Below are 55,462 nucleotides of genomic sequence, written 5' to 3' on the forward strand. Positions count from 1 at the left end.
CGGAGGCGGTGAGCGGATCCAGCTGGGCGAAGGTGGCCGGGTGGGGGTCGTGGGCCCAGTGGTCGCGGCGGGTGGTGTCGAGCCAGACCTGCTCCAGAGTCTGGTCCGGGAAGGCCGTGGCGTCGCCGAGGTAGAGACCCTCGTCGAGGTGGATGAGGAGGTGGCGGCCGTCGGGGAGCGGCTTGGAGATCCAGCCTTCCATCCCGTTGCCGTCCTGCTCGCCGCGCTGCCAGCCGCGCTTGAGCAGGGCGAGCAGGCGGCCGACCGGCACGGTGTGGCCCTCGAAGCGGTGCAGGCGGTGGCCGGCGGCCTCCTCGAGGGTGAAGGCGTGGGTGGGGCGGGCGAGTTGGGGGAAGGGCTGGCTGAGGCCCTGGGCGGTGAAGAGCGCCGTCCAGGCCGCGAGGGCGGGGCCGAGCTGGAGCGGGTGGGGGAGGAGGACGGTGGCGTCCTCGGGGAGGGTGAGGGCTCGGCCGTGGAGATCGAGGTAGCGGCCGTCCTCGGCGACCCGGAAGGCGGTGCCCGCGGAGCACCAGAGCAGGCGGCGGACCAGGCGGCCGGTGAGCGGGTGGGCGACGAAGTGCTCGGCGAACTCGGAGGCGGTGACCGTGCGTCGGGTGAGCATGGCGGCTTCGAGACGGCGCGTCTGGTCGGCGGCGAGGGCGCGGGCCTCCTTCTTGAGGGCGAGGAAGTGCTTGCGCTCGGCGGTGGCCAGCTCCTGGTCGTCCCCGGCGGCGGGGGTGGGCAGGTCCTTGCGCTGCTTGCCGGCGGCGTCCCGCACGTAGGGGCGGAGGAGGTGGTCGAAGCCCACCGTGAAGCGGCGGGGGCCGTAGTCGACCACGGTGGTGGCGTCGGGGGCCAGGCCGAGGTCGGGGACCAGTCGGTCGGCGAGCTGCTCGGCGGTGAGGCCCAGACCGGCGGCCACCTCGGCGATCTTCTCCTGGGCCCGCTCCTTGAGCGCCTTGAACTTCACCCGCTGGGCGATGGCCTGCAGCTGCCGGAGGGCGGTGTCGCCGCCGATGCCGGCCAGCACGGTGAGGCCCTCGACGGCGCGGTGGTGGGCGCTCTGGCCGGGCCACTCCCGGAGCAGCGGGCTCAGCCGGCGCACGGTCTCCTCGTCCCCGAAGAAGCCCAGGCCGTAGAGCGCCCAGCTCTCCTTGGCGGGCATGGTCGCCTGCCGCCAGGCCTCGAACACCGCCCAGCCGAAGGCGGCCAAGGAGTCGGCCCGGCAGGCCGCCTTGACGGCGGCCAGGCCCGGGTACGGCTCGCCCGAACCGGAGAGCGCGAGCATGGTGAGCACGTGCCGGACGGCGGCTTCGGGGAGAGCGGCCCCCGAGGAGAGCAGCAGCTGCGGCAGGACGGCGGGCGGTAGCCAGCCGGGGAGCTCCGGGAGCCTGGCCGGCAGCCCGGTGCGCAGCGGATCGACGGGCAGGGTCTCAGCGAGGATCTCCGCCGCCTGGGCGCCGAAGCGTTCGGCGGTGGCGGCGAGCACGGCTTCGGTGCCCTCGGCGGTGGCGATCAGGCGCAGGGCCCGGGTGGCCGCGGTGCGGGCGGCTCCGGTGGGGCCGACGGCGTCGGGGACGAGCCGCAGGGCGGCCGGCAGGCCGTGCCGGGCGAACCAGGAACGGGCCACCGGGGCAACGGACTTGGGCTTGGCCAGGCCGGCGGCCAGGAAGCGGGCGGTGGCGGTGTCGAGGAAGGGGAGGAGGAGTGCGGCGTGGTCGGTGGGCTTGGCCATGGCGGCGGTGAGGGCCGCGGGCAGGGCCGCGAGGCCGTACTTGGCGATGATCGGGGGCATGGCCACCTCGGCCCGCCAGAACTGCAGGGGGCGCCAGGCGGCCACGGCGGCGGTGAGTTCTTCGGCGGGGCCGGCCAGGAGGAGCCGGTAGACCGTGGCGAAGTCGGCCGTGCCACCCAGCAGTTGCTCGGCCTCGGCGGCCCAGTTCGGGGCGGTGGGGTGGTAGGTGTGGTCGAAGTAGGGGATCGGCCGGGACCACTGCTCGTGTTCGCCGGGCAGCCAGCACAGTTGCGGTGCGGCGTCGAGTCCGAGGCCGGTGAGCACCCGGACCGGGGGGACGGCGGCGTCGGCCGCCCACGGTGGGCTGACCAGCAGGGCGGGTAGGTCTTCGGCGGAGGCTTCCGGTGCGCGGGTGGCCGATGCGCGCTCGGCCCGGACGAACTCGGCTGCCTCCGGGTCGAGTTGCGCGACGCCGACGGGACAGCGGGTGAGGTGGGCGGCGAGCAGGTGGCGGGCCGTGACGGCGTGCCTGCTCTCGGTACGCGCCAGGTCGGCCAGCAGCCGGGTGGCCCGGCCCGGGTACCGGTCCGTGGCGGCCTGGAGGGCGGGCCGGGTGTACATGTCGTCCAGGCGGCCGAGGAGGAGGGCGAAGGCAGCGTCGGTGGGGAGCTCGACCACGGCGGCCGTGAGCTCGCGGAGCTCCTCCGGGCGCACCGACTGTTCGATCGCGCGGGCCAGCATGGGCAGGCAGTCGGGGCCGACCGCGTCGGCGAGGGTGGCGAGCACGGCGGGGTCCTTCACCAGCCAGCAGTACCGCTCGGTGGCCGCCAGGTGTCCGGCCTGAGCGGGATCGTCGAGGGAGCGGTACAGCAGCGAGCGGAGCGGCGGGTAGGAGTCGCCGGACTCCGGCTGGTCGGCGATGGACTCCCCGGCCCAGCCCGGGGTGCCGGCGGCCAGGTAGGTGGTGACCAGGCGGCGGCGGGCGCTGGTGCGGCAGGCCGCCAGTGCCGCGACGGTCTGCCGGTGCGTCTCCTGGTCGGCGACGGCCAGCAACTCCCTTACCCGCCCGGCCGTGTGAGGGGCGAGGTGGCCGGGGAGCAGGCCCGTGGAGCCACGGCGTGCCAGGGCGCGCCGCCTGGGCAGTCCCGGCAGGTACTGATCGGTCTCGGCGAGCTCGAAGAGCTCCACCGCGGCTCGGGCGGCGAACACCAGGCCGTGGCGGAGCGCCCATCCGTCGGCGAACGAGACCTCCGGCCTGGCGCGGCTGACCGCGTGCGCGAGGGCGGCGGCACCGAGTGGATCGGCAGCCCCGTCGAGCCGGTGCCGGACGGCGGTCACCAGGGCCGGGTCGGAATCGGGGGAGAGCAGGAGCGCCTCGATCTCGCCCCGTTCCTCGGCCACCAGCAGTGCGGTGCCGTCCGGTGCCGTCGGGTCGAGACCGGCTACGGGACGGTACACCCTCCCGCGGCGCGGCTCGACCAGTGCACGCCAGCCGTGCGGGAGGGTGAACCTGGACTCGTCAGCCGGCCCGCAGGCCCCGGTGCCCGCCTCCGGTGATCCCGCCTCCGTGGGTCCGTGCTGCCCGGATCCGGTGCCGGCCGACGCCAACTGGTCCACGGTGCGCTCTCCTCGGGATGCGGCGAGCCGCCGGGCGCGGCCTGCGCCGGTGTGCTCGGGAGGCACCCTAACGACCGCCGCCGACACCGGCCTGGGCGGCCCGGCGGGCCGTCGGTACGCTGACAGCAGCCGATCGCGGGCCGGTCGGCGGCCGGCCGGTGTGGAGCCGGCCTCGGGTCGGCGGAGAGGCGGGGGCATGGCGGCGGCGGACGGGTGGCGGGGGCCGGTGGCCGCGCTGCGGGCCAGGCTGTTGGCGGAGATCAACTCGACGGTGCACGGGGACGACCTGCACCTGGAGCGGTACGACCGGCCGGCCGGTGATCCGGGGCTGTTCGGGCCGCGGAGCGTGGTGTGGCGGGTGCACGGACACCCGGCCGGGATGCTCGCGGGCGGGTTCGCGGCGCTGCTGCTGCAGTCGCTGCACCCCTTGGCGATGGCCGGGGTGGACGCCTACTCCGACTTTCGGGAGGACCCGACCGGGCGGCTCAACCGGACGGCGCGGTTCGTCTCCACCACGACCCTCGGCTCGACCGAGGCGGCCGAGCGGGCGATCGAGGCGGTCCGGCGGATCCACCCGCGGATCCGGGGCACCGCCCCGGACGGCCGCCCGTACCGGGCCGACGACCCGGCGCTGCTCACCTGGGTGCACACCGCCGAGGTGTACTGCTTCCTGACGGGTCATCAGATGTTCGCGGACCGGCCGCTGACCGGCGCCGAGAGCGACGCCTACCTGGACGAGGTGGCGGTGATCGCCGAGCGGCTCGGTGCCACCGGGGCGCCGCACTCGCGGGCCGAGGTGCTGGCCTATCTGGCCGAGATCCGTCCCGAACTCCGCGCCACCCCGGCCGCGTTGGAGGTGGTCGAGCTGCTGCGCGGGTTCGGCCGCAGTGCTCGGGAGCGGGCCGTCGTCCATCTGCTGACCAATGCCTCGGTGGGCATGCTGCCCGACTGGGCGCGGGCCGAACTCGGCATCCGGCGGCCCCGGTCGGTGCGCGAGGCCTGGGACCGGCCGGTGGCCCGGGTGGCTGGCCGGCTGATGGTCTGGGCCTGCGGCGACTCGCAGATCCGGGCCGCCGCCGAGGCCCGCGCGGCGGCCGCACCGGCGGGCCGGGCGCCCGCCGAGGTGGTGGCGGCCGACTGAGTCGAAGGTCGGAGCGCGGGTGCCGTCCGGGATCTTGGCAGGGCCCGGTGCGGCCCCTATAGTCGGCCGGACATGAGCCTGTCTCATGTTCTGTGGCTCGCCGGTCGCCCGGGGGCCACCGGCCGAAGGGGGCGTGACCGTGGCGCACCGCGCGCTGGAGGAGCCGACCGCACGGGTGGGCGCGGGGTGGACGGCCTCGCTCAGCCTGGCCTCGCTCGCCGTGTTCATGGGGTTCTTCACCCCTATCCAGATCCTGCTGCCGCTCCAGCTGGAGCAGCTGGACGCCGCGCACAAGGCCGGGCTGCTCGCCTGGGTGACCGGCCTCGGGGCGTTCGTGGCGATGCTGGCCAACCCGCTGGCCGGGGCGCTCTCGGACCGCACCACCTCGCGCTACGGCCGCCGCCGCCCGTGGATCCTGGGCGGCGCGCTGCTCGGCGCCGCCGGGCTGCTGCTCACCGCCGCGCAGCACACCCTGGTGGGCCTCGCCCTCGGCTGGGCGCTCGCCCAGCTCGGGCTCAACGCCATGCTGGCCGGGGTCACCGCCCCGGTGGCCGACCAAGTGCCGGTCGCGCAACGGGCGGTGGTCTCCGGCTGGACGGGCATCAGCCAGTCGCTCGGCCTGGTGGTCGGCGCGCTGCTGGTCACCGTGGTGGTCAGCGGCATCCTGCCCGGCTACGCGCTGACCGCCGCGCTCACCGTGGCGCTCGCGCTGCCGTACGTGCTGCGCCACCGCGAGCCGGTGCTGCCCCGCGAGCTGCGGGCACCGCTGGACTGGCGGGCGCTCGCGGCGGGCTACTGGGTCAGCCCCCGGCGGTACCCGGACTTCGGGTGGGCCTTCCTGACCCGGTTCCTGATCAACCTGGGCAACGCCATCGGCACCCTCTACCTGCTCTACTACCTCACCGACGCCGTGCACTACCCCGAGCCCGACACCGGCGTGCTGATCCTCACCGCCGTCTACACCCTCGCGGCGCTGCTCACCGCGATCCCCGCCGGAGTGGTCTCGGACCGGACCGGGCGGCGGCGCGCCCTGGTGGTGCTCTCCTGCGCGGTGATGGCGGTGGCCGCGCTGCTGCTGGCGTTCCTGCACAGCTGGCCGGCCACGGTGGTGGCCGCCGCCGTGCTCGGGGCCGGGTTCGGCGTCTACCTGGCGGTGGACCAGGCGCTGGTGACCCAGGTGCTGCCGGCCGCCGCCGACCGGGCCAAGGACCTCGGGGTGATCAACATCGCCAACTCCGGCCCCCAGGTGCTCGCCCCGGCGGTGGCCGCCCCGGTGGTCGCGCACCTGGGTGGCTACCTCGGGCTCTACCTGGTGACGGCGCTGGTCACGCTGCTCGCCGCCGGGCTGGTGCACCGGATCCGGGGCGTGGCCTGAGGCGGGGATGGCGGCAGATTCCCGGCGAATCAGGGCAGACCGACGGTCTGTCAGGCACCAGTCGTCCCCGGTGCACCATCGGGCCGCCGACTGCTGTTCAGATCGCGGCCACGCCGGGCTAGCATGCTGCGTCACGCGAGTTACCCGTCGGTACGAGACCGTCGGGAGCCGGCCCACCCCGGGGAGAAAAGCATGTCCGCAGTCAGCAGGCGAAAGTTCGTCACCGGAGCCTCCGCCGTGGCTGCAGCCGCCGCCGGTCTCGGCCTCGGGGCCGGCCGGGCCGCCGCGCTCGACCAGCAGCTCGCCCTGACCGCCCGCCGCGCCGTCAGCGTGGGCGGCACCACCCTGGAGCAGGCCGCCGCCGGTACCGGCACGGGTTACCAGCGCCTGCAGGCGGGCCCCGGCTGGCCGCTGGTGGTCCGTACCGAGCTGGCCGCCGCCAGCGCCGGCCGCGACGACCGCCGCACCGGCCTGGCCAGCTTCGTCCAGTTCACCGACCTGCACCTGGCCGACACCGAGTCGCCGGTGCGCTTCGAGTACCTGGCCCGCTACAACGGCAGCGCCTACCGCCCGCAGGAGCTGCTCACCGTGCGCGGCGCGTCTGCCCTGGTCGAGCGGGTCAACGCGGTGGCCAACGGCCCGTACACCGGCCTGCCGTTCTCGATGGTGATGGCCACCGGCGACAACACCGACAACCACGAGCAGATCGAGCTCGACTGGTACCTCTCGGTGATGAGCGGCGGCCGGATCACCCCGAGCACGGGCGACGTGACCCGCTACGAGGGCGTGCAGGACTCCGGCAACGCCGGCTACTGGAACCCCGAGCTCGCCTTCCAGGACGACTACAAGGCCAAGGGCTTCCCGCAGATACCCGGCTTCCTGGCCGCCTCCGCCCGCCCGTTCCAGGCGCCCGGCCTGGACACCCCCTGGTACACCACGGTCGGCAACCACGACGACAGCATCTCCGGCACGCTGCCCGACCTCGGCTTCCAGCGCTCGCTCTACACCGGCGACCGCAAGATCGAGGGCCTGGACGACGCGGACGCCGCCAAACTGGCCGACAAGCTGAAGACCGACCCGGTCGGCGCCGCCTGGCAGTTCATGCTGCTGATGGCCAATAGCGGCCTGGTCCGCAAGGTCACCCCGGACGCCCGCCGCGCGCCCTTCAGCCCGACCGAGTTCGCCAAGGCCCACCTCGACCCGGCCTACACCGGCCCGGGCCCGTTCGGCCACGGCTTCACCTCGGACTCGGCCGCCAGCGGCAAGCTCTACTACACCGCCCAGATCGCTCCCGGCGTGCTCGGCATCAGCCTGGACACCACCAACCGGGCCGGCTGGGCGGACGGCTCGATCGGCACCGAGCAGCTCAACTGGCTGGAGTCCGTGCTGCGTTCCAACAGCAGCCGGTACTACGACAAGAACGGCAACCTGGTGCGCGGCGGCACCGCCGACCAGCTGATCGTCATCTTCAGCCACCACACCAGCACCAGCATGGGCAACACCCTGCCCGACCCGTACCACCTCTTCGACGGCCGCCACACCGGCGCCGAGCTGGTCGCCCTGCTCCAGCGCTACCCGAACGTGGTGGCCTGGGTGAACGGCCACACCCACCGCAACCAGATCACCCCGCACGGCCACGCGGTGCCCGAGCGCGCCTTCTGGGAGATCAACACCGCCTCGCACATCGACTTCCCGCAGCACGCCCGGGTGATCGAGGTGGCCGACAACGGCGACGGCACGATCTCCCTCTTCACCACGCTGATCGAGTCCAACGCCGGCTACACCACCGACTTCGGCGACACCTCCGACGCCGGTCTCGCCGCGCTCTACCGCGAGCTCTCCTTCAACGACCCCAACGGCCGCCCGGTCCAGCTGATGGGCGGCGCCGGCGACCACAACACCGAGCTGCTGCTGACCCGCCCGGGCCGCTGAGCGGAGTGAGACGGAAGGCCGCGCCCTCCCCTCGGGGAGGGCGCGGCCTTCGGCGTCTGCGGGTCACCGGGACGGGCTAGCGAGTGGGGCGGCCGCCCCGGGACCAGAGGGCCAGGCCGGCCACGGCGGCCGCGCCGAGCACGGCGAGGGCGGCGAGCGCCGGGCCCCAGCTGACGCCGGTCAGCGGCGCCGAGCCGGCGGCGAGCACCAGGGCGGCGGCGCCGTACGCGGCGGCCACCACGCCGTGGGACCGCCACTGGAGCAGCCCGGCCGGGCCGGCGGCCACCGCGTCCACCAGCAGCAGGTAGCCGAGCAGCAGCGCCGCCACGCAGGCCAGCACCCAGACCGGCGGGGCGGTGAGCGCGGTGAGGATCACGGCCCCCGCCGCGAAGGCGGTGTTCCGGTGCCGGGCCAGCATGGCCGGCCAGCGGGCCGAGTGCCGGACCGGCCGCCCGACCGTCACCGGGCCGGCCCACCAGGCCAGGGCCAGGGCCGGCAGGGCCAGGGTGACCCCGAGCCGGGGCGTGGTGGCGAGCAGGCTCGGATCGGCCGCCGCCAGGGCGAGGGCCAGGGCCACCGGACGGCCGAACGCGGGGACCTCGCCCGCGGGTTCGGCGATGGTGTCCGGGGCTGGCTCGGTCATGGCGGGCTCGGTCGTGGTGGGGTGCGGCATGGCGGGGGTGCCCTCCGGGGCGGCGGGAACGTGAGGGGGCATCAGATCCGTCCCTGGATGCGGCTGCGCAGCAGTGGGGCCAGCGCCAGGTCGAGGCTCTCGCCCGGCTGGGCGGCGAGCACCGGCAGGCCCTTGACGCGGAGCGCGTACCGCATCGCCTCGCGGTCGAACTTCCAGAACTCCAAAGCCAGTTCGCCGGCCGCCCGGCGGGCGGCGGAGCCCTCCTCGGGCACCGGGTCGCCGATCGGGATCTCGACCACCACGACCGCGCAGCCCCGGCGGCTCAGGTCGCGCAGCACGTCGAGCATCCGCTGGTCGGTCAGCGAGGTCACCGCGTAGACCAGGGCGCCGGCCGGGATCACCGGACGCGGCAGCCGCGCCAAGTCCGGTACCTCGTACCCGAGATCGCTCCGGACGTCGAGCACCGTCTCGATCAGCCGGTAGAAGTACCCGGCCCCGGTGGCCGGGGTCAGCCAGCGGGTGGTGCCGCCGATCGAGACCACGCCGACCCGGTCGTGGCTGCGCAGGTACGCGCGGACGATGCCGCTCGCGGTGCGCACCGTCTCGTCCAGGCTGGACCGGCCGGTGGCCGGGTCCGCGTAGTCGCTCAGCGCGTCGATCAACACCACGGTGTCGGCGGCGCGTTCGGCCGCGAACTGGGTGATCTGCACGCTGCCCCGGCGGGTGGTGGAGGGCCAGTGGATCCGCCGCTGCCGCTCGCCCCAGACGTGCGGACGGACGCCCTGCACCTCCAGACCCTCGCCGCGCTGACGTGAGGTGTGCTCACCCAGGTGCTCGGGCAGCCGGACCGGGATCGGGGTCAGGGTGGAGCGGGCGGGGGAGGGGAAGACCTCGATCTGGCCCAGCTCCACCCGCAGCGTGCGCCGGGCCAGCCCGGCCCGGTCGTACAGGTCGAGGTCCAACGGGCCCAGCGTCCACCGGCCCCAGCGGGTGGCGGTCAGCCTGAGTTCCACCAGCGGACCGGTCACCGTGAGGTCGGCCAGCGCCAGGCCGGGCCCCGGGTGCAGGGCCGGGTCGATCCAGCTCGCCGTGCCGTCGAAGGTGAGCCGGACTCGCACGGTGACCGTCTCGTCCTCGAAGCAGCGCCGCTGGTCCACCTCGGCCGAGGCCGTCAGCCGGGTCGGCCGGCTGCGGCCGGCGGCGGCCAGCACCAGCAGCACCAGCGGACCGGCCGCCAGCGCGAGCAGCCGGCCGTTGCCGGTGAGCAGCGCGGCGGCGGCCGCCACGGCGGTGACGGTGAGCAGCCGCAGCGCCCGCTCGGTGGCCCGCCAGACGGGCGGCGGCGGAGCGCTCGGCCGGCTGAGCGCCACCGGCGCACCGCCGGGGTGGCCGAGCACGCGGGCGGCGGGCGGACGGCCGGTCATGACCGCGCGGCGGCGGCGGTGGCGGCCGGGGCGGTGGCCGGGGCGGCAGCCGGGGAGCCGGGCGCGGTGGCCGGGGCCGGGACGGTGTCCACCAGGGCCGCGATCACCTCGTCGGCGTTGATCTGCCGCACCCAGAGCTCCGGCCGCAGCGTCACCCGGTGCGCCAGCGCGGGCACCGCCAGCGCCTTCACGTCCTCCGGCACCAGGTAGTCACGGCCCGCCAGCACGGCCCGGGCCCGGGCCAGTTGGAGCAGGGCCAGCCCGCCGCGCGGCGACGCGCCGACCTGGATCTGCGGGTGCGAGCGGGTGGCGTCCACCAGCGCGACCACGTAGTCCACCAGCGCGTCGTCCACCTCGACCCGCTCCAGCGCGGACCGCATGGCCACCACCTCGACCGGGTCGGTCAGCCGGGCCAGCGCCGCCTCCGGCGCCGCCCGGGCGATCCGGGCCCGGAGCATCGCCGCCTCCTGCGGCACCGGCAGGTAGCCCATCCGCACCCGGAGCAGGAAGCGGTCCAGCTGCGCCTCCGGAAGGCTGTAGGTGCCCTCGTACTCGATCGGGTTGGCGGTGGCGATCACCACGAAGGGCTCGGGCAGGCGGCGGGTGACGCCGTCCACCGACACCTGGGCCTCGGCCATCGCCTCCAGCAGGGCCGCCTGGGTCTTCGGGGGCGTGCGGTTGATCTCGTCGGCGAGCAGCAGGTGGGTGAAGACCGGGCCGGGGCGGAAGACCATCTCGCCGGTGCGCTGGTCGTAGAACGGCGCGCCGGCGACGTCCGAGGGCAGCAGGTCCGGGGTGAACTGGATGCGCTGGAAGTCGAGCCCGAGCGCGGTGGCGAAGGACCGGGCGAGCAGGGTCTTGCCGAGCCCCGGCAGGTCCTCGATCAGCACGTGGCCGCCGGCCAGCACGCCGAGCATGACCAGTTCGAGCGCCTCGGGCTTGCCGACCACGGCGCGGCCGACCTCGTCGAGCACCTGCCGGGCGCGGTCGCCGGCCTGCTGCGGGGTCAGGGCCGGGGCGGGGTGGGTGGTGGTCACGGGTACTCCTCGGAAGCGGTGGAGGCGGCGGCAGCCGCAGGGCGTGCGACCGCGGTGCGTGCGGCTGCGACCCGGGCAGGGAGGTTCAGAGGGCGTGCGGGAAGGCTCAGAGCGCGTGCAGACCGGCGACGGCCGCGCGCAGGGTGACGGGTGGGATCGGCAGCGGCGGGGTGGTGCCCGGGGCGATCAGGGCCCAGACCTCGGGCGGCACCAGGGCGGCGGCACGCTCCGGCTGCTCGTACAGCGAGACCGCGTGCCGCTCGGCCAGCCGGGCGGCGTACAGCCGTTGCAGGCGGGGGATCAGCAGCGGGCCCTGCTCGCCGCGTGCGGTGAGGCTGTCCTCGACCACCCGCTGCCAGTCGCCGAGCCCGGGCCGGCGGGAGTCGAGGGTGCGGACGGCCAGCCGGAGGCCGCTGTCCTGCGAGGCGAACCCGGTCACGTACCGGGCGGTGATCAGACCGACGGCCGTCAGCAGCCCGGCCCCGGCGACCGCCGTGGCCGGACCGCCGACCAGGGCGAGGGCCACCTCGACGACGGCGGCGACCAGCAGCAGCACGAGGAGCAGGGGCTTCATCGGCTCGCCACCTCCTCGGGGGCTTCGGCGGCCGCGGCGGCCAGTTGGGCGGCGATGGTGTCGAGGGCGGCGCGGGCCCGGTCGAGGTGGTGGGGGGTCATGGGGTGGGTGGAGTAGCGGGCCTCGCGGAAGAGTTCGGCCAGGGCCTGCGGGGCTTCACCGGCGAGGCGGCCGTCGGCGGCGGCCCGGGCCAGCAGGTCGGAGGGGCTGTCGGAGGCGCGGCCGGGTACGCCGGAGTCGGCCAGCGAGAGCTCCATCGCCGCGTAGCAGGCGATCACCGCCGTCCGGACGTCCTCGCCGTGCAGGGCGCGGCGGCCGGAGTCGACGGCCTCGGCCAGGGCCTGGTCCGGCTCCTCCGGCGGCGAGTCGAAGAGGCCCGGCGCGGTGGCGGCGCGGCGCCGGAGCAGGTGGCCGTAGTGGCGGTACAGCAGTACCAGGCCGACCACGGCGGCGATCGCGACCAGGGTGAGCGCGATGATCCCGAGCAGCGGGCCGGCCGAGTGGTGGGTCTCGGTGGGGGCCGGCGGGTGGGTCGGCGGTGGCGGCGTGGTCGGCGGGCCGCTGGGCGGCGGCAGCGGGTCGCTCGGGCTGGGCTCGGGCGCGGGCTCCCGCAGGGGGTGGGGCCTGCCCGGCAGCAGGAGCAGGGTGAGGGGCAGCAGCACGGTGGCCATCGGCAGCAGCACCCCGACGGCGGTGACGAGCCGTTCGACGGCCGGGTGGGTGCCGGGCTCGTCCCGCCGCCGGGCCCGGTGCCGGGTGATCAGCACGGCTCCGCCGAGGGCGGCTCCGAGCGCCAGCAGCGCGGTCAGCCCGCCCTGTTCGCCGAGCGGCCCGCCCGCGTGCCAGGCCGGCGGTCCGTCAGCCGGCCGCAGCGCGAGCGCGGCGAGCGCCAGGGCGCCCACCGCGAGGGCGGCCGACAGCGGGCGGTGCCAGTGCCGCCGACCCGGTGGGCGACGGTCCTGGCCGCCCGAGTTGCGTGGGTCCATACCGGTGATTCCCCCGAGTCCCCCGTGGTGCCCGCGCGGGCTGGGCGGCCCGCACGGATGTGCAGGGCGTCAGCCTGCCACAGGTGGTTCGGGCGCCCACCGGCAGGGCCGGTGATCTTCGCGCGGGCGGGGGCGGCCCGTGGATTGGGCTCAGGTGACGGGCGGGTGCGAGGTGTGGCCGGGGCTCAGGCGACGGGCGGGTGCCAGGCGCCGAACCACTGCTCGGCGCCGTACTCCTCGAACCGCTCGACCTCCGTGAAGCCGAGCTTGGCCGCGAGCCGCATCGAGGGCTCGTTGGCGGTCTGGGTGCAGAGCACCACCGGCTCCCCGGGCAGCGCGCCGACGAACCAGTCGAGCGCCGCCGCGCAGGCCTCGGCCGCGTAGCCCCGGCCCCAGGCGGTGGGGAGGAAGACGTAGCCGAGCTCGGCCTCCTGACCCGCCGGGGTGAGGCGGCCGAGGCGTCCGGCGTCCGGGCGGTCGAGGGTGACGGTGCCGATCGTCTCGCCGGCCAGCTCGACCACGAAGAAGCCGGGCCGGTTGCCGGGCACCTCGGGGACATTGCGTTCCAACTCCTCGCGCGGGACGGGCCCGCCGAGGTAGGTCCGGACCTCGGGGGAGGCGAAGAGCTCGATGGCCGCCGCCCGGTCGCGGGCCTCGGACCGGCGCAGCACCAGTCGTTCGGTCCGGATCGGGGCGGGCGGCCAGCTGTCAACCACAAGATCACTCATGTCGGGCACGCTACCCGAGGCCGGTTCACTGCACGGAGGAACTCGGGAAGCCGGCGGGGTCGGGGAACTCGGCGGAGTCGGGGAAGCTGTGCGGCAGCGGCAGGTCGAGGCCCTCGGCGGAGCTCGGGGCCAGCGAGAGCGCGGCGGCCACCTCGGCGGGGTAGGGGTGGAGGCCGAGCAGGCCGCCGGTGAGCCGGGCGGTGGCCCGGTGCCAGTCGCGGGAGCGGCGCAGCAGCGCGTGGTCTGCCCCGTGCACGGTGTACCCGGCGACGTGGGCGCCGGCCGCCCGGGCCTCGGCGGCGAACCGTCGGGTGGCCCTGGGGTCGGTGATCCGGTCGTGGTCGCCGTGCAGGGTGAGCAGGGTGCGCCCGTCGAGCTGCCCGGCCGGGTCGGTCTCCGGACACCAGGGCGCGAGCGCCACCACACCGGTGACGCTCGGGTGCCCGGCGGCGCGCAGCGCGGCCCGGCCGCCCATCGAGTGCCCGATCAGCACGGTGGGCACCGGGCCGAGCTCCTCGGCCAGGTCGTTGAGCGCGGCGGCGGCGTCCCGGGCGGCGTCCGCCCGGCTGCCGTTCCACCCGCGGTGCCGGTAGCGGACCTCGCCGACGGCGATCTGCGCCCCCGCGGTCTCCCGCGCCACGGCCCGGACGAACCCGCACATCCGCAGCCGGGGCAGGTTGAGCGGCCCGGGCTTGCGCTCGTTGGTCTCCTGCCCCCCGTGCAGCACCAGGACGGCCGCGCTCGGCGCCTCCGGCCGCACCCGCCAGTGCAGCGCCTGGTGCCCGGATCCTCTGCTCGTACTCCGCCGCATCAGTTCTCGTACCTCTCGACAGCCCCCCGGCTTGAGGCGGCCACTGTACGCCGGGGAGGAGCCGCCGGGCGAGAAAGCTGTACCACCGAGGCTACCGACGAGTAGGCTCGCGGCGGGCCGAGGCGTGCGGCGGACTCGTCGACGCGGTCGCCGACCTGCCGACTCCCGTCCCCGGTGCGGAGGTTCCCGCGCCTCCCCGCCCGGCGTTCCCGCGCCTCCTGCCCGGCATTCCCGCGCCTCCCGGCCCGTAGAGGAGACCACCGTGTCCCGTGCGCACCGCGCCCCGCTCGCCCTCGCCGCCCTGCTCGGCACGGCCGGCGTGCTGCACTTCGCCAAGCCCGCGTTCTTCGACCCGCTGGTGCCGGAGCAGCTGCCCGGCGGACCCCGGTTCTGGACCCACCTGAGCGGCGCGGCCGAACTGGCCGTCGCGGCTGCGGTGGCCGTCCCGGCGACCCGCCGCACCGGCGGACTCGCGGCGGCGGCGCTGTTCACCGCCGTCTTCCCCGGCAACCTCAAGATGGCCCACGACTGGCGCACCCGCAGCGCCGCCGAGCGCGCGGTAGCGTACGGACGCCTGCCGCTCCAGGTACCGCTGGTGGTCTGGGCGCTCAAGGTCCGCCGCTCGGCGGGCGGTAGCCGGTAGTCGACGGTCGGTCGGCCCGGGCCTCGGCGGCCGGTAGTCCCTCGGAGGGTGACAGGTGCTCCGTACGGGGAGGACGCGTGCTGGGGCGGCGGGCTGACGCCTCGTAGGGTGGTGGGCACCCTCCCTCACTGTGGACGGTGCCCACCACAGGGATCAGGCGGTCACGTCCGCTGGAGTGGTTCCACGTTGCTGGTGGGTCGGACCTTGACCAGCTCGGGGTACTCCTGGCGCATCCGCCGGGAGCTGGCGCCCTTGAGACTGTTAGCCAGTTTGGGCAGGGTGACCTTCGACGGGAAGTCCACCAACAGGTGGACGCGGTTGTACTCGCCGTTGAACCCGACCAACTCCACTTCCAAGCCGGCGCAGAGGTCCGCATGGCCTCTTCGAGCCTGGTCACCAGTGCGGAAGTTCTGACACTCAGCCATGGACCAACACGGTACGGTGATTATCGTGCAGCTCAGGTACAGCTTCCGCTTGTACCCGAACGGGCCGCAGTGTTCAGCACTGGCACGGGCGTTCGGGTGTGCGCGAGTGGCTTTCAACGACGCGTTGCGCGCCCGCGAGACCGCCCGTGCCGCCGGGTTGCCGTTCGTGACGTCGGCGGAGCTGTCCAAGCGGCTCACCGCGTCGAAGGAGACTCCCCGGCGGGCGTGGCTCGGTGAGGTGTCGTCGGTGGTGTTGCAGCAGTCCCTCCGAGACTTGGATACCGCCTACAAGAACTTCTTCGCCAGCCTCAAGGGCAAGCGGTCGAAGATGGGACCTCCCCGCTTCAAGAGCCGGAAGGACACCCGGCAGGCGATCCGCTTTACCGCGAACGCCCGGTGGAAGATCGCGCCGGGCGGAGGCCTGTGGCTGCCGAAGATTGGCGACGTGCGGGTTAGGTGGTCCCGCACGCTGCCGTCGGTGCCGTCCACGGTGACCGTGGTCAAGGACGGCGCGGGCCGGTACTTCGCGAGTTTCATCGTGGAGACCGATCCCGCCGCCGACCTTGTGCGGATGCCCGACACGGACCACGTGACCGGGATCGACCTGGGCCTGACGCACTTCGCGATCCTGTCCGACGGAACGAAGATCGACAGCCCCCGCTTCCTGCGCCGTGCTGAGAAGCGGTTGAAGAAGAAGCAGAAGTCCCTGAGCCGCAAGGCCAAGGGCAGCAAGAACCGTGAGAAGGCCCGTGCCGAGGTGGCGCGGGCACATGCGACCGTGGCTGATGCCCGGCGCGAGTTCCACCACCAGCTCTCAACGAAGGTCATCCGTGAGAACCAAGCGGTGGCCGTTGAGGATCTGGCGGTCAAGGGGCTCGCCCGAACCCGCATGGCCAAGAGCATCCACGATGCCGGGTGGTCGCAGTTCGTCACGATGCTGGAGTACAAGGCCGTCCGATACGGGCGGACCTTTCTGCGCATCGGCAGGTTCGAGCCCACCTCTCAGGTGTGCTCCGCGTGCGGCGTCAAGGACGGCCCGAAGCCCCTCAACGTCCGTGCGTGGGCGTGCGGAGCATGCGGGGCCGTCCTCGATCGCGACATCAACGCCGCCGTCAACATAGCCAAGGCCGCCGGACTGGCGGTGTCAGCCTGTCGAGCGCAGGTAAGACCGGTACTCGCACCGGCGCAGCGCGAAGAAGCAGGAACCCACCGAGACGGTCAGGCGACCGTGGTAGGAATCTCCGGCCTTGAGGCCGGGGAACGGAAGTCAACGAAGGGGCAGTGCACATGGCCGACACCACCTCACCCAGCCTCCGCGCCGAGCTCGGCGTGATCGGCGGCTCGGGGCTCTACGCCTTGCTCGACGACGTCACCGAGGTTGCCGTGCAGACGCCGTACGGGGCGCCGAGCGACTCGCTGTTCGTCGGCGAGGTGGCCGGTCGCCGGGTCGCCTTCCTGCCCCGGCACGGCCGGGGCCACAGCCTGCCGCCCCACCGGATCAACTACCGGGCCAACCTCTGGGCGCTGCGCTCGCTGGGCGTCCGCCAGGTGCTCGGGCCCTGCGCGGTGGGCGGGCTGCGGGTGGAGTACGGGCCCGGCACACTGCTGGTGCCGGACCAGTTCGTGGACCGGACCACCGGGCGGATCCAGACCTACTACGACGGGCTGCCGCTGCCGGACGGGCGGCTGCCCGAGGTGGTGCACGTCTCGATGGCCGACCCGTACTGCCCGGACGGGCGCCGGGCGGCCACCGCCGCCGCGCGGTCCTGCGGCTGGGAGCCGGTGGACGGCGGCACGCTGGTGGTGATCGAGGGCCCGCGGTTCTCCACCCGCGCGGAGAGCCGCTGGTTCGGCGCCAACGGCTGGTCGGTGGTCGGCATGACCGGTCACCCGGAGGCCGTGCTGGCCCGGGAGCTGGGGCTCTGCTACACCTCGCTGGCGCTGGTCACCGATCTGGACGCGGGGGTGGAGGCCGGCGAGGGCGTCACCCACGCCGAGGTGCTGGCGGTCTTCGGACGGAACGTCGACCGGCTGCGCACCGTGCTGTTCAAGACCCTGGAGAGCCTGCCGACCGAGCGGGACTGCGTCTGCTCGCACGCCCTGGACGGGCTGGAGACCGGCCTCTACTGAGGTCCGCCCGAGGACCGTCGGTCCGCGGGGCCGGCGGTGAAGATGCGGGTGATCACTCGAAGGAGTGGCGGCAGTCGGGTGGCGGTGGCCTGCCAGGCTGCCGCCGAACCCCTGCTGAGCTGGGGTTTCGTGGTGCCGAGCGGGCGTCAACTCGGTGCACCGCCAAGAGAGTTGGGAGAAACGTTTCTCCGGATCCGGGCCTCTCTACGCTGGTGAACCGACCCAGAATGATCAACCGCTTTCCCCGAGAGGTACCCCGCTCATGCGCCTCCGTAACGCCGCCGTCGCCGCCTTCGCCGCCATCGCGCTCGCCGTCTCCCTGCCCGGGTCCGCCATGGCCGCCGTCGGCGAGTTCCGGTACAGCTACGCCGACGCCGACGGCTACGAGCACCCCGGCCTGCTCTTCTACCCGCCGAGCGGTGAGTGCCTCAACCTTCCCGGCGCCGACTCCGACGAGCTGGACGCCGCCTACGCCCCCAAGAACGGCACCCGCTCCATCGCCCAGGTCTACCTCGGCGCCGACTGCCAGGGGCCCTCGTTCCTGCTCCGCCCCGGCGGCGGCGCCACCGAGCGCCTGCAGGTCCGCTCCGTGGTCTTCTCCTGAGCCGGACCGTACCGCTGGACCGCCCGGCGGCGTCGAACTCAGCCGCGCCGCCGGGTGCTTCACCCCAGTCGGGCATTCGCGCTCAGCGGAACCGCTCCTCGATCCACCGCGCGTCGGCCAGGTACCGGTGGTGGTGCCCCTCGGCCAGATGCCGCGCGAAGGCCGGATGCCCGGCCCCGGCCTGCTCCCGCATCCAGTCCACCAGCGCCCGCAGCCGGGCCGCCGCGGTGCCCGGTAGGGCGGCACTGTCGCTCGCACTCAATCCGTACGCCTCGGTGAACAGCGCCAGCCGCCGCTGCGCCTGCGCCACCGGCAGGCTGAGCCCCACCTCGTCCGGCGCGTAGAGCGGGACGAAGCGGTACGCGGTGTAGGCGGCGTCCCAGAGCCGAGGCCCGGGGTGCGCGGTGTCGAAGTCGATGAACCCGGTGGGGAGTCCGTCCCGGAAGACGGTGTTGTAGGTGGCCGCGTCCCCGTGGCAGATCACCTCCGCCGGTTCCCGGGACGGGAGTTGCCACAGCTCGTCCGGCTGCCGGGCGAAGGCGGCGGTGGCGTCGTGCAGCCCGCGCAGTAGCCTCGCGGCGGCCACCAGCGAGGCTTCGGTGTGGAGTTCGGGCGCGGAGAAGTCGTGGCCGACCGTCCCGGGCAGGTACTCGACCAACTCCGCCGTGCCGTCCGCGCTCAGCCCGTACGGACGCGGCGCCCCGGCGAAACCCACCGCCCGCAGGTGCCCGAGCAGCCGCTGGACGGTCGGGCTCCACGGCCCGGCCGGCCGCCGGACCAGGCCGCCCTCGCGGACGACCCGGTTCACCCCGCCGACGAAGACCTCCCGGTCGGTCATCGGCCTCACGCCCCCACGTACGCGGCGAGGTGCTCGCCGGTGAGGGTGGAGCGGGCGGCGACCAGGGCGGTCGGGGTGCCCTCGAAGACCACCTGGCCGCCGTCGTGGCCGGCGCCCGGGCCGAGGTCGATGATCCAGTCGGCGTGGGCCATCACGGCCTGGTGGTGCTCGATCACGATCACCGACTTGCCGGCCTCGACCAGGCGGTCGAGCAGGCCGAGCAGTTGCTCCACATCGGCCAGGTGCAGCCCGGTGGTGGGCTCGTCCAGCACGTAGACCCCGCCCTTGTCGCCCAAGTAGGTGGCGAGCTTGAGGCGTTGGCGCTCCCCGCCGGAGAGGGTGGTCAGCGGCTGACCGAGGCTCAGGTACCCGAGGCCGACATCGGCCAGGCGGGCCAGCACGGTGTGCGCGGCCGGCGTCCTGGCCTCGCCCTCGGCGAAGAACTCCAGCGCCTCGCCGACCGACATCGCGAGCACCTCGCTGATGTCCTTGCCCCCGAAGCGGTACTCGAGCACCGAGGCCTCGAACCGCTTGCCCTCGCACTCCTCGCAGGTGCTGGCCACCCCCGCCATCATCGCCAGGTCGGTGTAGACCACCCCGGCGCCGTTGCAGGTCGGGCAGGCTCCTTCGGAGTTGGCGCTGAACAGGGCCGGCTTCACCCCGTTCGCCTTGGCGAAGGCCTTGCGGATCGGCTCCAGCAGCCCGGTATAGGTGGCCGGGTTGCTCCGCCGCGAGCCGCGGATCGCGCCCTGGTCGACCGAGACCACGCCCTCCGCCGCCGGGATCGACCCGTGGATAAGCGAGCTCTTGCCCGAGCCCGCCACCCCGGTGACCACGGTCAGCACCCCGAGCGGCACGTCCACGTCCACCTTGCGCAGGTTGTTGGCGGTGGCACCGCGGATCTTCAGCGCGCCGGTGGGCTTGCGCACGCTCTCCTTGAGCGCCGCCCGGTCGTCCAGGTGACGCCCGGTCACCGTGCCGCTGCCGCGCAGCCCGTCCAGCGGGCCCTGGTAGCAGATGGTGCCGCCCGCCGAACCGGCCCCGGGCCCCAGGTCCACCACGTGGTCGGCGATCGCGATCGCCTCCGGCTTGTGCTCGACCACCAGCACCGTGTTGCCCTTGTCGCGCAGGCGCAGCAGCAGCCCGTTCATCCGCTCGATGTCGTGCGGGTGCAGCCCGATGGTGGGCTCGTCGAAGACGTAGGTGGTGTCGGTGAGCGAGGAGCCGAGGTGGCGGATCATCTTGACCCGCTGGGCCTCGCCACCGGAGAGGGTGCCCGAGGGCCGCTCCAGCGAGAGGTAGCCGAGGCCGATCTCGACGAAGGAGTCCAGGGTCTGGCGGAGCGATTCGAGCAGCGGCGCCACCGAGGGCTCGTCCAGCCCCCGCACCCACTGCGCCAGGTCGGTGATCTGCATCGCGCAGGCGTCCGCGATGGAGACACCCTTGATCTTGGAGGCCCGGGCCCCCGGGGCCAGCCGGGTGCCCGCGCAGTCCGGGCAGGTGCCGAAGGTGACCGCGCGCTCGACGAAGGCGCGGATGTGCGGTTGGAGGGTCTCGGTGTCCTTGCTCAGCATCGAGCGCTGGATCCGGGGCACCAGGCCCTCGTAGGTCATGTTGATGCCGGCGATCTTCATCCGCACCGGCTCCTGGTACAGGAAGGCGTGCAACTCCTTCTTGGTGTACTTGCGGATCGGCTTCTCGGGGTCGTAGAAGCCGGACTCCGCGTAGAGCCGCCCGTTCCAGCCGCCAGCCGTGTACCCGGGCACGGTGATCGCGCCCTCGGCGAGCGACTTGGTCTCGTCGTAGAGCTGGGTGAGGTCGACGTCGGAGACGGAGCCCCGGCCCTCGCAGCGCGGGCACATCCCGCCGGTGCGGTCGAAGGTGGCCCTGACCGTCTTCCGGTCGCCGCGCTCCACGGTGATCGCGCCGCTGGCCTTCACCGAGGGCACGTTGAAGGCGTAGGCGCTGGGCGGGCCGATGTGCGGGTCACCCAGTCGGCTGAACAGGATCCGCAGCATCGCGTTGGCATCGGTCGCGGTGCCGACGGTGGAACGCGGATCGCCGCCGAGCCGCTGCTGATCGACGATGATCGCCGTGGTCAGCCCTTCGAGCACGTCCACGTCGGGGCGGGCCAGGGTGGGCATGAAGCCTTGGACGAAGGCGCTGTACGTCTCGTTGATCAGCCGCTGCGACTCGGCGGCGATGGTGCCGAAGACGAGCGAGCTCTTGCCCGAGCCGGACACGCCGGTGAACACCGTCAGCCGCCGCTTGGGCAGCTCGATGCTCACGTCCTTGAGGTTGTTCACCCGGGCGCCGTGCACCCGGATGCGGTCGTGGCCGTCGGCCACGTGCCCCGGCTCGGACGCCTTCGCGCCCGTCTTGGCGGTCTTGCTCATGGTCTCTCCAGTCCCTCGCACCAGCGGCTCAGGACAGACCCTAGGCGGCGCGGGCCCCCGCGCGCTTCTCCATCCGTGCTCGCGTCAGGAGAAGATCACCGAACGGAGCTTCAGCCTGTCGCCGAGCTTCTTGCCGGGGTTCATCACGTAGTACGTGTCGCCGTTGCAGTCGAGGTCGAGGAAGACGGTGGCGGTCGCGTTGGTGAAGTTCTTCGGAGTGGAGACCGGGGTGTCCTCGGTCGCCCCGTCGAGGTTGAGGCACACACCGCTGGTCGGGTCGGCGAGCAAGGACTCGCCGGCCGCAGTCATGTACAGGAAGTCGCCGGTGGCCGCCTGTGCGGAGTTCGGGACGGCCAGGGTGAGCAGCAGGGCACCGGCAGCGGCGGTGAGGGAGTGGCGCAGACGCACGGGAGTTCTCCAACGTGACGGGGACGGTCAGGTCGGGGACCACGTTAGGGAGGGTCGGACGCGGCCGAACGATTCTGCTGTGCACCGCCCGCGTGTCCACGCCCTCCGTCGGTGCCACTCGTACGATGGAGGCGTGCCCGAAGGAGACACCGTCTACCGCGTCGCCGCCCAGCTGCACGAGGCTCTCGCCGGGCAGCTGCTCACCCGTGCCGAGCTGCGCGTCCCGGCTCACGCCACCGCCGACCTGACCGGCCGCCAGGTGCTGGCCACCGTGCCCCGGGGCAAGCACCTGCTGACCCGGATCGAGGGCGGCCTCACCCTGCACACCCACCTGCGGATGGACGGCCGCTGGCAGCTGCTGCGCCCCGGCGAACCGTGGACCGGCGGCCCCGCGCACCAGATCCGCGCCGTGCTCGCCACCGACTCCGCCGTCGCGCTCGGCTACCGTCTGCCGGTGGTCCAACTGCTGGGCACGGATGAGGAGTCAAGGGTGGTCGGCCATCTCGGCCCGGACCTGCTCGGCGCCGACTGGGACGCCGTGGAGGCCCTGCGCAGGCTCGCCGCCGACCCGGCCCGCCCGCTCGGCGAGGCGCTGCTCGACCAGCGCAACCTGGCCGGCATCGGCAATGTCTACGCGAACGAACTCTGCTTCCTGGCGAGCGTCACGCCCTGGACGCCGGTCGGCGAAGTCGCCGTCCTGGAAAGGCTGTTGGCCCGGGCGCAGCAGCTGCTGGAGCTCAACAAGCTGCGACCGGGCCACATCACCACCGGCACCACCCGGCCGGGGCGGCAGCACTGGGTGTACGGGCAGGGGCGGCGCCAGTGCGCCCGCTGCGGCAGTCGGATCGGGGTCGCCGAGCACGACCGGGAGCGGCCGGCCTACTGGTGTCCGCGCTGTCAGCGCGGCCCGGCGCCGGCGCCCCGCCGGGGCTGAGCAGGTGGCCTCCGTTGACGGAGGATTCCTAGTACGGGGCGGTACAGGTGGTGACCTGCTGGGTGAGGTCGGCGACCGGGGCCGTGGTGGCGCAGACGATGCTGCGCTCGTTGGTCACCACCTTCGGGGTGGCCAGCCGGATCGAGCCCTGCTGCACGGAGGTGGTCGAGGCGGCCGTCAACCACGGGCTGCCCCAGGCCCGCTGGGTCTTCAGCTCGACGCGGACCAGCACCGGCCGGGCGTCGGTCACGGTGAGTTCGGTGAGCCCGCTGACGCCGGCGCTGCTGCGCTCCTGCCAGACGCAGGGCTTGCCCGCGACGGTCTCGGCGGCGCAGACGGTGGGGCTCGCGGAGATGGCGCCCGAGGACGCGGTGGCGAAGGCCGAGCCGGGCAGCACGACGGTGGCGGCTATACCAGCTGCGGTGGCGACAAAGGCTGCGATGTGGGTACGCATGTGCAGTCCCTCCCAATGATTCGAAGGCTTTTGGCCCTGATGTGGGCGAGTCTATACACAACGTGTCCAGTGGCTCACTGTGCGCCGCGTCACACGATGGGTGACTGGCTGAATACTGTGGGCGAGCAAAGTGTCCACATGGTGGCCGGGTGGCGACAGGCACGGGAAGGGGCCCAGCTCAGAACAGGGCGGTCTGCTCGCCGGTCGGTTCGGGGCGGCGGTGGGTGCGGAGAGTCACACCGTGGGCGATGTGTCCGGAACCGAGCGGTCCGGAATCAGGCGGCTCGGATCCGGCCTGCGCGGGCGTGCGTCGGGCCGGCACGAGCCGCCAGCCCGTCAGCAGTCGGGTGTCGAGCAGCAGGGGCGGCGCGCCCGCCGTCGGCTCCTCGGTGTCGAGGAAGAGGTAGCGCCCGACCGGGGCCCGGAGCCGTCCGGCCAGCAGGGCGCCCTCGGCCAGGGCGGTCACCTCGCGGTAGACGGGTGGGGCGCCCTCGGCCAGGCCGTACAGCCCGCACTGGTCCACCAGCGGTGCCTCCGGCAGGAGTTCGAGCCCGTGCCCGTCGAGCACCCGCAGCACCGCCGCTCGCAGCTCGGCCAGCTGGGCCCGCCGCTCGGCCGCCGCGGGCAGGCCCCACCAGCGCTCGTGCTTCACCCGGCCGGTCAGCCGCTCGCGGGCCAACCCGGCCTGGGCCACGGTGAGTTCGGCTCGCCGGATGGCGGGCAGCGGCCCCCGGGCGACGAAACCGTAGGTGAGCGCGGCCTGCTCCTCCAGGCGGCTGGTGCCGCGCTCCTCGGCGGTCAGGCCCACCTTGAGCAGCCCGGCGCCGAACCAGGCCAGGTAGAGCCGGTAGGTCTTCCCGTTGTCGTGGATGTTCTGGCCCCTGGCCAGGGCCAGCCCGATGTCCACGCCCTGGCAGGGCTCGCACTGCACCGACCGCGCGGCGGGGGCCAGCTCGGCGCGGTGCGGGCAGGGGCGGTGGCCGGTGGCGGTGCGGGCGCCGGTGCAGCGGCGCGGGCCGGCCAGCCGCCAGCCGATCTCGGTGCCGGGCGCGACCACCCGCTGGTGCACCAGCTCACCCCGGGCAGCCGTCAGCACCGGTCGGCCCTCGAGCCACCGCAGGCCCGTCGCCGTCCACCCGGCCGTCTCCTCCTCCGCCACGGTCGCCCACCCTACGGGGAGCCACTGACAGCGCCTTTCAGCGGCTGACCAGGGCGGGGTGCCGGGGGTCGTCGCAGCGCACCGTCAGGTCCGCCTCGCCCGCCGGGTCGGTCTCCGCCGCGTACCGGGCGAAGGCGGGGAGGGTCCACTGCTGGTCCGCGGGCGTGCGGCGGGCCAGGGCGGCGGGGCTGAGCATCAGGTGCACGGTCAGGTCCCAGGGCAGCCACCGGCCGAGCAGCAGCGGCCCGTCCACCAGCACCACCCCGCCAGGCGCCAGCTCGGTGTACGGCGCCCGGGTGGCCCGGTCGGTCAGCGGATCCCAGAGACTGGGCAGCACCCGCCCGCTCCCGCCCGGCTCCAACGGGTCGAGCACCTCGCGCGCGAGGGCACCGTCGTCCAGCCAGGAGTCGAAGTACGCGTCCGGATCCCGCCGGCCGTGCTCCAGCCGCACCGAGGCCGGCCGCAGGAACCCACCGGCCGGCACCCGCAGCACCGGCCGCCCCCGCACCCGCAGCGGCTCCACCAAGGCCTCGGCCAACTCCTCCGGCCGTGCGGCCGGAGCCCCGTCCACCGCCACCCTGACCCGCCGCCCACCCGCCACGGAGAGCTCCACCACCCGGTCGGCCACCAGCTCGACCAGCCGCTCGAACGAGATCGGTTCCACCTTCATCGCCCCATCCTCGCCGACGCCCCCACCCCCGCTCCCGCCGGGACGGCCCTGTTCTCCCGAAGCTACGGCGAGGTGACACGTAGCTCTCTGAAGCGGATCCGGGGTGCGCTTGTCAGCGTTTTTGATCTTCTGGGCCCATCTGGGGCTGTGCTCGGCGAGGTTGGTCCGGGCTGGAGGAGGACCAGGAGCGGCTGCGGAACAAGTCGGAGGCGAACCGTTTGGGGTTCGCGCTGTTGCTCGAGTTTTTCGAGGCGCCGAGCTGCGGCGCGAGATCAACGACGGGCTCCAGGTCGTGGAGAACCGGAACTCCGCCGACCACGACCTGTGCGACGGCAAGGACGGCGACCTGACCGGCTCCGACAAGGAGTCGCAGGAGAGCTCGATGCCGGCGCTGCACCTGCTCCGGTCCCCGCTGGTGCACGTCGACACCCTGCTCCTCCAGGACATCCTCGCCGAGGAGAAGTGGCACAAGAAGCTCAGCGGTGCCGACCGGCGAGCCCTGTCCCCGCTGTTCTGGACGCAGGTGAACCCTACGGCCGGTTTGAGCTGGACATGAAACTCCCACCTCGACCTCGTTGCCGCCGTGACGGCCTCAGTGCCCGGCCCGCGCAGCAGCGAGCCGGGCACAGCCCCGGCCTGACGGGCTCGCCGGGCGGGGCCCGTCAGGGCCTGACGGGCAGCCTCGGGCAGCCCGGGACGGGCGTGGAAGGGCCGGGCCGGGTGAGGACGGCGAGTGTGAGCAGAGCGAGCGCGGGCAGCACGGCGACGACGATTCCCATCGGCAGGGCGTCGGTTGCGCCACCCGCGCCGGCCAGCGGAGCAAGTGCCCCGCCGATCATGAACTGACTGAAGCCGAGCAGAGCGGCGGCCGACCCGGCGTGTCCGCCGTGGTCGGCCAGGGCCTGGGCCGCGGCGTTCGGCATGACCAGGCCCACGCTGGAGACCAGGACGAACAGGCCGATCAGGAGCACGGGCAGGGGTGCACGTGTCAGCACCGCGCCCAGGACCGTGGCACCACCGACTGTCGCGCCCAGCAGACCGGCGAGCAGCAGCACGCGGGCGCCGGCCCGGGCCACCAGCCGGCCGCTGATCCGGGCGGCCGCAATGAGTCCTGAGGCGTTGACGGCGAACACGGCGCTGTACTGCTGCGGTGACAGGCCGTGGATTTCCTGCAGGACGAACGGCGAGCCGGAGATGTAGGCGAACATCGCCGCGAAGACCAGGCCGTTGGCCAGCACGTACCCGGTGAAGACCCGGTCGCTGAGCAGCTGCCCGAAGACAGCCGGCAGCGGCTGGCGTGACGCGGAAGAACGGGTCTCCGGCAGTCCTACGGCGGAGGCCGCCAGCATCACGGCGCCGAGTACGGCCAGGCCCACGAAGATCCCCGGCCAGGCCGTGACGCGCAGTAGCTGGCCGCCGAGGACCGGCGCGAACACCGGCGCCAGGCCGGTGATCAAGGTCAGCGCGGAGAAGAGACGTGCGGTGCGGGTTCCGGAGGTGCGGTCGCGGACCATGGCGTTGGCGATGACGATGCCGAACGCCCCGCCGATGCCCTGGACCAGGCGTAGGCCGATGAGTGTCCGGACGTCGGGTGCCACCGCGCAGAGCGCGCTGGCGATCGTGTAGAGGGCGAGGCCCGCCAGCAACGGACGCCGCCGGCCGTAGGTGTCGCTCAGCGGCCCGGCGATCAGCTGCCCGATGGCCAGCCCGGCCAGGCAGGCGGTGACGGTGAGCTGGGTGGCCGCGGCGCCGGCGCGCAGGTCGCCGGCGAGGTCCGGCAGCCCGGGCAGGTAGCCGTCGATGGACAGTGGCCCCAGGGCCACGAGCGCTGCGAGCAGGACGATGAATCGGGTTTGCCGGCCGGCGGCGTCGTTGCTCATGGCTCAGTACGCCACGGTGATGCGGCGGCGGATCGCGGTGCCGCTCTCGATCGTGTCGGCCAGGGCGATCGCGTAGTCGGCGTACGAGATGCGGCTGTTGCCGTCGTCGTCGGTGAGCAGGGTGTCCCCGGCGCTGCGGTAGGCCCCGGTCCGCTCGCCCGCTCCGATGACTGCGGCGGGCGACACGTACGTCCAGTCGAGGTCGTGCACGCCGCGGTAGAGGTCGAGCGCTTCGGACTGGGCCTCGGCGTTGGCCTTCCACAGCGCGGGGAAGTCCGGGGCGTCCATGACCCGGCCGCCGGTCGGCGTGCGGAGGCTACCGGCGCCGCCGATGGTGACCAGGCGGGTGACGCCGGCTCGGCGGAGTCCGTCGATCAGCGCACGGGCGGCACCGAGGATCGTGGCGCGGTCGTTCTCCTGGCCGATCCGGGGGCCGACGGCCGACAGTACGGCGTCGTGGGCGGCGGCGAGGTCGGCGACCGCAGCGGCGTCTGTCACGTCACCGGCGGTCACGGTCAGGGCCTTGTGCTCGAGTCCGTCGATGTGGCCGGCTCGGGTGACCGCGGTGACGGTGTGGCCGCGACGCAGCAGCTCCTCGGTGGTGGGCCGGCCGATGTTGCCGCTGGCACCGAACAGGACGATCTTCATGTGTTGCTCCTTGGTTCTGATGGTCACAGGACGGGCTGGCCGTCGGCGACGATGGCCGCGGTGATGCCGCGCTCGGCGGCGGCGTGCTGGAAGCGCTGCTCGATGTCGGGTTGTTCGGTGTAGAACGGCGGGTTGTGGAACAGGCCGTAGTGCATGGCGCAGACGGTGCCGGCGCCGAGCGCGACGGCGGCCTCGACGCCCTGCTCGGGGGTCATGGTCGCCGGGACGTTGGCCGCGTAGCCCTCGAAGTGGGCGATGACGCCGTTGACCGGGACGAACGCGACGTCGAACGGGCCGTGGTCGCGGGCGATCTGCCACCAGCTGCCGTGCCATTGGGTGTCGCCGCAGTGGATGATTCGCCGGCCGGCGCCTTCGACGACCCAGGCGACCTGGTCGCAGTCGTTGCCGCGCCAGTCCAGTGAGGTCACCGGGGTGACGGTCAGCTCTCCGATGCGGCGTGACTGGCCCAGGTCTTGGGCGACGGGGGTGATGCCCGCCTCGTGCAGCGCCGCCGCGCTGGGGGTGTGGCAGCCGATCGTGCCGGTGGCCGCGATCCGGGCGATCAGGTCGTGGTCGTAGTGGTCGGGGTGCAGATGGGTGATGAGGGCGTGGGTGCCGGGCGGGGTATCGACCGGGTCGACCGGCCGGTGCGGCGGCCCCATCACCGGCGCCAGCGGAGCGACGTTCTCGAGCGGGTCGATCAGCAGGCGGGTGCTGCGGAGACGGATCTCGACGCCGGCCCAGGCCAGCCGACGCACCGAAAGGGTTGGGGTCATGGGCAGTGACGCTAGACCGACCTTGTTGAGAAAGTCAACAAGCAAGTTTTGAATCTCAATGCCGCGATGTAGAGTGCTGGCATGCGCACCTACGGGCAGTACTGCGGCATCGCGAAAGCACTGGACACCATCGGCGACCGATGGACCCTGCTGATCGTCCGTGAACTGCTCGCCCTGGGTCCGTGCCGGCACACCGACCTGCGCAACGGGCTGCCCGGGATCGCCAGCAACCTGCTGGTCGACCGGCTCCGCGAACTCGAGGAAGCCGGCCTGATCCGCCGCGAGGCCGCCCCACCGCCGGTGGCCACCGCCCTGTTCTCCCTCACCGAGCGCGGCCGCGAGCTCGAGCCGGTGCTGCAGGAACTGAGCCGGTGGGGCGTGCCGCTGTTGCGTGAGCCGGGCAGCAACGACACCTTCCGCACCCACTGGCTGGACGTGCCCGCCCGAGCACTGACCGACCACCGCCCCGACCAGCCGGCCATCGCCCTGCAACTGCACGCCGACGGCAACGAAGACCTGGTCATCGAAGTCAAGGACGGCTCGGTGCACACCCACGCCGGCCGGGTCGACCACCCCACCGCGTCACTGACCGGACCGCCGCACCTGCTGGCCGCGACCCTGCTCGGCGACCTCGATCTGAGCGCCGCAGTACAGCAAGGCCTGCGGATCAGCGGCGAACGCGAGGCAGTACTGCGCATCCTGCCCCGCTGATCGACCGGCCGCTCGCGGGCCTGCGATCTCAAGCTCTACCGGTTCTGGGCCGGTCTCAAAAACGGTCCTTTGCCCCCAACTCACCGCGCCGGCCGACCACCTCACCGCCCACGGCCTGGTCCTGGAGATGCTCGCCGGGCCCCTGCTCGGCATCTACGACCCCACCGCCCGGGCAAGCTGCTGTTCGCGTTCTTCGCGGCGATGGCGGAGACCGCGCGGGAGAACATCCGCGAGTCGACCCTGGAAGGGCTCGACACCGCAGGCCGCAAGGGCAAGCACGGCGGCCGGCCGCCGGTCATCACCGACGACATGCTCCCCACACCGTGCTCCGGCGCCGCGCGAGGGGAGAGTCCGTTGGGCAGAGCCAGCCCGACCTGTTCATCCCCACCGGCAAGCGCAAGGGCCAGAACCCCTCCGTGGCCGGCATCTACCGGGCGCTCGCCGAGCAGCACGCCAAGCGCGACAGGGCCGGGACTGGACGGCCGCCCGGGGCCGGCGCAGGCTGGAGGGGATCCCGAAGAAGGAGCACGTCATGTCCGACCAGAACGCCGGTTCCGCGATGGCTGGCCGCCTCGGCGGCAAGGAGACCCGCGACATGGAGGACATCCGGGCGGCCGACCCCGAAGAGGGCGTCACCAGCGCCCAGACCGCCCACGCCTTCGAACACGACGCCGCCGAGGGCCCCCGCGCCGACGACCAGGGCCAGCCCTCGGACGGGGCCAGGTAGCACGTCGGCCCGGCCGTCACCGCAGTGACGGCCGGGCCGACGGGGCATCGCCCTGCTCGACCGTTACATGTCCAGATGGATGTGCGTCGGGTAGCAGGCCTGGATCGCCTTGGCATGGGCGAGGTCGGACGCGAGCGAGCCGGCCGGGGCGATGGCCGCCGGCGTGACGCGGACCGGGGCGGTGACCGTCACGACGGGGACCGGGGTGGTCGCCGGCGTGGTGGTGGCCGCGACGGCGACCGTGGTGGTGCATATGGAGGCAGCGATGCAGACGGCGAAGACGGTGCCTGCACGGCGGCGCTTTGTGCCCATTGACAACCCACTATCTAATGGATTAGATTCGACATGAATGATGGCCCCCGGTGTCGAAATTTCGAAAACCGGCGCCATTGGGGTGATCATGCCGTGGCGAAGGCTGGCGAAGCAAAACGCCGTGCGCTTATGCGGGTGCCGTGCATCACTCGTGTGCGAGTGACCGCCGAGCGGTATCGATATCGTGATGCATTCGAATTCACGTGCGAGAAAGGGGGATGACTTTCTCAGTCACCGCCCGGGGGGTGCTCGCCGGTCGGTCGCACGCTCTGCAGTGCGCTGTCGAGTCGCCGCTCCAGCTCGCGCGCCCCGAGTGCGTGGGCCACTTGAGCGCCCTCCGCGAGGTGGGCCGCGCTGCGATCCGGGTGACCGAGCGCCAGTTCGGCTTGGCCCGCGCCGAAGAGTGCCTGGGCGCGGCCGCGGTCGAAGCCGATGGCGAGGCAGATCTGCAGCGCGTGGAGGTGCGCGCTGAGGGCCGACTGGGCATCTCCGGACCGGAGGTGGACATCCCCCAACGCGGTGAGCGAGGCAGCTTCCTTCGGGTGGTCGTTGAGCCGCCTGAAGACCGATATCCCGTGGCGGCAGTGTTGAACGGCGATGTTCCGTTCGCGCGGGAGGTCGAGGAAGCTGGACAGATTGACGCGGAACGTGGCCAGCTCGATCTCGGCGACGTGGCCCGCTCCGATGGCGATGGCCTGTTCTTGGGCCCGCCGCGCGGATATCAGGTCGCCGCGGTGCTCGTAGCAGTCGGAGAGGTTGTTCAGAGCGATCGCCTCCCGTCGGAAATCCCGCGACTTCCGAATTCCGGCCAATGCGTACGTGAGGCTGACGAGCGCTCTTTCCGAATCCCCTTGCTGAAGGAGGGTGACGCCCAGTGCATTCAATGTGCGCGCGCGATTGACGCTGTCGCCGAGCCGGTTCCAGGTGTCCAGGGATTTCTGAAGGTAATGCAGTGCCCTGGTCAGATCGCCGCTCTGTCGGGTGGCCACCCCCAGGTGGAGGAGAGCCTCGGCGTGACCGCTGCGGTCGCCCGCCGAGCGGGCCAGGGTGGAGGCGCGGCGGCTCTCGGCGGCCGCCGCCTCGTAGTGCGCGGTGCGGGTGTGGACCGCGCTGAGGCTGATGCGTGCGTGCGCCTCGAGCTGGGGCTCCGCGGCGAGCCGCCAGTGCGAGGCCGCCGCCCGGTGCATGGCCTCGGCCTCGGGCCAGAAGCCCGCGTGGTCGAGGTGCTCACCGAGCACGTGGGCCAGCCAGTCCGCCTCCTCGTCGAGCCCGTTGGCCGCAGCGTGCCGGTGGAGGCCGATCAGGGCGTCGCAGGACCGGTTCAGCCAGGCTCTCAGTCGGTCCTCGTCCGGCCAGGACTCGGGCCGCGGATAGTGCGGCGGGACGGGCAGTCGCAGCCGCGGGTAGGCGGACCGGTCGGCCAGGTCGACCGCCACCACGGCCCAGCGGGCCAGCCGGCGGGTGGCGGCCGTGAGTTCGGCGGCGGAGCCCTCCTCGGTGCGCAGTTCGGCCGCGTAGCTGGCCACCAGGTCGTGGTAGCGGTAGCGCTCGGCCTTTGGCTCCTCCAGGAGGGATCGGTAGAGCAGGTCCTCGATCATGCGATCGGCGTGCGCGGTGCCCCGGCCGATCAGGGCGGCGGCGTCCTCCGGCCCGAAGTCCGGACCGGGGTGGAGGCTCAGCAGGCGGAAGGCACTGCGCTGGTCGGCGGTGAGGGCCCGGTAGGAGGCGGCGAAGACGCGGCGGACCGAGTGGTCGTCGTTGCCGAACTCGCTGAGCAGGCCGTGCTGGTCGGAGAGGCGTCGGAGGAGGTCGCTCAACTCCCAGGCCGGGCGGCCGCGCAGGTGGCTGGCGGCCAGGGTGATCGCGAGGGGCAGCCGACCGCAGCGCTCCACGATGTCCAGGACCAGGTCCGGATCGGTGGCCCGGTCGAGGCCGACCAGGCGGTTGAAGAGCGCAACGGCGTCCTCGGTGGCCAACTGGTCGAGGAAGACGGTCTTCGAGTCGGGCAGCCCGACCAACCGGTGGCGGCTGGTGACCAGGGTCAGCGACGCGCGGGACTTCGGTAGGAGCGGCCGGACCTGGTCGGCGTGGGCGGCGTCGTCGAGGACGAGGAGCACGCGACGGTTGCACAGCTCCGCCTGCCAGCGGTCCTGCAACTCCTCGGGGTCGCGGGGGATGCTCTTCGCCGGCAGGCCGAGCGCGCGCAGCAGGCGGGCCAGGGCGGCCTCCTGGGTGAGCGGGGTCTGGCCGGGCTTGTGGGTGCGCAGGTCCAGGTGGAGCTGGGCGTCGGGGAAGAGCTCCCGCAGCCGGTCGGCGGCGTGCAGGGCGAGCAGTGACTTGCCGGCGCCGCCGAGTCCGCAGATGGTCTCCACCCGGACGGCGCCGCCCGGTCTGCTGTCCAGGCCGGTGAGCCGGGCCAGTTCGTCCGCCCGGCCCTCGAGCGGGGAGAGGGTCGGCAGGTTGGACGGGCCGAGCAGCCGCGCTGCGCCGCGGGGGGCGGCGGAGGAGGGTGGCGGGATCAGCTCGGCCACCGGAGACTGCTGGAGGAGCCGTTGGTGCAGACGGGCGAGCGGTTCACCGGGCCCGGTGCCCAACTCGCTGCGCAGCGCTCGGAAGGTGGCTTGGCAGAGCGCGAGTGCCGCCCCCTGCCGCCCGCAGCCGTACAGCGCCGTCACCAGGAGCCGGACGAGCTCCTCGTCGTGCGGGTGCTGGTCGAGCTGGGGCGCGAGTTCGATGGCCAGATCGTCGAAGCGGCCGAGGCGGAGCGTGGCCCAGCCCCGGGCCAGGGTGGCCGCGAAGCGCTGGTCGGTCATCGACTGGCGGGCCGACTCCGCCCAGTCGGTCACGAGGCCGGTCAGCGCCTCGCCGCGCCAGAGCCGGTCGGCGTCCTGGTAGGTCTCGACGGCACGTTCGTCGTCACCGGAGTCGGCGTACGAGCGGGCCTGGTGCACGAGCCGCAGGAACTGCTGCCAGTCGATCGTCTCCGGGTCGGCCGTCAGCTCGTAGGCGTTGCCGGCGGTGACCACGGCTGGTCGGCTGCCCTCGTCGAGCCCGGGTTCGGCTTCGACCGCCTTGCGGAGGATCACGCGTAGGCGAGCGGCCAGGGTGTGGAGGTTGCCGGTCGGATCCTTGGGCAGGTTCTCCTCGTCCCAGATCCGGTCGATCAACACGGAATGACGAATGGCTTTCCCGTGCTCCCTCGCCAATGCGGCGAGTAGCGTGCCCTCACGACGGCGGCCCAGCGGCAGCACCAGATCGGGGGTCTGAACGTCCACTTTTCCGAGCAACCGGATCAGCACAGGCCCCCCACAGGGTGGTTTGCCCCCACCGCCTGTGGGAGCATGACAGACCCTGCTCCGCAGGGCCAGACCATCTGACAAGGGGAACAGAAAGCTACCGAAAAATCCACCAACTTCGCGCACCAAACGCCTAATTGACGTGACGTCAGAGTGACCGGTGAGGTGCTGCGGGAGCAAAGGACTGAAGGGTGGCCGATGGGGTCGACTGTCGTTGGATCCGTGGAGGCGGCGCTGAGGTTGGCCGGCATCGTGCAGTTGGAGGAATTGGCCCGGATTGTCGGGCTGGTGGTGGGGGAATTCGATCGTCCGAATGGGATTGGTGAGCGCATTCGGAGGCCGGATGGTGGGCCGGAATGGGCGGTTCGGCTTTCTCGGGAGTTGGTCGGACTTTCGCAACTCGATGCGGCGCTGGGGGAATGGGCCGGGGCGGTGCTGCGGGGTGCGGGGGAGGTGGTGAACGGCATCTCCGGGGCGGCCCGGGTGTACGGGGCGGCGGTGCAGGCGCGGGAGATCCACGGTGGGGTGCACGTGCACGGGGCGGTGCCGGCGGTGGAGCTGCCGGTGCCGCGGCAACTGCTGGCGCCGCCGGGGTGTTTCGTGGGGCGGGCGGCGGATGTGGTGGTGCTGGAGCGGAGCCGGGACGCGACGGGCGGGCTGCTGGTGGTGCTCAGCGGGCCGGCCGGGGTGGGGAAGACGGCGTTCGCCTCGTACTGGCTGCAGGGGCTGACGGGGGAGTACCCGGACGGGCAGCTGTACGTGGACCTGCGGGGGTACGCGCCGGAGGGGCCGGGCGCACAGGCCGAGCCGGTGGAGGCGTTGGGCGGGCTGCTGCGGGCGTTCGGGATCAGCTCGGTGCCGGGTACGGCGGGGGAAGGGGCGGCGCTGTGGCGGTCGTTGACCGCCGGGCGGCGGTTGGTGCTGATGATCGACAACGCCTTCTCGGCCGCGCAGGTGCGGCCGCTGCTGCCCGGGGCGCCGGGGAGCCTGGTGGTGGTGACCAGCCGGAGCAGGCTCACCGGGCTCGGGATCGACGGTGCGGTGTTCCACCAACTCGACAGGCTGGAAGCCGAGTCGGCGATCGAGATCCTGCGGGGGCGGGTCGGCGCGGCCCGGGTGGCCGCCGAGCCGGAGGCGGCGCGGGCGGTGGTGGAGCGGTGCGACGGGCTGCCGTTGGCGGTCTGCGTGGCGGCCGCGCGGATAGCCTCCCGCCCCCGCCAGTCGCTCGCGGTGACGGCGGCGGCGCTGGACGGGGAGGCGGACCGGCTGGCGGCCCTGCGGTTGGAGGGGACGGCGAGCGCGGTGCGGGGCGCCCTGGACGCCTCGTACCGCTGTCTCGGGCCCGAGGCAGCTCGGCTGTACCGGCTGCTGGGGCAGTTGCCGGTGGCGGTGTTCGGGGCGGCGGTCGCGGCGGCGGCGTACGGGAGCGAGGCGGCGCTCCGGCCGGGGCAGGAGGAGCTGCTGCTGGAGGCGCTGGCGGAGGTCAACCTGGTGGAGGAACTTGGGCCGGACCGGTACCGGTTCCACGATCTGGTCCGGCTGCACGCAAGGGAGTTGAACGCCGAAGGGGAGGACGCGGCGGTCCGTCGGGTGGCCGAGTGGTACCTGAGCGCGGCGACGGCGGCCGAGGCGCTGATCACGCCCACGCACCGGCGGTTGGCACGGGACTACCTCGCGGTACGGCCGCTGCCGCCGGTGCCCTTTGCAGCGGACCGGGCGGCGGCGCTGGCCTGGTTGGAGCAGCAGCAGGACGAGCTGGCGGCGGTGCTGCGATCCGCGGCGGAGCGTGGCTGGGACGGGCTGACCTGGCAACTAGCCGACGCCATGTGGCCGTTGTACCACCGGCTGCGGCCGTACCCGCTCTGGATCGAGGGCACGGCGCTGGGGCTCGCCGCAGCCAGGCGGACGGGGGATCCGGCGGCCGTCGGGCGGATGCTCACGGACGGCGGGGGCGGGTTGCGCAACGGCGGGCGCCCGGAGGAGGCGGTGCCGCTGTTCGCCGAGGCCCTGGAGCTGGCGCGGCGGGACGGTACCCGGCTGGAGGAGGCCCAGGCCCTGCACGGGCTCGGGCAGGCGCACAATCTGGCGGGTCGGCCGGGCGAGGCGGTCCGGTACTTCGAGGAGGCGCTCGCGCTGCGCCGGGAGATCGGCTACGACCGGGGTGCCGCACTCTCGGTGCTGATGCTCGGCGACGTGCGGATCGCCCTGGGTGAGCTGGACAGTGGATTGGACCTGCTGGCTCGAGCCCGGGCGGAGCTGCTCGCCCTGCCGGATCCGTACGAGGCGGCCAGGGCGCTCGCGCTGTCGGGGCGGGCTCGGATCGGCGGCGGTGAATTCGCCCTGGCGGAGGAGGAGTTGGCGGCGGCGCTGGCCGAGTTCCGGAGCTGCGGATCGCGGCACTGGGAGGCGCACACGATCGAGATGCTGGGGGAACTCGCCGTAGCGCAGGGGGAGTTCGAGGCTGCCCGGGTGCGGTACGGCGAGTCCCTGGAGATCTACCGGTCGGTCGGTGCGCCCGACTCCGTCCGGCTGGAGGGGAGGATCAGCGCGCTGCCCGGCGGGCCCGGCGGGCCCGACCAGGAGAGGGCCAGGCAGTGACCGGGCCCGGGGCGGGCGATGACCTCGACCGGGTGGTCCGGCCGCCAGCGGTGGCCGGCGGCGAGGCGGGCGTGGGTGAGGGAGCCGAGGAGGAGGGCGGCGGCCCAGGGGCGGGGTGGATCGGCGAGGCGGGCGAGCAGGGGCGAGCCCGCCCGGGGGTGGAGCAGGACGGTGCCGTCCGCCGTGGCCACGGCGGCCACCGCGCAGCCCGGGTGGTCGGCGAGGAGTCGCTCGGCCGCCGATGCGGCCGCGCGGAGGCCGCCGGTGACGGCGAGGTGGAGGACGTCGGCCAGCTGGGTGGCCGGGGGCACGGCCGGGCCGGGGGCGGGCCGCCGGGAGTCGGTGAGGCGGGGTGCCCGTACGGCCGCTGGGGTGGGCGGGTCCTCGGCCCGGCAGGTGAAGTGGCGGTCGATGAAGGGGGGTTGGGCGAGCTGCACCTCGGTGAGGCGGAGCCGGTGCACCGTCGGCCGGAGCCGGTGGGCGGTGAGGCGGGGCGGCTTCACGGGCGGACCGCCGGGAGGGGGAGCGGGAAGTCGAGCGGGGCGGTGACGGGGTCGTAGGCCGGCTCGCCGAGGCCGAGGAGGCGGTAGAGGAGGCGGCGGACCTTGCGGTTGAAGCGGCCGGGCTCGGAGGTGATCCGGCGGGCGATGGCGGCGTACTCGGCGGGGCGGTACTCCTGCCGGGCGTAGGCGAGTTGGGCGGGGAGCGGGTGGGAGGCGGAGAGGGCGGGGGCCGTGCGGGCCAGGGTGGCGGCGGCCGAGTCGGGGTTGACGTCCTCGAAGGGGAAGCGGGCCAGCAGGATCGGGGCCCTGGTCATGGTGGCGTAGAGGGTGACGGAGCCGTGGTCGCCGATCACGTAGTCGGCGGCGATCAGCAGGGCGCGCCAGTCGGTCTCCGGCGGGAGCAGGTGGACGGCCTGGCCGGCGGCGCCGGCGAGCCAGGCCTCGAGCTGCCAACGGCCCGCGAAGGACCAGACGTTGGGGTGGACGAGCAGGCCGGTGCGGAAGCCGGCCGGGGGCAGTTCGGCGAGCAGGCGGGGGAGCAGGGCGTCGAGGCGGTTGAAGGAGGAGCCGAGGCCCCAGGTGGAGGAGACCAGGACGAAGCGGTCCTCCGGGCGCAGGCCGAGGGCGTGGCGGTAGGCCTCGCGGAGGTGGCGGCTGGCGGCGATCCGGTCGTGGCAGGAGTCGCCGACCACCTCGGCGACCGGCAGGGCCTCGGGGCAGCTGTGTTCGAGCATGGTGAGTTCGGCGCGGTGGGCGAGCGCGATGGCGGCGGGCACCACGCGGCCGGCCCAGGTGAGGTACGGGCGGCCGAGGCCGCCGACGGTGCGGTGCGGACCCTCGGCGGGGCGGGAGAGTTTGATCGAACCGGCGCCGTGCGGCAGCCGGACCAGCGGGCCGCGGATCTGCTCGATGCCCTGGGAGCCGGCCGCGAGCGCGAGGTCGAACTCGGTGGCGACGGCCTCGGGCCAGGGGAGCACGGCGCAGCCCAGCCCCCGGAGGAAGTCGTGCACCCCCTCGTTGAAGGCGTGCGGCGCGATGGTGAAGACGACCTGGACGCGCAGGTCGGCCCGGAGCAGCTCGAAGATCTCGCGCAGCCGGACGGCGTAGACGAGGGTGTGCACCACCACCAGCACCCGCTTGCACTCCGGCAGTGTCCCCCACTGGCCGGGGGCCCGGCGCACCGGTGCGGGCCGGCGGAGGGTCTCGGTGGATCTGGATTCGGACGGCTTCATCTGCTGTCCCCCCTTGGGACCGGTCAGTCGACCGGTCGGTCCCGTGGCCGCCAACTCGCGGCCACGGTAGGAGAGTTGCCCGGGTGTGCTGCCAGCCGCCGGTCCAGGTCCTTGCGGAAACCTTGCAGGCCCGCCTCAGTGGTGGGTCCGTCGAGGGTCAGCGCAGGATGCGCAGCACCTGGCCGGGGGTGAGGGGCTCGTCGGGGGTCAACTCGTTGGCCTGGGCGAGGAGGTCTGCGGTGGTGTTGAATTCGGCGGCGAGGCCGGGGAGGGTGTCGCCGGGCTGGACGGTGTAGCGGCGGCCGCCGTAGTCGCGCTCGAGGTCGTGGAGTTGGCGGGGGCCGGGGATGCCGTCGGCCTCGGGGCCGGAGTCGCCGAGGAGGAGTTGGTAGCGGCGGAAGCTCTCGGTGTCGGCCGCCGTCCAGTCCGGGCCCGGGTCGGCGGGGGTGCCGGTGGGGGTGGAGCAGCCGGCGGCGGCGAGCATCACGCGCAGGGTGGCCAGGTGCGGGCCGCTCGCGCCGGGCCCGTACGGGCGGCCGTCGATCACCACGGGGTGGCGGCCCTGGCCGGGGATGGTGAAGCCGGCGGCGGGGAGGTCGTCGACCCCGGCCTCTTGGCCGAAGTAGGTGACGCCCCGGCGGCCGCGCCAGGCCGGATCGGCACAGACCAGCCCCTCGGGGTAGTCCGGGTACCCGTAGGAGTCCACGTAGGCCGAACGGCGCTGGTACACCCGCTGGTAGACGCCGTCGCCCTGGGGCGAGCCGTCGTCGTTGGTGTTGCCCGCGATCACGGTGAGGGTGTCGGCGTCGTAGCCGATGCAGATGCCGGTGTGCTCGCCGCCGGCGCCGTACGGGTTGTCCGGGGTGCCGAAGAGCACCTGGGCGCCGACCGCCGGGTACACCGAGAGCCGGCCGCGCTGGTCGAACCAGGCGCGGGCGGTGCCGCAGGAGGCGGTGTTCGGGAAGACCCCGCCGTTGCCGCTCTCCCGGGCCACGGCCGAGACGAAGTCGGCGCACCAGGGCTCGGCCGGCCGGCCGAGCTCGGTGGAGAAGCGGTTGCGGTTGTTCGCACCCTCGCGGTAGCCGAGGTAGCTCTGGGCGGTCTCGATCATGGCCCTCGCGCCGGACATGTCGCCTCCAAAAGGTGCCGGGGCCCTGCCAACGAGAGTCGGCGGACCCCGGTTACGGAGAACGTTCGTCAACGAGCGAGCGGAGGGAGCACGCGGCCCGGCGGACAGTGCGCCGGGGGCACGCGGCGGCTGCCCACGCGCCCCCGGGAGGCGGCCGTCACTGGGGCGCCCTCGCACCCCCGCCCGCCTTGGCGCCCTCGACCATGGCCTGGTGCACATTGCGCGCGGTGGCCTCGTCGGCCGCCCGGACCGGGCTGCCGGCCACGGTGAACCAGTCGATCGAGCCGGTGTACTGGATGGTCAGCCGGGCCTCACCGTCGATCCACATCGTGTGTAGGGTCAGGTCACCGGTGATCGCACCGATCTCCTCGGTGAGCACCCCGCCGTGCCCGGCGTGGATGGACTGCGTGGTCCAGGTCGCCCAGGTGTTCACAACGCCTCCCCGGTCTGCGGCCGACGGCCATGATTGAACATGCGTCAACAGTTACCCGCCACCGTACCCCGCAGGCTTGGATGTCACCTGTACGAGGGCGCGGCGTGGCCGGGAGGTGACCCCCGGTGGCCGGTCCCAGGCGTCACGGGCGCCCCGGGGGTGGCCCGATCGGCGAGTCGGGCGCCCCGGGGGCCGGACGGCTAGCCTGGACGGTATGGGAGAGCGACCGCTCGCGCCCAGGGCGCCACAGCTCCTGCTGGAGACCGACGGCGACTCGCAGCTGATCAGCCCGAGTCGTGAGTACCACATCGGGCGCGACCCGACCGGCGAGATCGTGCTCACCGACCCGAGGGTCTCCTGGCACCACGCCCTGCTGCACGCCGACGACGGCCACTGGGCGCTGGACGACACCGGATCGACCAACGGCACCTTCGCCGAGGGCCACCGGATCAGCCACCTGGACCTCACCCCCGGCAGCACCGTGCGCTTCGGCGGCCCCGACGGCCCGTACGCGACCCTCGGCGCGCTGCCCGAGCCGACCGCCGTGCGCCAGCAGCCCTCCGCGCTCACCTCGATCACCGGCTCCTACCGCCCGCCGACCAGCGTGCGGCCGCTGCCCGCGCGGGTGGTGCGGATCGGCCGGGCCGCCGACAACGACCTGGTGCTGGAGGACCTCTCGGTCTCCCGGCACCACGCCGAGCTGCGGGCCCGCCCGGACGGCCGGTACGAGATCGCCGACACCGGCAGCCACAACGGCACGTACCTGAACGGCCAGCCGGTGCTGGACGCGCTGGTCGGTCCGCAGGACCTCATCGGCATCGGCCACTCGGTGTTCTGCCTGGTCGGCGACGAGCTGCAGGAGTTCACCGACAGCGGGGACGTGGACCTGGACGTGGAGGGCCTGGTGGTGAAGGCCGACGGCGGGCGGGTGCTGCTCGACCACGTCACCTTCCCGGTCGGGCAGAAGTGCCTGCTGGCCGTGGCCGGGCCGAGCGGGGCCGGCAAGTCCACCCTGCTCAACGCGCTCACCGGCCTGCGGCCCGCCGACGAGGGCAGCGTCCACTACGACGGCCGCGACCTCTACCGCGACTACGCCGAGCTGCGCCGCCGGATCGGCCTGGTGCCGCAGGACGACATCCTGCACACCCAGCTCACCGTGCGCCGGGCGCTGGGCTACGCCGCCGAACTGCGCTTCCCCGGCGACACCGCCCCGGCCGAACGGGCCGCCCGGGTGGCCGAGGTGATCACCGAACTCGGCCTGGACCAGCGGGCCGACCAGACCATCGCCAGCCTCTCCGGCGGCCAGCGCAAGCGGGTCAGCGTGGCCCTGGAGCTGCTCACCAAGCCCTCACTGCTCTTCCTCGACGAGCCCACCTCCGGGCTCGACCCGGGGATGGACCGCTCGGTGATGCAGATGCTGCGCAGCCTGGCCGACGACGGCCGCACCGTCATCGTGGTCACCCACAGCGTGCTCAGCCTCGACCTCTGCGACCGGCTGCTGCTGCTCGCCCCCGGCGGGAAGACCGCCTTCTACGGCCCGCCCGGCGAGACCCTGCCGTTCACCGGCCACCAGCAGTGGCCGGAGGCCTTCGAATCCTTCGAGCACGACACCGCCCGCGACTGGGCCGGCGACTTCCGCCGCTCGCCCGAGTACCGCCGCTACATCGCCGACCGGATCGACCGCCCGCGCCGCACCCCCGCCGAGGCCCCCGCCCCGGTGGAGCCGCCGCCACCTCAGGGCTGGTTCGCCCAACTCCGCACGCTGGTACGGCGGTACGCCACCGCGCTGGCCGCCGACAAGGTCTTCCTGGCCGTGATGATCGCGCTGCCCTTCGTGATGGGCGCGATGGCGCACGCGCTGGCCGGCAGCAAGCTGGACCAGAACAGCGCGCTCAACGCCCTGCTCATCCTCTGCGTCGGCGGGGTGCTCACCGGCGCGGCGAACGGGGTGCGCGAGCTGGTCAAGGAGCGGGTGATCTACCAGCGCGAACGGGCCGTCGGGCTCTCCCGCTCGGCCTACCTCGGATCGAAGATCGTGGTGCTCGGCACCGTCACGGTGGTGCAGGCCGTGGTGCTCACCATGGTCGGGCTGGCGGGGGTGCGCCTGAAGCCGCAGGGCGGCTCCGGCGTCTTCCTGCCACCGCTGTTCGAGCTGACGCTGGCCGTGGCGCTGCTCTCGCTCACCGCGCTGATGCTCGGCCTGGTGGTCTCCGCGCTGGTCAAGAAGGAAGAGGTGACGATGCCGCTGCTGGTGCTGCTGGCCATCGTCCAGGTGGTCTTCTGCGGCGCTCTGCTCCAACTGAACGGCGTGCCGGTGCTCGACCAGTTCTCCTGGCTGATCCCCTCCCGGTGGGCGCTCGGCGCGATGGCCGCCACCCTCGACCTGCACGCCATCGTGCCCGGCAAGCTCACCGCCGACCCGCTGTTCGCGCACCGCGCCTCCACCTGGCTGCTCGACATGGGGATGCTGGTGGTGCTCTCGGTGGTCTTCGGCCTGATCGTGCTGCGGCTGCTGCGCCGGCACGAACCCGCCGTCATGCGGCGGTGAGCCGGTGCACCCCGCCGAGTTCCAGCCCACCCACGTCGCCCCGCCCGACGGCCTCCCCACCTGGGCCGACCCCGGCGGCCTGCCCACCGCCCGGCTCGACCCGCTGCTGCCGCTGCGCCTCACCGAGACGGCCGGCGACTGGGCCCGGATCGTCTGCTCCAACGGCTGGACGGCCTGGGTGGACGGCCGGCTCCTGGTCGCCCTCCCGCAGCGCCCGCGCGGCACCGCCCAACCCCTCGGCACCCGCACCGACCCCCGCCCGCTGCTCGCCACCCTCCAGGAGGCCCTGACCACCTACCGCGCCCTGCTCGAAGAACTGGCCGAGGGCACCCTCGACCTCACCGGCTTCCGGGAGCGGGCCGGCGGGCTGCGGCTGGGCGTGGTGCTCGACGGCCCGTCCGCCTGGCTGCTCGACCTCGAACACGGCCGCTGGTACTACTCCGACGGCGCCCGGCTCAGCCCGTACGCGACGGTGGACCCGGGCGATTCCGACACCCCTGACGGGACCAGGGTCGGATGACGATCGCACCGGCCGACCTGAGCGGCCAGCAGCTCGCCTCCTACCGGCTGGGCCGGGTGCTCGGCCGGGGCGGGATGGCCGTGGTGTACGAGGCGGAGGACCTGCGACTCGGCCGGACGGTGGCCGTCAAGCTGCTCGCCCCCGAACTGGCCCGCAACGACGTCTTCCGCCGCCGGTTCGCTGGCGAGTCGCGGATCGCCGCCGCGATCGACCACCCGCACATCGTGCCGGTGTACGAGGCGGGGGAGGCGGAGGGGGTGCTCTACATCGCGATGCGGTACGTGCGCGGGCGCGACCTGCGGGCACTGATCGACACCCAGGGCGTGCTCTCGCTGACCCAGACCACCCGGATCACCGGCCAGTTGGCCTCCGCGCTGGACGCGGCGCACGCGCACGGCCTGGTGCACCGGGACGTGAAGCCGGGCAACGTGCTGGTCGCCGAGGGCACCGACTCCGACCACCCCGAGCACGTCTACCTCACCGACTTCGGTCTGACCAAGAAGTCCCTCTCGCTGACCGGCCTCACCACCGTCGGCCAGTTCGTCGGCACGGTCGACTACGTGGCCCCCGAGCAGATCTCCGGGCGGCCGGTGGACGGGCGGTGCGACGTGTACAGCCTGGCCTGCGTGGCCTACGAGGAGCTGACCGGCGGCCCGCCCTTCCGCCGCGACGACGACCTGGCGCTGCTCTGGGCCCACCTGCACGAGACCGCCCCACCCATCAGCTCGCAGCGGGCCGACCTGCCCTCCAGCCTGGACGCCGTCTTCGCCCGCGCCCTCTCGAAGGAGCCCGACGGCCGCTACGCCAGCTGCCTCGCCTTCGTAGCGGCCCTGCGCGTCGCCGCTCTCGGCGAGGCGATGCCCACCCCGACGCAGAAGGTCCCCCTCCTCCCCACCCGGACCCGCCCGGCCGTCCCACCCCCGATGCCGCCCGCCTGGGCCCTCCCGGTCTTCGGCATCGCACCGGACCGGCCGGAGCCGGAGGGGTGAACGGGCGCCGGCGCGGTGGCCCTGTTCGTACCGGACCTCCCGCCGCGAGCCGTCCATGATCGACGGATCAGCACTGACCGAGGGCGACTGGGTGGTGGATCAGGAGATCGCGCACGGCATCCGACCGGAACCGCTCCGGGGCCTGGTCGCCCACCGGGTCCGGGACGGCCTGATCGACCGGGTGGACTTCCTCGGCCGAGGGCTGCGGTCAGTGGGCTTCGGCGTGTGCCCCCGCGTTGAGCAGTTCCATGGGGTCAGCGTTCGCTGGTGCCCGTGATGCGGCCGCGGGCGAGGATCGGGGTGGTGAGGTTTTCGAGGAGGCGGCGGGGGCGGGTCTTGAGGAGGGTCTCGCGGTCGGGGGTGGTGAGGAGGGGGGTGGCCAGGGCGTAGAGGGCGAAGACGTAGCGGTGGGGGCCGTGGCCCTTGAGGGGTTCGGGGCCGTAGTAGCCGCGGCTGACGACGGAGCGGAGCAGGGTCACGCCCGGGGCGGGGGTGTTCTTGTTGAGGGCGCCCGGGAGGAGTTCCTGCGGGCTGGGCAGGTGGGCCTCGTGGACCAGGGCCAGGCAGTGGACGGCCGGGGTGGAGCCGAGGGGCACGTCGATGTCCTCGATCAGCAGGAGGAGCTCGGCCGTGCCGGCGGGCGGGGTGCTCCAGCCGAGGTGGGGGGAGAGGTTGCGGCCGCCGACGCGGGTGCCGGTGAAGCGGGGGTCGAGCGGGCCGTGGTCGGTGAAGTCCCGGCTGGTGACCGTGAGGGTCTCCGGACCGGCGAGGTTGGGCTGCTGCCAGGCGTGGGTCTGCTCGTCGGGGCGGCGGTTGCGCAGGAGGGTGCCGAGCACGGCCATGGGGAGTTCGCTTTCGGTCCGGGCGGCCGGGGGAGAACCGGTCAGGGAGTTCGGTGGGTGCGGCGGTCGAGGAAGCAATTATCGGCGACGCGGCTGTGCCAGGGGTGGCGCGGGGCGCCCGGTCAGGCCGGGGGGCCGGGCCGAGGTAGGTGCCGCCCGAGGCGTCGATGGCCTGGCCGGTTATCCAGCGGCCCTGCGGGGAGGCGAGGAAGGCGACGATGTCCGCCACGTCCTCCGGCTCGCCGATCCGGCCCAGGGCGGTGATGGCCGCCAGGCCGGCCAGGGCGGCCGGGGCGCTGGTCCAGGCGACGGTGAGGTCGGTGCGGATCACGCCCGGGTTGACGGTGTTGACGGTGATGCCGCGGCGGCCGAGTTCGTTGGCGAGCGGTACGGCGAGGCCGGCCAGGGCGGTCTTGCTGAGGGTGTAGGCGAGCTGGAGGGGGGAGCTGATCCGGGTGGCGGCGGAGGCGAGGTTGACGATCCGGCCGCCGTCGCGCAGGAGCGGCAGGGCTCGCTGGATCACGAAAGGCGTACCGCGTGCCACCTTGCGACCGGCGCCCGCGCCCGCACGCGCTTCGAGACTCCGGAGGAGGCCGTGGCCTTCGTGGTGGCTGCGCTGTCGGAGGGGGGCGGGCCGGCGCGGTGAGGGGTGGTCGGTCAGTGGTCGAGGCCGAGGCCGAGGACGGTGGCCCAGTGGTCCGTGACCAGGAGGAGGTGCTGGGACCAGAGGGGGTGCAGGTAGGGGCCGCTGATCTCGGCGCAGGTGCGGACCGGGCCGAGGTGGGACTCGACGAGGTCGGCGAGGGCGTCGGCGAGTTCGGCGGTGCGGCGGAGTTCGGCGGGGGTGCGGAGGGTGGGGTCGGCGTACCGGCGGGAGGGCTGGAGGATGCCGGTGGTCACCTGTTGGCGGAGGAGGTCGCGCCAGGTGCTCGGGGAGTCGAACGGGGTGATGGGGGTGCCCACTTGGTGGCCGAAGGGGCCCGCGTCGTAGACGGCCTGGGCGAGGGCGGGCAAGGGGGGCCGGTCGGCGGCGGGGACCACGTGGAAGAGGCCGATGGTGGTCACGTGGTTGCAGTCGTCGAGGAGTTCTTCGAGCGGTTCGGCGGCGGCTTCGACCGCTTGGGGTGCGTCGAGCGGGTTCACGGGGTCTCGGCCGCCTCGGCGGTCGTCCAGCCCTGGTCGAGGAGGGTGAAGATGCGGGCGAGGGCGGCGTCGGGGTCGGCGGAGGTGCGGGCGAGGGTAGGCGTCGAGAGCGCGAAGTGGGCCAGGGCCAGGCAGGCGGGGTCGTCGGTGGGGAGGCCGGCGTCCTCGGCGATGGTGGTGGCGAGGGCCTGTTCGTGGCGGAGCCACATCCGGCGGGCGTAGTCGCGCAGGGGCGGGGTGGTGTCGACCAGGCGGAGGAAGTCCGGGAAGCCCGGGTCGGTGTGGACCCGGCGGGAGTGCTCGCCGCGGAAGAGGCGGTGGAGCGCCTGCGGCACGGACTCGCCGTCGGGGCGGTGGCGGACGGCCGCGGTGAGGGCGGTCTCGCGGTCGAGGTCCTGGTCGAAGACCAAGGCCTCCTTGCCGTCGGGGAAGTGCTTGAAGAGCGTCGTCACGGAGACGTCGGCCGCGTCGGCGATCTCGCGGACGCCGACCTCCTCGTAGCCGCGCTCGGTGAAGAGGCGCAGGGCCGCGTCGGCGAGGGCCTGGCGGGTGGCTGCCTTCTTGCGCTCGCGGCGCCCCATCTCGGTCACTCGGTCACTCTATCGCGTAGCTGTATCGAGTAGAAAAGTGTATCCGTTGCATTTTTGTAGCGGTTGTACTTATGGTGAGGGGGTCGCGATCCACGCGGCGGAGTGAGGGAGTGGAAGGGAAGGCCGGAATGGCTGAGCAGAGCAGGCTGCGGATCTGCATCGTGGGTGCCGGCCCGGGTGGGCTGATGTGCGCCCGGGTCCTGCAGGGGTACGGGATCGAGGTCGAGGTGTACGACGCCGACGCGGGGGTGGATGCGCGGGACGCGGGCGGCACGCTCGACCTGCACGCCGACTCCGGGCAGCTCGCCCTCGCGGACGCCGGGCTGCTGGACGCGTTCCTGGCGGTGGCGCGGCCGGAGGGGCAGGCGAAGACCCGGCGCGACCACCTGGGTGCGGTGCTGGCCGAGTACGTGCCGGCCGCCGGGGACGAGGCGGCGCCCGAGATCGACCGGGGGCGGCTGCGGCGGCTGCTGTTCGAGCACCTGCGGCCCGGCACCGTCCGCTGGGGAAGCCGGCTGGTCGGGGTGGTGCCGCTCGGTGGGGGCGGGCACCGGCTGGAGTTCGCGGACGGGGAGACGGTGGAGGCCGATCTGGTGATCGGGGCGGACGGGGCCTGGTCGAAGGTGCGGCCGCTGGTCAGTGCGGCCGCGCTGGAGCACCTGGGGGTCTGCTTCCTGGACGCCCGGTACGAGGAGGTGGACACCCGGCACCCCGAGCTCGCCGCGATGGTGGGCGCAGGGCACCTGTTCGCCAACGACGGCGACGGCCGGGCGGTCATCCTCCAGCGCAACGCGGACGGGGTGGTCCGGGGCTACCTCGCCTTCCGCGCCGAGCCGGACTGGCAGCTCGGGGCGGGGGTGGACCTGGCGGACCGGGAGAGCGTCCGGGCCTTCCTGGCAAGGGAGTTCGGTCACTGGTCGGCGGCGCTGCGGGAGGCGGCGCTGCGCAACGACGGCGCGTACGTGCCGAGGTCCTTCCAGGCGCTGCCGGCGCCGCTCACCTGGGCGCACGTGCCCGGGGTCACCCTGATCGGCGATGCGGCCCACCTGATGGCGCCGTTCGGCGGGCACGGTGCCAACCTCGCGCTGCTGGACGGCGCCGAGCTCGCGCACGCCGTCGCCCGGGCGGCGGGCCCCGGTGCGGCGGGTGGGCTGGCTGAGGAGGTGGCCAGGTACGAGCGCGAAATGTTCGCCCGGTCAGGGGAGTTGGCGGTGCGGTCGAACGAGGCGCTGGTGCGGTTCTTCGCGACCTCCGACGCCCCTGACCTGCCGCCGGACCACGAGCAGGAGCACCGGGAGTACCTGGCCCGGGCGGAGGCGTACTTGCGTGATCGGGAGCTGAAGGGAAGCCAGATAGTGAGGAGTTGACGATCAGTCAAGAGAGGCGTTCGAGGCGTTCGAGCAGGGTGTGGAAGGCCGTCGGCGGCACCCGGATGTCGCCGGAGAACGCGTGGTCCATCTCGCTGACCGCGAAGAGCAGGCCGGTGAGCATGGTGGCCAGCAGCAGGACGAGGACGGTCGAGCGGGCGGTGAAGGCGGTGCTCCAGACGGCAGGGAGCAGCAGCATCAGGGCGGCGCCCGTGACCAGGCCGATCCAGAGCACGGGCGGCAGCCCGGCCTGTGCTTCGTCGCCACGGGCGCGCCGGGCGTCGCCGGCCTTCTCCAGCTGGGTGAGCATGCGCTGCTGGAAGGAGGCGGTGCGGTCGTCGTTGCGGGGGAGCTGGGCGGCGTAGCGGCGCAGGTCGTCCCAGGTGTCGCGGGTGCCGGGGTCGATCGTCCGGCGGTCGAGCATGACCGGCCACTCCTGGTCGATGACCTTGTGGGTGTAGGCGAGCAGGCGTTGGCGGACGCCGTCGCGCTGGTCGGTGGGCAGTTGCAGGGCCGACCAGTTCACCTCGGTCAGGGCGGCGGCCTCGGCGTTGGCCGTCCGGGCGCCTTCGCCGTACTCCTGCCAGACGGCGACCACGACGAAGGCGAGGGTGAAGGCGAAGACCATCCGGAGCAGGGTGGTGACGTGGTCGAAGGTCTGGCGCTGCTCGTTCGGGGCGATCCAGGGGAGGCCGATCCGCGAACCCGCCCAGAGCACCGCGAGTGTCCCGAACAGGACCGGGAACAGGACCTCCAGGAAGTGCAGGAGCATCGGGGCTCGCCTCTCGTCGCCGCAGAATCGTTTCAGTCTGGGGCGAGCGGGCGAGGCGCCCCCGGTCGCCGACGCGCCGGGGCCGGGAAGACCACCCGATCGGTCGGGCCGGTCGGTCAGGCGGCGGCGGTCAGCACGTCCACGCCCTGGGCGGCGAGGCCGCGGAGCACGGGGTGGGCCGGGTCGGCGTCGGTGATCAGGCCGCTCAGCTCCGCCCAGGGCAGGGCCAGTGCGGTGGTGCCGCCGTCCAGGATCCGGGTGGGCCGGGAGCACGGGACGGACTCGGGCGGAGGGGCCTCGAGTGGCCGTCAGGTGGTCCCGGCCCCCTGGGGGTGGGTGGCTACGGGAGGCGCGGGGTGCGGGGCGGCTCCGTGCGGCGGGTGCCGGTGGCCTCGAAGGCGGCGGCGAGGGTGAGGAGGGCGTTGTCGGTGTAGGCGCGGCCGGCGAAGGTGAGGCCGACCGGCATGGCGGTGTCGGTCATGGTGCCCATCGGGACGGTCACGGTCGGTATGCCGAGGTGGCGCGGGACGAGGTTGCCGTTGGCGACCCAGACGCCGTTGCGCCAGCCGAGGTCGGCGGAGGGCTCGGAGACGTCCATGTCGGCCGGGCCGAGGTCGGCGACGGCGGGGAAGACCACGGCGTCCAGGCCGAGCTCGTCCATCCAGAGCTCGAGGTCGACCCGGCGGGTCTCCTCCAAGCCGCGCAGGCCCTGCTCCAGGTGCGGCAGCTCGGTGAAGGAGGCGTGCGGGTGCTCGCGGACCAGGCGCGGGTAGTCGCCGATGGTGTCGTCGAACCCGGCGTAGCGGTCGGGGAGTTCGCCCTGGTGCTTGGGCCAGATGCGGTCGGCGTCGACCTCGGCCAGGGTGGGCAGGGCCGGGTCGCCGTTGGCACGGAGGAAGTCGTCCCAGGCCCAGGCCGAGAGGTCCTCGATCTCGACCTTGAGGAAGTCGCGGGTCACCAGGCCGCGGGTGAAGAGCGAGGGCGCGCCGGGGCGGTCGGCCTCGTAGTTGGTGACCACCGGGAAGTCGACCTCGACCACCTCGGCGCCGGCCTCCTCCAGGTCGCGGCGGGCCGCCTCCCAGAGTGCGATCACCGAGGCGCGGGTCTCGATCGGCTGGCCGGTCTGGCCGCCGATGCCGCCCTCGGGGTTGGTGCCCGCCTCGGGGTCGGCGTTGATGTACATCCGGGGCACGCCGATCCGCTTGCCGGCCAGTGCGGCCCGGGCCGCCGCCGCGTCGGCGGGGGCCAGCGCGGGGTAGGAGGCGGGGCGCACCGCGGACGCGGCGGGCAGGGTGATCCAGGGCTGGGCGCGCCAGAGGTCGCCGCGGGTCTGCGGGTCGTCGGCCACCACCACGTCGAGCAGTTCGAACAGGTCGGCCATGGTGCGGGTGTGCGGCACGACCACGTCCATGGTCGGCACCAGCGGCCAGTTGCCGCGCACCGAGATCACGCCGCGGCTGGGGGTGTAGGCGCAGAGCGCGTTGTAGGAGGCGGGCGCCCGGCCGGAGGACCAGGTCTCCTCGCCCAGGCCGAAGGCGCCGAAGGAGGCGGCGGTGGCGGTGCCCGAGCCGTTGGAGGAGCCGGATCCGTAGGCGCTGGTGAGCCAATCGGCGCTGTACGGGCTCTCGGCCCGGCCGTAGACCCCGCGCTGCATCCCGCCGTTGGCCATCGGCGGCATGTTGGTCAGGCCGATCAGCACGGCCCCGCCCGCGCGCAGCCGCTCGATGGCGAAGGCGTCCCGCTGGGCCACCAGGTGCTCGAAGGCGGGCGAACCGGCGGCGGCCGTCAGCCCCTTGGCCAGGTAGCTGTCCTTGGCGGTGTACGGGATGCCGTCCAGCGGGCCGAGCGTCTCGCCGCGCGCGCGGCGGGCGTCGGAGGCCTCGGCCTCGGCCCGGGCCTCGGGGTTGAGCACCACCAGCGCGTTGAGCGCGGTGGCGGTGCCGGGGCGGTCGTACGCCTCGATCCGCGCGAGGTAGGCGTCGAGCAGGCCGACGGCCGTGGTCTCGCCCTTCTCGAGTGCCGCGCGAAGGTCGGCGATACAGGTCTCCACAACGTCGAATCCGCGCGTCATGCGGGTGTCTCCTGGGTGTCGGTCAGATATTGACTAGATTTTCAGTCTAGACTACGGATCTAGACCTTGAGCAGACGGGTGAGCCGATGTCGACGCCAGCGGACCGGAGAGCCAATCGGACAGCCGACCGGACAGCGGATCGGAAGCGCCAGCCGAGCGGCGACGAGGCGCGGGGGCGGGCGATGCGGGCCGCGATCAGCGCCATCGCGGAGAAGGGCACCGCCGCCGTGCGGATGTCGGACATCGCGGAGCGGGCCGGGATGAGCACCGGGCACATCCTCTACCACTTCGGGAAGAAGGACCGGCTGCTGCTCGAGGTCCTCGCCTGGAGCGAGGCGGACCTCGGCGCGCGGTACCAGCGGGAGGCGGAGCGGGCCGCCTCGCCCGCCGAGCGGCTGGGGGTGTTCGTCCGCTGCTACCTGCCGCGCGGGCAGGGCGACGAGCGGTACGCGCTCTGGACGCAGGTGCTGGCCCAGCAGCACGACGAGGCCGGTCGGCGGCTCCTCACCGCGCTGTCCGACGGGTGGGAGGAGCGGCTGGCGGACGTGGTGCGGGAGGGCCGGGCGCTCGGGCAGTTCGCGGAGGTGGAGCTGCCCGAGTTCGTGATCCGGGCGGTCGCCATGCTGAACGGGCTGTCCGGGGACGTGATGTTCGGACGCTCCCGCTGGCAGGAGGCCTCGGCCTACGAGTTCGCGCTGGCCGCGCTGGAGCGGGAGCTGCTGCCGCAGCGGTAGAGCTGGTCGCGGTCGGCGGCCCCGCCCGGTCGGCCGTAGGCGGACGGGGGCACCTCGGTGCAGCTCCGGCGGACCCAGTCGGTGATGGCCGTGGTCGGGGCGGTGGCTGAGGTGCGGCCGCCGGTGGCGACCAGGACGTAGTGGAGCTGACCGCTGGTCACCAGGGACTGGAACCGGGAGAGGGTCGGGTTCGGCACCTGGCCGGTGAAGCCGCCCATCGGCAGCACCTCCTTGCCGGTGGCCAGGATGTAGGGCGAGGAGGCGGTCCAGTTCGGCGTGGCGAAGAGGTAGCGGGCGCCGTCGGCGTGGGCCTCGGTGTAGTCGAGGACGGCTTGCTGGGCCTCGGTCAGCTTGGCGCCGCCCTCGGCGAAGGCGCCGGGCGGGCCCTGCTGGGGCGCGTTCCGGCCGGAGCCGTGTTGACCGCGGGTGCCGCCGAAGGCGTGGGCGGCCTGGGGGCCGACGGTGCCCATGCCGGAGTTGCCGTAGGCCGGGTCGAGCACGGAGGCGGCCCAGGCCGCCGGGGCGAGCAGCATCGCCGCCAGGCCGGTGAGCAGCCCGAGGGCGGGCAGGCGGCGGCCGGCGAGGCGGGGCGTGCGGCCGAGCAGGAGCAGGGCCGGGGCGAGGACGCCCAGCAGGAGGGTGGCCGGGGCCAGCCAGGGGAGGAAGGCCGGGAAGAGGTGGGTCAGGTACGCGGCCCAGACCGCCGTGCCGGTGACGGCGACCGGCAGGGCCCAGGCGCGGGCGCCGCCGGTGCGGAAGCCGCGCCAGAGCAGCACGGTGCCGCCGCCGAAGAGCGCGGCCAACGGGGTGGCGATCACGCCCATGTAGTAGCTGTGGCCGCCCACGCTGCCGGCGCTGAAGACCAGGAAGAACACCGCCAGCCAGCTGCCCCAGAGCAGGAAGCCCGCGCGGAGGTGGTCGGTGCGGGGCTCCCGACGGCGCCAGAGGAGGGCGCAGAGGACGGAGACCGCGGCGATCGGGTAGAGCCAGCCGGTCTGCGAGGCGAACTGCGAGCCGAACATCTTGGTCCAGCCCCCGTCGCCGCCGCCCTGCCCGCCGTGGCCGGCCCGGGCCGCACCCGGCTGGGCTGTACCTGACTGGGCGGAACCTGACGGGGTGCTGCCGGCCGGGGTGGTCGCGGGCTGCGCCGCGCCGGTGCCGGCCCGGGTGCGGTCGGACTGGCCCGTACCGGTGCGGTCGGTCTGGTCGGTGCCGGACCGTGCCGTGCCGGCCTGCCCCGGCGGGGTGCCGGCTGCGCCGTGGCTCCACATGGAGCCCATCGGGCCGCCGCGGCCGGAGGTGACGCTGCCGGTCTCCTCGGCGGTCAGGCCGACCGAGGTGAAGCGGTTCAGGAAGTTGTAGCCGACCACCATGCTGTAGGCCGAGTTGTCGGTGGTGCCGTCGATGTACGGGCGGTCGGCGGCGGGGACGAGGGTGGCCATCAGCACCCAGGAGGCCGAGACCGCGACCGTGACCAGGCCGGCCAGGCCGAGGTGGGTGAGGCGGCGGCGCAGCGGGGCAGGGGCCGAGACCAGGTGGACCAGGCCGAGGGCGGGCAGTACGGCCCAGGATTCGAGCATCTTGGCCTGGAAGGCCAGGCCGACCCAGACCGCGGCCAGCAGCAGGCTGCGGAGGCGGGCCTGCTGGGCGGCGCGCTGGGTGGCGTCGGCCGCGAGCAGCAGCAGGAGGGTGAAGAGCGGGTCCTCGACGGCGGTGCGGAAGAGCCCGGCCAGGGCCGGGGTCAGGGCGAAGGCCGCCGCCGCGAGCAGGGCCGCGTCGGCACCCGCCCAGCGGCGGACCACCCGGTAGAGCACCAGGACGCAGAGCACGCCCTCGACCGCCTGCGGCAGGGTCAGCGCCCAGGGGTGGAAGCCGAACAGCCGGGCCGAGAGGGCCTGCGGCCAGAGGAAGCCCGGCAGCTTGTCCAGGGTGATGGTGCCGGCCGGGTCGTAGGAGCCGAAGGCGAAGGCCTTCCAACTCTCCGTCATGCTGCGCACGGCGTCCGCGTAGAACGTGTGGTACGAACTCCTGCTGATTCCCCAGAAGTACAGCAGCCCCGCGAGCAGCGTGAGGGCGAGCAGCGCGGGCCGGGCGTAGCGCGGCTGGTCCGTGGGCGAACGCCACGGGGCCCGGCGGAGCGGCCGGGCCCGGAACGCCAGCTCGGGAGCGGCGGGCAGCACACTGGTAGTCATGCGATGCATCCTGTGCGTGGTCGATGAGAGAAACCTGACGGACCGCGCGTTTCGGCGAATTCCTGACCGGAAGGGGAGGAAGATTTTGCCCGCCGGGCCCAGCCCGTTCGGACGGTCCCCGGCTGCGCCGGCACCCTCCTGACGCCGTAACAGGAGGCCGCCCGGCTCGCGGGCCGGGGGCTGCGGTGTGAGGCTTCGTCCATGACGACCGTGGTTGACCAGCCGCCGGCCCCCGCTCCGCCCGTGCTGGACGTGCGGCAGCGGAACATCGTGTTCGGCACCATCGTGCTCGGGATGCTGCTCGCCGCGCTGGACCAGACGATCGTCGGGACGGCCCTGCCGACGATCGTCTCGGACCTCGGCGGGGCCGCCCACATGTCCTGGGTGGTCACCTCCTACCTGCTGGCCGAGACCGTGGCCACCGTGCTGGTGGGCAAGTTCGGCGACCTGTTCGGCCGCAAGCTGGTCTTCCAGGTCTCGGCGATCGTCTTCATCACCGGCTCCTTCTTCTGCGGCCTGGCCACGAACATGACGCTGCTGATCGCCTGGCGCGCCCTGCAGGGCGCCGGGGCCGGCGGGCTGATGGTCACCTCGATGGCGCTGATCGCCGACGTCATCCCGCTGCGCGAACGCGGCAAGTACCAGGGCGCGATCGGCGCGGTCTTCGGGGTGGCCACCGTGATCGGGCCGCTGCTCGGCGGGCTCTTCACCGACCACCTCTCCTGGCGCTGGGCGTTCTACGTGAACGTGCCGATCGCGATCGTGGTGGTGGCCGTGGCGGCCCGGACCATCCCGGCCGTGCGGTCGGCGGCGCGGCCGGTGGTCGACTACCTCGGCATCGCCTTCGTCGCGGTCGGGGCGAGCGCGCTGATCCTGGCCACCAGCTGGGGCGGCAACGAGTACGCCTGGGGGTCGGCGACGATCATCGGGCTGTTCGCGGGCGGGGTGGTGGCCCTCGGGCTGTTCTGCTGGGCGGAGAGCCGGGCCGCCGAGCCGACGCTGCCGCTGCGGCTGTTCCGCAACCCGGTCTTCACCGTCTGCTCGGTGCTGAGCTTCATCGTGGGCTTCGCGATGCTCGGCGCGATGACCTTCCTGCCGACCTTCCTCCAGTACGTGGACGGGGTCAACGCGACCGAGTCAGGCCTGCGGATGCTGCCGATGGTGGCCGGGCTGTTCATCGCCTCGATCGCCAGCGGCAACGTGGTCAGCAAGACCGGCCAGTACCGGATCTTCCCGATCGCCGGGTCGCTGGTGATGGCGCTGGGCCTGTGGCTGCTCTCGCTGATGAAGCCCGGCACGGGCGTCTGGCTGGGCTCGCTGTACATGTTCGTGCTCGGGCTCGGCATCGGGCTCTGCATGCAGGTGCTCACCATCGCGGTGCAGAACACCGTGGACTACGCCGACCTCGGCACCGCGACCTCCGGGGTCACCTTCTTCCGCACCCTGGGCAGTTCCTTCGGCACGGCGGTCTTCGGCACCATCTACGCCAACACGCTCAAGCCGAACCTGACTGACGGGGTGGCCGCCGCCGCCCGGCTGACCGGGGCCGATCCGGCGGTGCTGGCCCGGGCCGCGCAGAGCCCGCAGGGCCTGCACGAGCTGCCGGCGGCGCAGGCCGGGCCGATCATCTCGGCCTACTCGGACTCGCTGCACACCGTCTTCCTCTGGACGGTGCCGGTGGCGCTGCTGGGCTTCGTGGTCTCGCTCTTCCTCAAGCAGGTCAAGCTGCGGGACACCGCCCGCTCGGCCTCGACCGACCTGGGCGAGGGCTTCGCGCAGCCGACCGGGGCGGATTCGGGGCGGCAGCTGGAGGCGGCGGTCGGGCGGATCGTCCGGCGCTTCGACCTGGACACCGCACGGGAGTTGGTCCGCACCTCCGGCACCGAGCTGGACCTGGCCGGCGCCTGGGCGCTGATGGAGGTGGAGGGCCTGACCCGCACCGTGGGCCACGCCCGGCTGGGGCTGATCGCGGCCCGCAAGCGGGTGCCGCCCGAGGTGCTGGCCCCGGTCTTCGACCGGGTGGCCGAGGAGGGCTACCTGACCCGCCACCGGGACTTCCTCGACCACACGCCGGCCGGTGCCGAGCAGGTCCGGCTGCTCAACCGCGCCTGGTCCGACTGGCTGAGCGCCCAGGTCACCGAGGACCTGGGCCGCCCGGGCGGCCCGGAGCTCCGGGCCGCCGTGGACACGATCGCCAAGCGGCTGCTGGCGGAGGACCTGGCGAACGGCCTGCCCCAGGGCCGGGAGCCGGTGGCCGTGGCCTGAGGGTCAGGGCTCCCGGCGGGTGGTCAAGTCGCCCGGAGCCGACGGAAGTCGGAGAGCGGCGACGGCCTGCTGGGCGTGCGTGGTCAGCGGGACGCCCCAGGCCAGGTAGAAGGCGGTGAGGTCCTGGCCGGCCACCTGGCTGGTGAGGACGGCGATGGCGGCCCAGCGGTCCGGGTCGGTCGGCGGGGTGGTGCGCACCCGGTGCCGGACCTCCGGCCAGAAGCCGGCGCCGTACTGGAGGGCCAACTGCTGGAGCATCACCAGTTGTTCGAAGCCGTCGAAGGAGGTCGCGTACGCGACACCGGGCTTGCCGAGCTTGGGCAGGGCGGTGTCGTAGGAGCCCTGGGTGACCAGCCGGGAGGGGCGGGCGTAGGCCGTGCGCAGGCTCTGGGAGTCGATGTTGTTGGAGACCTCGATCAGCTCGGTGGGCGTGATCGCCGACTGCTGGCGGTGGTGGCCCTGCTCGTGCCAGACGCCCCACTCGGCGGCGGCGCTGTCGGCGAGCCAGGCCACGGATTCGTCCTTGAAG

General features: G+C 73.6%; 49 protein-coding genes and 1 pseudogene (2 of these 50 only partly in view). 18 read left to right on the plus strand and 32 right to left on the minus strand.

What is annotated here, in order from left to right; genetic code table 11:
* A protein-coding gene (locus tag CFP65_RS37715; protein ID WP_158702570.1) for a DUF4132 domain-containing protein crosses the window boundary here: on the minus strand, positions 1 to 3,193 show its 5' portion. It extends 53 nt beyond the left edge of the window; the window shows 3,193 of its 3,246 coding nt (coding positions 1-3,193); its start codon is at positions 3,191 to 3,193; the stop codon falls past the left edge of the window.
* 355 nt (positions 3,194 to 3,548) lie between these two features.
* Between CFP65_RS37715 and CFP65_RS37720 the strand changes: the two genes are divergently transcribed.
* The 3 genes from CFP65_RS37720 (at position 3,549) to CFP65_RS37730 (ending at position 7,800) form a co-directional block, all read left to right on the plus strand.
* Entirely contained in the window at positions 3,549 to 4,493 is a 945-nt protein-coding gene (locus CFP65_RS37720) for an oxygenase MpaB family protein (RefSeq protein ID WP_104820391.1), read from the plus strand.
* Positions 4,494 to 4,626: 133 nt separating this feature from the next.
* Positions 4,627 to 5,868 carry an MFS transporter gene (locus CFP65_RS37725; RefSeq protein WP_254552777.1) on the plus strand — a complete coding sequence of 414 codons (1,242 nt, stop codon included), beginning with the start codon at positions 4,627 to 4,629 and terminating at the stop codon, positions 5,866 to 5,868.
* Positions 5,869 to 6,060: 192 nt separating this feature from the next.
* Positions 6,061 to 7,800 carry a TIGR03767 family metallophosphoesterase gene (locus CFP65_RS37730; protein ID WP_104820393.1) on the plus strand — a complete coding sequence of 580 codons (1,740 nt, stop codon included), beginning with the start codon at positions 6,061 to 6,063 and terminating at the stop codon, positions 7,798 to 7,800.
* A gap of 76 nt (positions 7,801 to 7,876) precedes the next feature.
* Here the strand turns inward: CFP65_RS37730 and CFP65_RS37735 are convergent, their stop codons facing one another.
* The 7 genes from CFP65_RS37735 to CFP65_RS37765 form a co-directional block, all read right to left on the minus strand.
* A complete protein-coding gene (locus CFP65_RS37735; RefSeq protein WP_158702571.1) occupies positions 7,877 to 8,515 on the minus strand; it encodes a hypothetical protein in 639 nt (212 codons plus the stop codon).
* A complete protein-coding gene (locus tag CFP65_RS37740; RefSeq protein ID WP_104820395.1) occupies positions 8,515 to 9,858 on the minus strand; it encodes a DUF58 domain-containing protein in 1,344 nt (447 codons plus the stop codon). Before CFP65_RS37740 ends, CFP65_RS37735 begins: the two co-directional genes overlap by 1 nt.
* Complete coding sequence (locus CFP65_RS37745) at positions 9,855 to 10,895, minus strand: MoxR family ATPase (RefSeq protein ID WP_174805609.1); 1,041 nt, start codon at positions 10,893 to 10,895, stop codon at positions 9,855 to 9,857. Before CFP65_RS37745 ends, CFP65_RS37740 begins: the two co-directional genes overlap by 4 nt.
* A gap of 106 nt (positions 10,896 to 11,001) precedes the next feature.
* Positions 11,002 to 11,469 carry a hypothetical protein gene (locus tag CFP65_RS37750; RefSeq protein ID WP_104820396.1) on the minus strand — a complete coding sequence of 156 codons (468 nt, stop codon included), beginning with the start codon at positions 11,467 to 11,469 and terminating at the stop codon, positions 11,002 to 11,004.
* On the minus strand, positions 11,466 to 12,455 hold the full coding sequence (locus CFP65_RS42305; RefSeq protein WP_104820397.1) for a DUF4129 domain-containing protein: 990 nt from the start codon (positions 12,453 to 12,455) through the stop codon (positions 11,466 to 11,468). The genes CFP65_RS37750 and CFP65_RS42305 overlap by 4 nt, the downstream gene beginning before the upstream one ends.
* A gap of 185 nt (positions 12,456 to 12,640) precedes the next feature.
* Positions 12,641 to 13,183: a GNAT family N-acetyltransferase gene (locus CFP65_RS37760; protein ID WP_104820398.1), complete on the minus strand. Its 543-nt coding sequence runs from the start codon at positions 13,181 to 13,183 to the stop codon at positions 12,641 to 12,643.
* 25 nt (positions 13,184 to 13,208) lie between these two features.
* Positions 13,209 to 13,994 (minus strand): alpha/beta hydrolase, encoded by a 786-nt coding sequence (locus CFP65_RS37765; RefSeq protein WP_158702572.1) that lies wholly within the window; start codon positions 13,992 to 13,994, stop codon positions 13,209 to 13,211.
* Between the two features lie 262 nt (positions 13,995 to 14,256).
* On the opposite strand from CFP65_RS37765, the gene CFP65_RS37770 reads away from it, so the two are divergent.
* Positions 14,257 to 14,637: a hypothetical protein gene (locus CFP65_RS37770; protein WP_104820399.1), complete on the plus strand. Its 381-nt coding sequence runs from the start codon at positions 14,257 to 14,259 to the stop codon at positions 14,635 to 14,637.
* 161 nt (positions 14,638 to 14,798) lie between these two features.
* On the opposite strand, the gene CFP65_RS41680 is transcribed toward CFP65_RS37770, so the two are convergent.
* On the minus strand, positions 14,799 to 15,062 hold the full coding sequence (locus CFP65_RS41680) for a transposase (RefSeq protein WP_254552778.1): 264 nt from the start codon (positions 15,060 to 15,062) through the stop codon (positions 14,799 to 14,801).
* A gap of 25 nt (positions 15,063 to 15,087) precedes the next feature.
* Here CFP65_RS41680 and CFP65_RS37780 point away from each other — a divergent pair, with 25 nt between their 5' ends.
* The 3 genes from CFP65_RS37780 (at position 15,088) to CFP65_RS37790 (ending at position 17,796) form a co-directional block, all read left to right on the plus strand.
* Positions 15,088 to 16,395, plus strand: a complete 1,308-nt coding sequence (locus CFP65_RS37780) for a transposase (RefSeq protein ID WP_254552779.1) — start codon at positions 15,088 to 15,090, stop codon at positions 16,393 to 16,395.
* The gene (locus CFP65_RS37785; RefSeq protein WP_104820400.1) at positions 16,350 to 17,192 is read left to right on the plus strand and encodes an S-methyl-5'-thioadenosine phosphorylase; all 843 of its coding nucleotides are present in this window, start codon (positions 16,350 to 16,352) and stop codon (positions 17,190 to 17,192) included. Before CFP65_RS37780 ends, CFP65_RS37785 begins: the two co-directional genes overlap by 46 nt.
* A gap of 262 nt (positions 17,193 to 17,454) precedes the next feature.
* Positions 17,455 to 17,796, plus strand: coding sequence for a hypothetical protein (locus tag CFP65_RS37790; RefSeq protein WP_168219655.1), 342 nt, complete (start codon positions 17,455 to 17,457; stop codon positions 17,794 to 17,796).
* A gap of 82 nt (positions 17,797 to 17,878) precedes the next feature.
* On the opposite strand, the gene CFP65_RS37795 is transcribed toward CFP65_RS37790, so the two are convergent.
* From CFP65_RS37795 to CFP65_RS37805, 3 genes are all read right to left on the minus strand, one after another.
* A complete protein-coding gene (locus tag CFP65_RS37795) occupies positions 17,879 to 18,634 on the minus strand; it encodes an aminoglycoside phosphotransferase family protein (protein WP_104820401.1) in 756 nt (251 codons plus the stop codon).
* Positions 18,635 to 18,639: 5 nt separating this feature from the next.
* The gene (locus CFP65_RS37800; RefSeq protein WP_104820402.1) at positions 18,640 to 21,030 is read right to left on the minus strand and encodes an excinuclease ABC subunit UvrA; all 2,391 of its coding nucleotides are present in this window, start codon (positions 21,028 to 21,030) and stop codon (positions 18,640 to 18,642) included.
* A gap of 84 nt (positions 21,031 to 21,114) precedes the next feature.
* Positions 21,115 to 21,438 carry a hypothetical protein gene (locus tag CFP65_RS37805; RefSeq protein ID WP_104820403.1) on the minus strand — a complete coding sequence of 108 codons (324 nt, stop codon included), beginning with the start codon at positions 21,436 to 21,438 and terminating at the stop codon, positions 21,115 to 21,117.
* A 133-nt stretch (positions 21,439 to 21,571) separates the two neighbouring features.
* Here CFP65_RS37805 and CFP65_RS37810 point away from each other — a divergent pair, with 133 nt between their 5' ends.
* Complete coding sequence (locus CFP65_RS37810; RefSeq protein WP_104820404.1) at positions 21,572 to 22,372, plus strand: DNA-formamidopyrimidine glycosylase family protein; 801 nt, start codon at positions 21,572 to 21,574, stop codon at positions 22,370 to 22,372.
* A gap of 28 nt (positions 22,373 to 22,400) precedes the next feature.
* Here CFP65_RS37810 and CFP65_RS37815 read toward each other — a convergent pair whose 3' ends face one another.
* The 3 genes from CFP65_RS37815 to CFP65_RS37825 all read right to left on the minus strand — a co-directional run bounded on the left by CFP65_RS37815 (position 22,401) and on the right by CFP65_RS37825 (position 24,655).
* Positions 22,401 to 22,826: a hypothetical protein gene (locus CFP65_RS37815; RefSeq protein WP_158702573.1), complete on the minus strand. Its 426-nt coding sequence runs from the start codon at positions 22,824 to 22,826 to the stop codon at positions 22,401 to 22,403.
* 178 nt (positions 22,827 to 23,004) lie between these two features.
* The gene (locus CFP65_RS37820; protein ID WP_104820406.1) at positions 23,005 to 23,985 is read right to left on the minus strand and encodes a DUF2797 domain-containing protein; all 981 of its coding nucleotides are present in this window, start codon (positions 23,983 to 23,985) and stop codon (positions 23,005 to 23,007) included.
* A 37-nt stretch (positions 23,986 to 24,022) separates the two neighbouring features.
* Positions 24,023 to 24,655, minus strand: coding sequence for a uridine kinase (locus tag CFP65_RS37825; protein ID WP_104820407.1), 633 nt, complete (start codon positions 24,653 to 24,655; stop codon positions 24,023 to 24,025).
* A gap of 103 nt (positions 24,656 to 24,758) precedes the next feature.
* On the opposite strand from CFP65_RS37825, the gene CFP65_RS41955 reads away from it, so the two are divergent.
* Positions 24,759 to 25,211 carry a Tn3 family transposase gene (locus CFP65_RS41955; protein ID WP_104820408.1) on the plus strand — a complete coding sequence of 151 codons (453 nt, stop codon included), beginning with the start codon at positions 24,759 to 24,761 and terminating at the stop codon, positions 25,209 to 25,211.
* A 106-nt stretch (positions 25,212 to 25,317) separates the two neighbouring features.
* Here CFP65_RS41955 and CFP65_RS37835 read toward each other — a convergent pair whose 3' ends face one another.
* From CFP65_RS37835 to CFP65_RS37845, 3 genes are read right to left on the minus strand one after another with little or no spacing between them, the layout of a single operon-like run.
* Positions 25,318 to 26,535 carry a multidrug effflux MFS transporter gene (locus tag CFP65_RS37835; RefSeq protein WP_104820409.1) on the minus strand — a complete coding sequence of 406 codons (1,218 nt, stop codon included), beginning with the start codon at positions 26,533 to 26,535 and terminating at the stop codon, positions 25,318 to 25,320.
* A 3-nt stretch (positions 26,536 to 26,538) separates the two neighbouring features.
* Positions 26,539 to 27,183 carry an NAD(P)-dependent oxidoreductase gene (locus tag CFP65_RS37840; RefSeq protein WP_104820410.1) on the minus strand — a complete coding sequence of 215 codons (645 nt, stop codon included), beginning with the start codon at positions 27,181 to 27,183 and terminating at the stop codon, positions 26,539 to 26,541.
* 23 nt (positions 27,184 to 27,206) lie between these two features.
* Positions 27,207 to 27,959, minus strand: a complete 753-nt coding sequence (locus CFP65_RS37845; protein ID WP_104820411.1) for an MBL fold metallo-hydrolase — start codon at positions 27,957 to 27,959, stop codon at positions 27,207 to 27,209.
* An 81-nt stretch (positions 27,960 to 28,040) separates the two neighbouring features.
* On the opposite strand from CFP65_RS37845, the gene CFP65_RS37850 reads away from it, so the two are divergent.
* Positions 28,041 to 28,670: a winged helix-turn-helix transcriptional regulator gene (locus tag CFP65_RS37850; protein ID WP_104820412.1), complete on the plus strand. Its 630-nt coding sequence runs from the start codon at positions 28,041 to 28,043 to the stop codon at positions 28,668 to 28,670.
* A gap of 532 nt (positions 28,671 to 29,202) precedes the next feature.
* Positions 29,203 to 29,397 (plus strand): hypothetical protein, encoded by a 195-nt coding sequence (locus CFP65_RS39530; protein WP_158702574.1) that lies wholly within the window; start codon positions 29,203 to 29,205, stop codon positions 29,395 to 29,397.
* A 63-nt stretch (positions 29,398 to 29,460) separates the two neighbouring features.
* Here the strand turns inward: CFP65_RS39530 and CFP65_RS39535 are convergent, their stop codons facing one another.
* Positions 29,461 to 29,709: a hypothetical protein gene (locus tag CFP65_RS39535; protein WP_158702575.1), complete on the minus strand. Its 249-nt coding sequence runs from the start codon at positions 29,707 to 29,709 to the stop codon at positions 29,461 to 29,463.
* Positions 29,710 to 29,936: 227 nt separating this feature from the next.
* Positions 29,937 to 32,879, minus strand: coding sequence for a BTAD domain-containing putative transcriptional regulator (locus tag CFP65_RS39540; RefSeq protein ID WP_217368231.1), 2,943 nt, complete (start codon positions 32,877 to 32,879; stop codon positions 29,937 to 29,939).
* Positions 32,880 to 33,386: 507 nt separating this feature from the next.
* Between CFP65_RS39540 and CFP65_RS37880 the strand changes: the two genes are divergently transcribed.
* Positions 33,387 to 35,603, plus strand: a complete 2,217-nt coding sequence (locus CFP65_RS37880) for a tetratricopeptide repeat protein (RefSeq protein ID WP_158702577.1) — start codon at positions 33,387 to 33,389, stop codon at positions 35,601 to 35,603.
* Here CFP65_RS37880 and CFP65_RS37885 read toward each other — a convergent pair.
* The 4 genes from CFP65_RS37885 to CFP65_RS37900 form a co-directional block, all read right to left on the minus strand.
* Positions 35,501 to 36,106 carry a hypothetical protein gene (locus CFP65_RS37885; protein WP_104820415.1) on the minus strand — a complete coding sequence of 202 codons (606 nt, stop codon included), beginning with the start codon at positions 36,104 to 36,106 and terminating at the stop codon, positions 35,501 to 35,503. The genes CFP65_RS37880 and CFP65_RS37885 overlap by 103 nt on opposite strands.
* Positions 36,103 to 37,338 carry a hypothetical protein gene (locus CFP65_RS37890; protein WP_254552782.1) on the minus strand — a complete coding sequence of 412 codons (1,236 nt, stop codon included), beginning with the start codon at positions 37,336 to 37,338 and terminating at the stop codon, positions 36,103 to 36,105. Before CFP65_RS37890 ends, CFP65_RS37885 begins: the two co-directional genes overlap by 4 nt.
* A 157-nt stretch (positions 37,339 to 37,495) precedes the next feature.
* On the minus strand, positions 37,496 to 38,467 hold the full coding sequence (locus CFP65_RS37895) for a LysM peptidoglycan-binding domain-containing protein (RefSeq protein ID WP_104820416.1): 972 nt from the start codon (positions 38,465 to 38,467) through the stop codon (positions 37,496 to 37,498).
* A gap of 157 nt (positions 38,468 to 38,624) precedes the next feature.
* On the minus strand, positions 38,625 to 38,900 hold the full coding sequence (locus tag CFP65_RS37900; RefSeq protein WP_104820417.1) for a hypothetical protein: 276 nt from the start codon (positions 38,898 to 38,900) through the stop codon (positions 38,625 to 38,627).
* A 214-nt stretch (positions 38,901 to 39,114) separates the two neighbouring features.
* On the opposite strand from CFP65_RS37900, the gene CFP65_RS37905 reads away from it, so the two are divergent.
* Genes CFP65_RS37905 through CFP65_RS37915 form a run of 3 tightly spaced genes read left to right on the plus strand, consistent with a single transcriptional unit; the run spans position 39,115 to position 42,957 of the window.
* Positions 39,115 to 41,448 carry an FHA domain-containing protein gene (locus tag CFP65_RS37905; protein WP_104820418.1) on the plus strand — a complete coding sequence of 778 codons (2,334 nt, stop codon included), beginning with the start codon at positions 39,115 to 39,117 and terminating at the stop codon, positions 41,446 to 41,448.
* Between the two features lie 4 nt (positions 41,449 to 41,452).
* Positions 41,453 to 41,968, plus strand: coding sequence for a hypothetical protein (locus tag CFP65_RS37910; RefSeq protein WP_104820419.1), 516 nt, complete (start codon positions 41,453 to 41,455; stop codon positions 41,966 to 41,968).
* The gene (locus tag CFP65_RS37915) at positions 41,965 to 42,957 is read left to right on the plus strand and encodes a serine/threonine-protein kinase (RefSeq protein ID WP_104820420.1); all 993 of its coding nucleotides are present in this window, start codon (positions 41,965 to 41,967) and stop codon (positions 42,955 to 42,957) included. Before CFP65_RS37910 ends, CFP65_RS37915 begins: the two co-directional genes overlap by 4 nt.
* 254 nt (positions 42,958 to 43,211) lie before the next feature.
* On the opposite strand, the gene CFP65_RS37925 is transcribed toward CFP65_RS37915, so the two are convergent.
* From CFP65_RS37925 to CFP65_RS37940, 4 genes and pseudogenes are all read right to left on the minus strand, one after another.
* The gene (locus CFP65_RS37925) at positions 43,212 to 43,799 is read right to left on the minus strand and encodes a YbhB/YbcL family Raf kinase inhibitor-like protein (RefSeq protein WP_104820422.1); all 588 of its coding nucleotides are present in this window, start codon (positions 43,797 to 43,799) and stop codon (positions 43,212 to 43,214) included.
* Between the two features lie 163 nt (positions 43,800 to 43,962).
* Positions 43,963 to 44,343: pseudogene (locus CFP65_RS41695) on the minus strand (SDR family NAD(P)-dependent oxidoreductase); the annotation flags it as partial.
* Between the two features lie 113 nt (positions 44,344 to 44,456).
* Positions 44,457 to 44,942 (minus strand): hypothetical protein, encoded by a 486-nt coding sequence (locus CFP65_RS37935; RefSeq protein ID WP_104820423.1) that lies wholly within the window; start codon positions 44,940 to 44,942, stop codon positions 44,457 to 44,459.
* On the minus strand, positions 44,939 to 45,523 hold the full coding sequence (locus tag CFP65_RS37940) for a TetR/AcrR family transcriptional regulator (RefSeq protein WP_174805685.1): 585 nt from the start codon (positions 45,521 to 45,523) through the stop codon (positions 44,939 to 44,941). Before CFP65_RS37940 ends, CFP65_RS37935 begins: the two co-directional genes overlap by 4 nt.
* 137 nt (positions 45,524 to 45,660) lie before the next feature.
* On the opposite strand from CFP65_RS37940, the gene CFP65_RS37945 reads away from it, so the two are divergent.
* A complete protein-coding gene (locus tag CFP65_RS37945) occupies positions 45,661 to 46,899 on the plus strand; it encodes an NAD(P)/FAD-dependent oxidoreductase (protein WP_104820425.1) in 1,239 nt (412 codons plus the stop codon).
* A gap of 7 nt (positions 46,900 to 46,906) precedes the next feature.
* On the opposite strand, the gene CFP65_RS37950 is transcribed toward CFP65_RS37945, so the two are convergent.
* A complete protein-coding gene (locus CFP65_RS37950) occupies positions 46,907 to 47,671 on the minus strand; it encodes a DUF4239 domain-containing protein (protein ID WP_104820426.1) in 765 nt (254 codons plus the stop codon).
* Positions 47,672 to 48,011: 340 nt separating this feature from the next.
* The gene (locus CFP65_RS37955) at positions 48,012 to 49,742 is read right to left on the minus strand and encodes an amidase (RefSeq protein WP_104820427.1); all 1,731 of its coding nucleotides are present in this window, start codon (positions 49,740 to 49,742) and stop codon (positions 48,012 to 48,014) included.
* Between the two features lie 182 nt (positions 49,743 to 49,924).
* On the opposite strand from CFP65_RS37955, the gene CFP65_RS37960 reads away from it, so the two are divergent.
* On the plus strand, positions 49,925 to 50,476 hold the full coding sequence (locus CFP65_RS37960) for a TetR/AcrR family transcriptional regulator (protein WP_254552783.1): 552 nt from the start codon (positions 49,925 to 49,927) through the stop codon (positions 50,474 to 50,476).
* Here the strand turns inward: CFP65_RS37960 and CFP65_RS37965 are convergent.
* Positions 50,425 to 52,668, minus strand: coding sequence for a glycosyltransferase family 39 protein (locus CFP65_RS37965; RefSeq protein WP_104820429.1), 2,244 nt, complete (start codon positions 52,666 to 52,668; stop codon positions 50,425 to 50,427). The two genes, CFP65_RS37960 and CFP65_RS37965, sit on opposite strands and share 52 nt — an antisense overlap.
* A 201-nt stretch (positions 52,669 to 52,869) precedes the next feature.
* Here CFP65_RS37965 and CFP65_RS37970 point away from each other — a divergent pair, with 201 nt between their 5' ends.
* On the plus strand, positions 52,870 to 54,933 hold the full coding sequence (locus CFP65_RS37970) for an MDR family MFS transporter (RefSeq protein ID WP_104820430.1): 2,064 nt from the start codon (positions 52,870 to 52,872) through the stop codon (positions 54,931 to 54,933).
* A gap of 3 nt (positions 54,934 to 54,936) precedes the next feature.
* Here CFP65_RS37970 and CFP65_RS37975 read toward each other — a convergent pair whose 3' ends face one another.
* Positions 54,937 to 55,462: the 3' portion of a M60 family metallopeptidase gene (locus CFP65_RS37975; protein ID WP_104820431.1), read on the minus strand. Its footprint extends 1,946 nt past the window's final position; the window shows 526 of its 2,472 coding nt (coding positions 1,947-2,472); its start codon lies beyond the right edge, outside the window; the stop codon is at positions 54,937 to 54,939.

It is taken from the genome of Kitasatospora sp. MMS16-BH015 (assembly GCF_002943525.1).
In the GTDB taxonomy this organism is placed as follows: Bacteria; Actinomycetota; Actinomycetes; order Streptomycetales; family Streptomycetaceae; genus Kitasatospora.

Excerpts from the sequence above, each read along its gene's own strand:
- CFP65_RS37720 (WP_104820391.1), top strand. The coding sequence starts at position 3,549 with ATGGCGGCGGCGGACGGGTGGCGGGGGCCGGTGGCCGCGCTGCGGGCC.
- CFP65_RS37730 (WP_104820393.1), top strand. The coding sequence starts at position 6,061 with ATGTCCGCAGTCAGCAGGCGAAAGTTCGTCACCGGAGCCTCCGCCGTG.
- CFP65_RS37735 (WP_158702571.1), bottom strand. The coding sequence starts at position 8,515 with ATGCCCCCTCACGTTCCCGCCGCCCCGGAGGGCACCCCCGCCATGCCG.
- CFP65_RS37740 (WP_104820395.1), bottom strand. The coding sequence starts at position 9,858 with ATGACCGGCCGTCCGCCCGCCGCCCGCGTGCTCGGCCACCCCGGCGGT.
- CFP65_RS37750 (WP_104820396.1), bottom strand. The coding sequence starts at position 11,469 with ATGAAGCCCCTGCTCCTCGTGCTGCTGCTGGTCGCCGCCGTCGTCGAG.
- CFP65_RS42305 (WP_104820397.1), bottom strand. The coding sequence starts at position 12,455 with ATGGACCCACGCAACTCGGGCGGCCAGGACCGTCGCCCACCGGGTCGG.
- CFP65_RS37760 (WP_104820398.1), bottom strand. The coding sequence starts at position 13,183 with ATGAGTGATCTTGTGGTTGACAGCTGGCCGCCCGCCCCGATCCGGACC.
- CFP65_RS37765 (WP_158702572.1), bottom strand. The coding sequence starts at position 13,994 with ATGCGGCGGAGTACGAGCAGAGGATCCGGGCACCAGGCGCTGCACTGG.
- CFP65_RS41680 (WP_254552778.1), bottom strand. The coding sequence starts at position 15,062 with ATGGCTGAGTGTCAGAACTTCCGCACTGGTGACCAGGCTCGAAGAGGC.
- CFP65_RS37785 (WP_104820400.1), top strand. The coding sequence starts at position 16,350 with ATGGCCGACACCACCTCACCCAGCCTCCGCGCCGAGCTCGGCGTGATC.
- CFP65_RS37790 (WP_168219655.1), top strand. The coding sequence starts at position 17,455 with ATGCGCCTCCGTAACGCCGCCGTCGCCGCCTTCGCCGCCATCGCGCTC.
- CFP65_RS37795 (WP_104820401.1), bottom strand. The coding sequence starts at position 18,634 with ATGACCGACCGGGAGGTCTTCGTCGGCGGGGTGAACCGGGTCGTCCGC.
- CFP65_RS37800 (WP_104820402.1), bottom strand. The coding sequence starts at position 21,030 with ATGAGCAAGACCGCCAAGACGGGCGCGAAGGCGTCCGAGCCGGGGCAC.
- CFP65_RS37815 (WP_158702573.1), bottom strand. The coding sequence starts at position 22,826 with ATGCGTACCCACATCGCAGCCTTTGTCGCCACCGCAGCTGGTATAGCC.
- CFP65_RS37825 (WP_104820407.1), bottom strand. The coding sequence starts at position 24,655 with ATGAAGGTGGAACCGATCTCGTTCGAGCGGCTGGTCGAGCTGGTGGCC.
- CFP65_RS37835 (WP_104820409.1), bottom strand. The coding sequence starts at position 26,535 with ATGAGCAACGACGCCGCCGGCCGGCAAACCCGATTCATCGTCCTGCTC.
- CFP65_RS37840 (WP_104820410.1), bottom strand. The coding sequence starts at position 27,183 with ATGAAGATCGTCCTGTTCGGTGCCAGCGGCAACATCGGCCGGCCCACC.
- CFP65_RS37845 (WP_104820411.1), bottom strand. The coding sequence starts at position 27,959 with ATGACCCCAACCCTTTCGGTGCGTCGGCTGGCCTGGGCCGGCGTCGAG.
- CFP65_RS37850 (WP_104820412.1), top strand. The coding sequence starts at position 28,041 with ATGCGCACCTACGGGCAGTACTGCGGCATCGCGAAAGCACTGGACACC.
- CFP65_RS39530 (WP_158702574.1), top strand. The coding sequence starts at position 29,203 with ATGTCCGACCAGAACGCCGGTTCCGCGATGGCTGGCCGCCTCGGCGGC.
- CFP65_RS39535 (WP_158702575.1), bottom strand. The coding sequence starts at position 29,709 with ATGGGCACAAAGCGCCGCCGTGCAGGCACCGTCTTCGCCGTCTGCATC.
- CFP65_RS37890 (WP_254552782.1), bottom strand. The coding sequence starts at position 37,338 with ATGAAGCCGTCCGAATCCAGATCCACCGAGACCCTCCGCCGGCCCGCA.
- CFP65_RS37895 (WP_104820416.1), bottom strand. The coding sequence starts at position 38,467 with ATGTCCGGCGCGAGGGCCATGATCGAGACCGCCCAGAGCTACCTCGGC.
- CFP65_RS37905 (WP_104820418.1), top strand. The coding sequence starts at position 39,115 with ATGGGAGAGCGACCGCTCGCGCCCAGGGCGCCACAGCTCCTGCTGGAG.
- CFP65_RS37915 (WP_104820420.1), top strand. The coding sequence starts at position 41,965 with ATGACGATCGCACCGGCCGACCTGAGCGGCCAGCAGCTCGCCTCCTAC.
- CFP65_RS37925 (WP_104820422.1), bottom strand. The coding sequence starts at position 43,799 with ATGGCCGTGCTCGGCACCCTCCTGCGCAACCGCCGCCCCGACGAGCAG.
- CFP65_RS37940 (WP_174805685.1), bottom strand. The coding sequence starts at position 45,523 with ATGGGGCGCCGCGAGCGCAAGAAGGCAGCCACCCGCCAGGCCCTCGCC.
- CFP65_RS37945 (WP_104820425.1), top strand. The coding sequence starts at position 45,661 with ATGGCTGAGCAGAGCAGGCTGCGGATCTGCATCGTGGGTGCCGGCCCG.
- CFP65_RS37950 (WP_104820426.1), bottom strand. The coding sequence starts at position 47,671 with ATGCTCCTGCACTTCCTGGAGGTCCTGTTCCCGGTCCTGTTCGGGACA.
- CFP65_RS37955 (WP_104820427.1), bottom strand. The coding sequence starts at position 49,742 with ATGACGCGCGGATTCGACGTTGTGGAGACCTGTATCGCCGACCTTCGC.
- CFP65_RS37960 (WP_254552783.1), top strand. The coding sequence starts at position 49,925 with ATGCGGGCCGCGATCAGCGCCATCGCGGAGAAGGGCACCGCCGCCGTG.
- CFP65_RS37965 (WP_104820429.1), bottom strand. The coding sequence starts at position 52,668 with ATGACTACCAGTGTGCTGCCCGCCGCTCCCGAGCTGGCGTTCCGGGCC.
- CFP65_RS37970 (WP_104820430.1), top strand. The coding sequence starts at position 52,870 with ATGACGACCGTGGTTGACCAGCCGCCGGCCCCCGCTCCGCCCGTGCTG.